The sequence below is a fragment of the Methanothermobacter sp. genome (assembly GCF_030055425.1).
In the GTDB taxonomy this organism is placed as follows: Archaea; Methanobacteriota; Methanobacteria; order Methanobacteriales; family Methanothermobacteraceae; genus Methanothermobacter.
The window spans coordinates 1-53800 of sequence record NZ_JASFYE010000010.1; the positions used below are offsets into that span (position 1 = coordinate 1).

74 protein-coding genes (1 of these 74 cut by a window edge) are annotated in these 53800 nt (G+C 49.3%); 34 read left to right on the forward strand and 40 right to left on the reverse strand.

The window, feature by feature from the left end; translation table 11 throughout:
• Together QFX39_RS08505 and glmS are read right to left on the reverse strand one after the other, a co-directional pair.
• The coding region (locus tag QFX39_RS08505; protein WP_300479509.1) for a hypothetical protein at window positions 1-787 on the reverse strand (787 nt) is incomplete at its 3' end.
• On the reverse strand, window positions 787-2559 hold the full coding sequence (gene glmS / locus QFX39_RS08510) for a glutamine--fructose-6-phosphate transaminase (isomerizing) (protein ID WP_300479512.1): 1773 nt from the start codon (window positions 2557-2559) through the stop codon (window positions 787-789). The genes QFX39_RS08505 and glmS, both read right to left, overlap by 1 nt.
• A 131-nt stretch (window positions 2560-2690) precedes the next feature.
• On the opposite strand from glmS, the gene purC reads away from it, so the two are divergent.
• From purC to QFX39_RS08550, 8 genes are read left to right on the forward strand one after another with little or no spacing between them, the layout of a single operon-like run.
• Complete coding sequence (gene purC, locus QFX39_RS08515; RefSeq protein WP_300479514.1) at window positions 2691-3437, forward strand: phosphoribosylaminoimidazolesuccinocarboxamide synthase; 747 nt, start codon at window positions 2691-2693, stop codon at window positions 3435-3437.
• A gap of 9 nt (window positions 3438-3446) precedes the next feature.
• Window positions 3447-3701: a phosphoribosylformylglycinamidine synthase subunit PurS gene (gene purS, locus QFX39_RS08520; protein ID WP_300479516.1), complete on the forward strand. Its 255-nt coding sequence runs from the start codon at window positions 3447-3449 to the stop codon at window positions 3699-3701.
• Between the two features lie 3 nt (window positions 3702-3704).
• Entirely contained in the window at window positions 3705-4355 is a 651-nt protein-coding gene (gene purQ, locus QFX39_RS08525; RefSeq protein ID WP_300479519.1) for a phosphoribosylformylglycinamidine synthase subunit PurQ, read from the forward strand.
• Between the two features lie 24 nt (window positions 4356-4379).
• Window positions 4380-5096, forward strand: coding sequence for a uroporphyrinogen-III C-methyltransferase (cobA, locus tag QFX39_RS08530; RefSeq protein ID WP_300479522.1), 717 nt, complete (start codon window positions 4380-4382; stop codon window positions 5094-5096).
• Complete coding sequence (locus QFX39_RS08535) at window positions 5062-5859, forward strand: uroporphyrinogen-III synthase (protein ID WP_300479524.1); 798 nt, start codon at window positions 5062-5064, stop codon at window positions 5857-5859. Before cobA ends, QFX39_RS08535 begins: the two co-directional genes overlap by 35 nt.
• A complete protein-coding gene (locus tag QFX39_RS08540) occupies window positions 5859-6128 on the forward strand; it encodes a signal recognition particle subunit SRP19/SEC65 family protein (RefSeq protein ID WP_300479526.1) in 270 nt (89 codons plus the stop codon). Before QFX39_RS08535 ends, QFX39_RS08540 begins: the two co-directional genes overlap by 1 nt.
• 12 nt (window positions 6129-6140) lie before the next feature.
• Window positions 6141-7538 carry a single-stranded-DNA-specific exonuclease RecJ gene (gene recJ, locus QFX39_RS08545; protein ID WP_300479528.1) on the forward strand — a complete coding sequence of 466 codons (1398 nt, stop codon included), beginning with the start codon at window positions 6141-6143 and terminating at the stop codon, window positions 7536-7538.
• On the forward strand, window positions 7535-8329 hold the full coding sequence (locus QFX39_RS08550; RefSeq protein ID WP_300479530.1) for a MarR family transcriptional regulator: 795 nt from the start codon (window positions 7535-7537) through the stop codon (window positions 8327-8329). Before recJ ends, QFX39_RS08550 begins: the two co-directional genes overlap by 4 nt.
• A 27-nt stretch (window positions 8330-8356) precedes the next feature.
• Here QFX39_RS08550 and QFX39_RS08555 read toward each other — a convergent pair whose 3' ends face one another.
• The 8 genes from QFX39_RS08555 to QFX39_RS08590 form a co-directional block, all read right to left on the reverse strand.
• Window positions 8357-8788, reverse strand: a complete 432-nt coding sequence (locus QFX39_RS08555) for an ACT domain-containing protein (RefSeq protein ID WP_300479533.1) — start codon at window positions 8786-8788, stop codon at window positions 8357-8359.
• Between the two features lie 14 nt (window positions 8789-8802).
• Complete coding sequence (locus QFX39_RS08560; RefSeq protein ID WP_300479535.1) at window positions 8803-10098, reverse strand: phenylacetate--CoA ligase; 1296 nt, start codon at window positions 10096-10098, stop codon at window positions 8803-8805.
• Window positions 10099-10217: 119 nt separating this feature from the next.
• On the reverse strand, window positions 10218-10826 hold the full coding sequence (locus QFX39_RS08565) for a superoxide dismutase (RefSeq protein ID WP_300479537.1): 609 nt from the start codon (window positions 10824-10826) through the stop codon (window positions 10218-10220).
• Window positions 10827-11513, reverse strand: coding sequence for a peroxiredoxin (locus QFX39_RS08570; protein WP_300479539.1), 687 nt, complete (start codon window positions 11511-11513; stop codon window positions 10827-10829).
• Window positions 11514-11516: 3 nt separating this feature from the next.
• Entirely contained in the window at window positions 11517-12035 is a 519-nt protein-coding gene (locus tag QFX39_RS08575; protein WP_048174980.1) for a ferritin, read from the reverse strand.
• On the reverse strand, window positions 12025-13194 hold the full coding sequence (locus QFX39_RS08580; protein ID WP_300479543.1) for an FprA family A-type flavoprotein: 1170 nt from the start codon (window positions 13192-13194) through the stop codon (window positions 12025-12027). Before QFX39_RS08580 ends, QFX39_RS08575 begins: the two co-directional genes overlap by 11 nt.
• Complete coding sequence (gene rd, locus QFX39_RS08585; protein WP_300479545.1) at window positions 13195-13356, reverse strand: rubredoxin; 162 nt, start codon at window positions 13354-13356, stop codon at window positions 13195-13197.
• Window positions 13357-13367: 11 nt separating this feature from the next.
• A complete protein-coding gene (locus QFX39_RS08590; protein ID WP_013295425.1) occupies window positions 13368-13529 on the reverse strand; it encodes a rubredoxin in 162 nt (53 codons plus the stop codon).
• A gap of 650 nt (window positions 13530-14179) precedes the next feature.
• Here QFX39_RS08590 and QFX39_RS08595 point away from each other — a divergent pair.
• Window positions 14180-15061 (forward strand): CARDB domain-containing protein, encoded by an 882-nt coding sequence (locus tag QFX39_RS08595; RefSeq protein WP_300479550.1) that lies wholly within the window; start codon window positions 14180-14182, stop codon window positions 15059-15061.
• A 160-nt stretch (window positions 15062-15221) separates the two neighbouring features.
• Window positions 15222-15311: a pseudomurein-binding repeat-containing protein gene (locus tag QFX39_RS09025; RefSeq protein WP_367185390.1), complete on the forward strand. Its 90-nt coding sequence runs from the start codon at window positions 15222-15224 to the stop codon at window positions 15309-15311.
• Between the two features lie 65 nt (window positions 15312-15376).
• Here the strand turns inward: QFX39_RS09025 and QFX39_RS08600 are convergent, their stop codons facing one another.
• The 4 genes from QFX39_RS08600 to QFX39_RS08615 form a co-directional block, all read right to left on the reverse strand.
• A complete protein-coding gene (locus QFX39_RS08600; protein WP_013295423.1) occupies window positions 15377-15562 on the reverse strand; it encodes a hypothetical protein in 186 nt (61 codons plus the stop codon).
• Between the two features lie 100 nt (window positions 15563-15662).
• Complete coding sequence (locus QFX39_RS08605) at window positions 15663-16058, reverse strand: universal stress protein (protein ID WP_147671023.1); 396 nt, start codon at window positions 16056-16058, stop codon at window positions 15663-15665.
• 9 nt (window positions 16059-16067) lie between these two features.
• Window positions 16068-16619, reverse strand: a complete 552-nt coding sequence (locus QFX39_RS08610; protein ID WP_300479554.1) for a flavin reductase family protein — start codon at window positions 16617-16619, stop codon at window positions 16068-16070.
• A gap of 5 nt (window positions 16620-16624) precedes the next feature.
• A complete protein-coding gene (locus tag QFX39_RS08615; RefSeq protein WP_300479557.1) occupies window positions 16625-18331 on the reverse strand; it encodes an ABC transporter ATP-binding protein in 1707 nt (568 codons plus the stop codon).
• Window positions 18332-18508: 177 nt separating this feature from the next.
• Here QFX39_RS08615 and QFX39_RS08620 point away from each other — a divergent pair, with 177 nt between their 5' ends.
• The 7 genes from QFX39_RS08620 to QFX39_RS08650 all read left to right on the forward strand — a co-directional run bounded on the left by QFX39_RS08620 (window position 18509) and on the right by QFX39_RS08650 (window position 23182).
• The gene (locus QFX39_RS08620; RefSeq protein ID WP_013295419.1) at window positions 18509-19036 is read left to right on the forward strand and encodes a nicotinamide-nucleotide adenylyltransferase; all 528 of its coding nucleotides are present in this window, start codon (window positions 18509-18511) and stop codon (window positions 19034-19036) included.
• 9 nt (window positions 19037-19045) lie between these two features.
• Entirely contained in the window at window positions 19046-19477 is a 432-nt protein-coding gene (locus QFX39_RS08625) for a molybdenum cofactor biosynthesis protein MoaE (protein ID WP_300479561.1), read from the forward strand.
• 12 nt (window positions 19478-19489) lie between these two features.
• Window positions 19490-20710 carry an HD domain-containing protein gene (locus tag QFX39_RS08630; RefSeq protein ID WP_300479564.1) on the forward strand — a complete coding sequence of 407 codons (1221 nt, stop codon included), beginning with the start codon at window positions 19490-19492 and terminating at the stop codon, window positions 20708-20710.
• Between the two features lie 92 nt (window positions 20711-20802).
• Window positions 20803-21372, forward strand: a complete 570-nt coding sequence (locus QFX39_RS08635; RefSeq protein WP_300479567.1) for a UbiX family flavin prenyltransferase — start codon at window positions 20803-20805, stop codon at window positions 21370-21372.
• An 87-nt stretch (window positions 21373-21459) separates the two neighbouring features.
• The gene (cbiT, locus tag QFX39_RS08640; protein ID WP_300479570.1) at window positions 21460-22038 is read left to right on the forward strand and encodes a precorrin-6Y C5,15-methyltransferase (decarboxylating) subunit CbiT; all 579 of its coding nucleotides are present in this window, start codon (window positions 21460-21462) and stop codon (window positions 22036-22038) included.
• Window positions 22039-22042: 4 nt separating this feature from the next.
• Window positions 22043-22801 (forward strand): hypothetical protein, encoded by a 759-nt coding sequence (locus QFX39_RS08645; RefSeq protein WP_300479573.1) that lies wholly within the window; start codon window positions 22043-22045, stop codon window positions 22799-22801.
• Window positions 22802-22978: 177 nt separating this feature from the next.
• A complete protein-coding gene (locus tag QFX39_RS08650) occupies window positions 22979-23182 on the forward strand; it encodes a pseudomurein-binding repeat-containing protein (RefSeq protein ID WP_013295413.1) in 204 nt (67 codons plus the stop codon).
• Here QFX39_RS08650 and QFX39_RS08655 read toward each other — a convergent pair.
• From QFX39_RS08655 to cbiM, 14 genes are all read right to left on the reverse strand, one after another.
• Window positions 23172-23771: a molybdenum cofactor guanylyltransferase gene (locus QFX39_RS08655; protein ID WP_300479577.1), complete on the reverse strand. Its 600-nt coding sequence runs from the start codon at window positions 23769-23771 to the stop codon at window positions 23172-23174. The genes QFX39_RS08650 and QFX39_RS08655 overlap by 11 nt on opposite strands.
• Before the next feature lie 21 nt (window positions 23772-23792).
• Window positions 23793-25274 carry an IMP dehydrogenase gene (gene guaB / locus QFX39_RS08660; RefSeq protein ID WP_300479579.1) on the reverse strand — a complete coding sequence of 494 codons (1482 nt, stop codon included), beginning with the start codon at window positions 25272-25274 and terminating at the stop codon, window positions 23793-23795.
• A gap of 32 nt (window positions 25275-25306) precedes the next feature.
• Entirely contained in the window at window positions 25307-26017 is a 711-nt protein-coding gene (locus tag QFX39_RS08665) for a (5-formylfuran-3-yl)methyl phosphate synthase (RefSeq protein WP_300479581.1), read from the reverse strand.
• A 102-nt stretch (window positions 26018-26119) separates the two neighbouring features.
• Window positions 26120-27310, reverse strand: coding sequence for an LUD domain-containing protein (locus QFX39_RS08670; protein ID WP_300479584.1), 1191 nt, complete (start codon window positions 27308-27310; stop codon window positions 26120-26122).
• Window positions 27307-27990 (reverse strand): heterodisulfide reductase-related iron-sulfur binding cluster, encoded by a 684-nt coding sequence (locus tag QFX39_RS08675; RefSeq protein WP_300479587.1) that lies wholly within the window; start codon window positions 27988-27990, stop codon window positions 27307-27309. The genes QFX39_RS08670 and QFX39_RS08675 overlap by 4 nt, the downstream gene beginning before the upstream one ends.
• A 101-nt stretch (window positions 27991-28091) precedes the next feature.
• The gene (locus QFX39_RS08680; protein ID WP_300479687.1) at window positions 28092-29219 is read right to left on the reverse strand and encodes a glycosyltransferase family 4 protein; all 1128 of its coding nucleotides are present in this window, start codon (window positions 29217-29219) and stop codon (window positions 28092-28094) included.
• A gap of 27 nt (window positions 29220-29246) precedes the next feature.
• A complete protein-coding gene (locus QFX39_RS08685) occupies window positions 29247-29573 on the reverse strand; it encodes a DUF2304 family protein (RefSeq protein ID WP_300479590.1) in 327 nt (108 codons plus the stop codon).
• A 36-nt stretch (window positions 29574-29609) separates the two neighbouring features.
• On the reverse strand, window positions 29610-30305 hold the full coding sequence (locus QFX39_RS08690; RefSeq protein ID WP_300479731.1) for a glycosyltransferase family 2 protein: 696 nt from the start codon (window positions 30303-30305) through the stop codon (window positions 29610-29612).
• Window positions 30306-30390: 85 nt separating this feature from the next.
• Window positions 30391-30975 carry a flavodoxin family protein gene (locus QFX39_RS08695; RefSeq protein ID WP_300479593.1) on the reverse strand — a complete coding sequence of 195 codons (585 nt, stop codon included), beginning with the start codon at window positions 30973-30975 and terminating at the stop codon, window positions 30391-30393.
• An 18-nt stretch (window positions 30976-30993) separates the two neighbouring features.
• Window positions 30994-31452 carry a riboflavin synthase gene (ribC, locus tag QFX39_RS08700; protein WP_300479734.1) on the reverse strand — a complete coding sequence of 153 codons (459 nt, stop codon included), beginning with the start codon at window positions 31450-31452 and terminating at the stop codon, window positions 30994-30996.
• 12 nt (window positions 31453-31464) lie between these two features.
• A complete protein-coding gene (locus QFX39_RS08705) occupies window positions 31465-32301 on the reverse strand; it encodes an ATP-binding cassette domain-containing protein (RefSeq protein ID WP_300479596.1) in 837 nt (278 codons plus the stop codon).
• 84 nt (window positions 32302-32385) lie between these two features.
• Window positions 32386-33150 carry a cobalt ECF transporter T component CbiQ gene (gene cbiQ / locus QFX39_RS08710; RefSeq protein WP_300479599.1) on the reverse strand — a complete coding sequence of 255 codons (765 nt, stop codon included), beginning with the start codon at window positions 33148-33150 and terminating at the stop codon, window positions 32386-32388.
• A gap of 23 nt (window positions 33151-33173) precedes the next feature.
• Window positions 33174-33461, reverse strand: coding sequence for an energy-coupling factor ABC transporter substrate-binding protein (locus QFX39_RS08715; protein ID WP_300479604.1), 288 nt, complete (start codon window positions 33459-33461; stop codon window positions 33174-33176).
• A gap of 1 nt (window position 33462) precedes the next feature.
• Complete coding sequence (gene cbiM, locus QFX39_RS08720) at window positions 33463-34131, reverse strand: cobalt ECF transporter S component CbiM (RefSeq protein ID WP_300479607.1); 669 nt, start codon at window positions 34129-34131, stop codon at window positions 33463-33465.
• Between the two features lie 192 nt (window positions 34132-34323).
• Here cbiM and pyrF point away from each other — a divergent pair, with 192 nt between their 5' ends.
• On the forward strand, window positions 34324-34977 hold the full coding sequence (gene pyrF, locus QFX39_RS08725; protein ID WP_300479610.1) for an orotidine-5'-phosphate decarboxylase: 654 nt from the start codon (window positions 34324-34326) through the stop codon (window positions 34975-34977).
• Between the two features lie 82 nt (window positions 34978-35059).
• Here the strand turns inward: pyrF and QFX39_RS08730 are convergent, their stop codons facing one another.
• The 4 genes from QFX39_RS08730 to QFX39_RS08745 form a co-directional block, all read right to left on the reverse strand.
• Window positions 35060-35587 (reverse strand): hypothetical protein, encoded by a 528-nt coding sequence (locus QFX39_RS08730; protein ID WP_300479612.1) that lies wholly within the window; start codon window positions 35585-35587, stop codon window positions 35060-35062.
• A gap of 19 nt (window positions 35588-35606) precedes the next feature.
• A complete protein-coding gene (locus QFX39_RS08735; RefSeq protein WP_300479615.1) occupies window positions 35607-36524 on the reverse strand; it encodes a deoxyhypusine synthase in 918 nt (305 codons plus the stop codon).
• A gap of 168 nt (window positions 36525-36692) precedes the next feature.
• Window positions 36693-37574 carry a CBS domain-containing protein gene (locus tag QFX39_RS08740; RefSeq protein WP_300479618.1) on the reverse strand — a complete coding sequence of 294 codons (882 nt, stop codon included), beginning with the start codon at window positions 37572-37574 and terminating at the stop codon, window positions 36693-36695.
• A gap of 144 nt (window positions 37575-37718) precedes the next feature.
• A complete protein-coding gene (locus QFX39_RS08745) occupies window positions 37719-37853 on the reverse strand; it encodes a hypothetical protein (protein WP_300479620.1) in 135 nt (44 codons plus the stop codon).
• 68 nt (window positions 37854-37921) lie between these two features.
• On the opposite strand from QFX39_RS08745, the gene QFX39_RS08750 reads away from it, so the two are divergent.
• The 5 genes from QFX39_RS08750 to QFX39_RS08770 all read left to right on the forward strand — a co-directional run bounded on the left by QFX39_RS08750 (window position 37922) and on the right by QFX39_RS08770 (window position 40565).
• Window positions 37922-38935 carry a B12-binding domain-containing protein gene (locus tag QFX39_RS08750; protein ID WP_300479623.1) on the forward strand — a complete coding sequence of 338 codons (1014 nt, stop codon included), beginning with the start codon at window positions 37922-37924 and terminating at the stop codon, window positions 38933-38935.
• A gap of 39 nt (window positions 38936-38974) precedes the next feature.
• Window positions 38975-39262: a hypothetical protein gene (locus tag QFX39_RS08755; protein ID WP_300479626.1), complete on the forward strand. Its 288-nt coding sequence runs from the start codon at window positions 38975-38977 to the stop codon at window positions 39260-39262.
• The gene (locus tag QFX39_RS08760) at window positions 39259-39747 is read left to right on the forward strand and encodes a histidine kinase dimerization/phosphoacceptor domain -containing protein (RefSeq protein WP_300479628.1); all 489 of its coding nucleotides are present in this window, start codon (window positions 39259-39261) and stop codon (window positions 39745-39747) included. Before QFX39_RS08755 ends, QFX39_RS08760 begins: the two co-directional genes overlap by 4 nt.
• A gap of 130 nt (window positions 39748-39877) precedes the next feature.
• A complete protein-coding gene (locus QFX39_RS08765) occupies window positions 39878-40042 on the forward strand; it encodes a hypothetical protein (RefSeq protein ID WP_300479630.1) in 165 nt (54 codons plus the stop codon).
• A 67-nt stretch (window positions 40043-40109) separates the two neighbouring features.
• Entirely contained in the window at window positions 40110-40565 is a 456-nt protein-coding gene (locus QFX39_RS08770; protein ID WP_300479632.1) for an NUDIX domain-containing protein, read from the forward strand.
• A 32-nt stretch (window positions 40566-40597) separates the two neighbouring features.
• On the opposite strand, the gene QFX39_RS08775 is transcribed toward QFX39_RS08770, so the two are convergent.
• Window positions 40598-40822, reverse strand: a complete 225-nt coding sequence (locus tag QFX39_RS08775) for a TIGR04165 family Cys-rich peptide (RefSeq protein ID WP_300479635.1) — start codon at window positions 40820-40822, stop codon at window positions 40598-40600.
• Window positions 40823-40908: 86 nt separating this feature from the next.
• On the opposite strand from QFX39_RS08775, the gene QFX39_RS08780 reads away from it, so the two are divergent.
• Window positions 40909-41418 carry a nitroreductase family protein gene (locus QFX39_RS08780; protein WP_300479638.1) on the forward strand — a complete coding sequence of 170 codons (510 nt, stop codon included), beginning with the start codon at window positions 40909-40911 and terminating at the stop codon, window positions 41416-41418.
• 73 nt (window positions 41419-41491) lie between these two features.
• Complete coding sequence (locus tag QFX39_RS08785) at window positions 41492-42478, forward strand: ATP phosphoribosyltransferase (protein ID WP_300479640.1); 987 nt, start codon at window positions 41492-41494, stop codon at window positions 42476-42478.
• 102 nt (window positions 42479-42580) lie between these two features.
• Here QFX39_RS08785 and QFX39_RS08790 read toward each other — a convergent pair whose 3' ends face one another.
• Window positions 42581-42757 carry a hypothetical protein gene (locus tag QFX39_RS08790; protein ID WP_300479643.1) on the reverse strand — a complete coding sequence of 59 codons (177 nt, stop codon included), beginning with the start codon at window positions 42755-42757 and terminating at the stop codon, window positions 42581-42583.
• Between the two features lie 123 nt (window positions 42758-42880).
• Here QFX39_RS08790 and QFX39_RS08795 point away from each other — a divergent pair, with 123 nt between their 5' ends.
• Complete coding sequence (locus tag QFX39_RS08795) at window positions 42881-43897, forward strand: pseudomurein-binding repeat-containing protein (protein ID WP_300479646.1); 1017 nt, start codon at window positions 42881-42883, stop codon at window positions 43895-43897.
• 49 nt (window positions 43898-43946) lie between these two features.
• Here QFX39_RS08795 and QFX39_RS08800 read toward each other — a convergent pair whose 3' ends face one another.
• Together QFX39_RS08800 and QFX39_RS08805 are read right to left on the reverse strand one after the other, a co-directional pair.
• Window positions 43947-44690, reverse strand: a complete 744-nt coding sequence (locus QFX39_RS08800) for a SagB/ThcOx family dehydrogenase (RefSeq protein ID WP_300479649.1) — start codon at window positions 44688-44690, stop codon at window positions 43947-43949.
• Between the two features lie 14 nt (window positions 44691-44704).
• A complete protein-coding gene (locus tag QFX39_RS08805; protein ID WP_300479651.1) occupies window positions 44705-45259 on the reverse strand; it encodes a heme-binding protein in 555 nt (184 codons plus the stop codon).
• Window positions 45260-45314: 55 nt separating this feature from the next.
• Between QFX39_RS08805 and QFX39_RS08810 the strand changes: the two genes are divergently transcribed.
• From QFX39_RS08810 to QFX39_RS08825, 4 genes are read left to right on the forward strand one after another with little or no spacing between them, the layout of a single operon-like run.
• Window positions 45315-45464, forward strand: coding sequence for a hypothetical protein (locus tag QFX39_RS08810; RefSeq protein ID WP_300479653.1), 150 nt, complete (start codon window positions 45315-45317; stop codon window positions 45462-45464).
• Window positions 45465-45466: 2 nt separating this feature from the next.
• A complete protein-coding gene (locus tag QFX39_RS08815; RefSeq protein ID WP_300479655.1) occupies window positions 45467-45619 on the forward strand; it encodes a TIGR04165 family Cys-rich peptide in 153 nt (50 codons plus the stop codon).
• 8 nt (window positions 45620-45627) lie between these two features.
• Window positions 45628-46755, forward strand: coding sequence for a TIGR04083 family peptide-modifying radical SAM enzyme (locus QFX39_RS08820; protein ID WP_300479657.1), 1128 nt, complete (start codon window positions 45628-45630; stop codon window positions 46753-46755).
• Between the two features lie 10 nt (window positions 46756-46765).
• On the forward strand, window positions 46766-47242 hold the full coding sequence (locus tag QFX39_RS08825) for a hypothetical protein (protein WP_300479659.1): 477 nt from the start codon (window positions 46766-46768) through the stop codon (window positions 47240-47242).
• A gap of 58 nt (window positions 47243-47300) precedes the next feature.
• On the opposite strand, the gene QFX39_RS08830 is transcribed toward QFX39_RS08825, so the two are convergent.
• Both QFX39_RS08830 and QFX39_RS08835 read right to left on the reverse strand, forming a co-directional pair.
• Window positions 47301-47867 carry a zinc dependent phospholipase C family protein gene (locus QFX39_RS08830; RefSeq protein WP_300479662.1) on the reverse strand — a complete coding sequence of 189 codons (567 nt, stop codon included), beginning with the start codon at window positions 47865-47867 and terminating at the stop codon, window positions 47301-47303.
• A 145-nt stretch (window positions 47868-48012) separates the two neighbouring features.
• Window positions 48013-48393, reverse strand: a complete 381-nt coding sequence (locus QFX39_RS08835) for a hypothetical protein (protein ID WP_300479664.1) — start codon at window positions 48391-48393, stop codon at window positions 48013-48015.
• Between the two features lie 161 nt (window positions 48394-48554).
• On the opposite strand from QFX39_RS08835, the gene QFX39_RS08840 reads away from it, so the two are divergent.
• Window positions 48555-48776, forward strand: a complete 222-nt coding sequence (locus tag QFX39_RS08840) for a hypothetical protein (protein WP_147671043.1) — start codon at window positions 48555-48557, stop codon at window positions 48774-48776.
• Window positions 48777-48885: 109 nt separating this feature from the next.
• Here QFX39_RS08840 and QFX39_RS08845 read toward each other — a convergent pair whose 3' ends face one another.
• Window positions 48886-49434: an ArsR family transcriptional regulator gene (locus QFX39_RS08845; protein ID WP_300479669.1), complete on the reverse strand. Its 549-nt coding sequence runs from the start codon at window positions 49432-49434 to the stop codon at window positions 48886-48888.
• Window positions 49435-49583: 149 nt separating this feature from the next.
• Here QFX39_RS08845 and QFX39_RS08850 point away from each other — a divergent pair, with 149 nt between their 5' ends.
• The 3 genes from QFX39_RS08850 (at window position 49584) to QFX39_RS08860 (ending at window position 53678) form a co-directional block, all read left to right on the forward strand.
• Complete coding sequence (locus QFX39_RS08850; protein WP_300479672.1) at window positions 49584-50252, forward strand: GXGXG domain-containing protein; 669 nt, start codon at window positions 49584-49586, stop codon at window positions 50250-50252.
• Window positions 50253-50261: 9 nt separating this feature from the next.
• Entirely contained in the window at window positions 50262-52121 is a 1860-nt protein-coding gene (locus tag QFX39_RS08855) for a glutamate synthase-related protein (protein ID WP_300479674.1), read from the forward strand.
• Window positions 52122-52304: 183 nt separating this feature from the next.
• On the forward strand, window positions 52305-53678 hold the full coding sequence (locus tag QFX39_RS08860; RefSeq protein ID WP_300479677.1) for an MFS transporter: 1374 nt from the start codon (window positions 52305-52307) through the stop codon (window positions 53676-53678).
• Window positions 53679-53733: 55 nt separating this feature from the next.
• On the opposite strand, the gene aqpM is transcribed toward QFX39_RS08860, so the two are convergent.
• Window positions 53734-53800, reverse strand: partial view of an aquaporin AqpM gene (gene aqpM / locus QFX39_RS08865; RefSeq protein WP_300479680.1) — the 3' end only. The gene runs 674 nt beyond the window's last position; only the last 67 of its 741 coding nucleotides appear in the window; its start codon lies beyond the right edge, outside the window; the stop codon is at window positions 53734-53736.

Genomic DNA, 53800 nt, shown 5'->3' on the forward strand with positions numbered 1-53800 from the left:
CGCCAACAGGGATCACGCCATCACGCATACCAGCAGTGTAAACATATGCGGCCCCATCATCCCCTCTCAGCCTTCCTAGAATAAAGCCGTAGGTGAAACCTGCAAGTAGCATCACAGACACCGTAATGACAATTTCCATGACACCCCCAATTCTCACTGAACCTGACATGTGGGCAACCGCGACAACGATTATAACAAGCCCCAGTATCGCCGAGAGGAAGTTAAGGGTCTTTCTTGCAGGTATGAACCTCTCCTCCTCAAGCCTCAGAATTAGGGCAACCACCGCGGGCAGGAACACTGTGAAGACAAGGAGTTCAAATACCCTGAACGCCACCGAAAGTGATGCCACACCCATTATGTAGAGGACAGCGGGGTAAACAGCAACAGATAGTAGCATGGATGTAAGGGCAGCTGAAAGGGCAGGGGTGCCGTCACCACCGGATAGTTCCGTCCAGAGGGCCGCAACAACCGGGGATGGTGCAAATGAGAGTAGTATGATTCCAGCGACGATATCACCGCTAAAGTTGAATATCTTAATAAAAAGGAACCCCAGAAGCGGGTATAACAGAAAATTGGACACAGAGACCAGTCCAAGGAACTGGGGGTGCTGTATGATCCTCCCAAAGTCCTCCAGGCTGTGTTCAATAACAAGGGAGAACACCAGCAATGCAAGAAGGAGGGGCGTGTAAACCGAGAAAACTGAAAACTGGGGGAACAATAGACCTGTAAGGACGCATAAGAGCGTCAGGGCCCCATAGTACTTCTTTATGGTTCCTGTCATCTCCATCATTCAACGGTTACACACTTTGCAAGGTTCTTTGGCTTATCAGGGTCAAGTCCCCGCTCAACACTCACATAGTATGAGAGCAGCTGCAGGGGAACAATGTACACAAGGGGTGAGATTACCTCATCGACCTCAGGGCTCAGGCCTATGAAGTCATCGGCCTCCTTCCTTAGGGCCTCATCAAGGGTGCTCCCAACACCTATAACCCTCGCACCCCTCGCCCTGACCTCCTCAACGTTGCTCAGGGTCTTATCATGGCATGGCCCGGGGGGTGAGATTGCAACAACAGGCACCCCATCATCTATGAGTGCCAGGGGCCCGTGTTTCAGTTCCCCTGCAGCATAACCTTCCCCATGGATGTAGGTTATCTCCTTGAGTTTAAGGGCGCCCTCAAGGGCTGTTGGATAGGAGAATCCACGCCCTATGAAGAAAAAGTCGCTCACGTTGCTGTAGCGGGATGCAAGTGCCCTTATATTGTCCTCATCCCCAAGGGCCTCCTCCATGATAGCAGGGACCCTTTCAAGTTTCTCAATGAGCTCAGGGGCGCCCATGGCAGCCACCAGCATGTATATAATGGTGAGCTGGCTCACATAGGTCTTTGTGGCTGCAACGCCTATCTCAGGACCCGCCCTGGTGTAGAGGACATGCTGGGCCTCCCTTGTTGCTGAGCTTCCAAGGACATTGACTATCGCCAGGGTCTTGGCCCTTGAATTTGCTGATCTCAGGGCATTGAGGGTGTCTGCTGTTTCACCTGACTGGCTTATGAACACTGCAAGGGTCCTGTCTGTGAGAGCACGTGCAGAGTACCTGAACTCACTTGCAAGGATGACATCGGTGGGTATGCCCAGGATGCTCTCAAAGAGGTACTTGCCCACCAGTGATGCATGGTAGGAGGTCCCGCAGGCAACAAAGCATACCCTTTCAACCTCACCTATCTCCTTCACCACCCGCATAACATCATCCATCTCTGTGAGGGTGTCCCTGACGGCACCTGGCTCCTCATGTATCTCCTTGATCATGAAGTGATCGTATCCTGCCTTTTCAGCCATGTCCGCTGTCCAGTCAATTACATGGACCTCCTTCCTCACCGTGTTACCATCAGGGTCCCTTATCCTCAAATCACCGTCAATTATGACCATCTCGCCGTCATCCAGGTATATGATGTTCTTGGTGTGGTTCAGGATGGCCGGGACATCAGATGCCAGGAAGAACTCGCCATCACCGACACCGACTATGAGGGGGCTCTCCTTCCTTGCACCCACAACCCTGCCGGGTTCCCTTGAGGATATGGCTGCAATGGCATATGCGCCCTTAAGTTTACTGAGTGCTGTGGCTGTTGCGGCTTCAAGGTCCATACCCTCATCCATGTACTTCTCTATGAGGTGTGGTATCACCTCTGTGTCTGTCTCGGACCTGAAGACATGGCCCTCTGATTCAAGCTCCTCCTTTACCTCCAGGTAGTTCTCTATTATCCCATTGTGAACGACCGCTATCTCCCCAGTGCAGTCTGTATGGGGGTGGGCGTTCTCAGCGGTTGGAAGACCATGTGTGGCCCACCTGACATGGGCTATGCCCATGCTACCTGGTAGATCAGCGAGATCCAGTTCTGAGTCCACCTCGTCGATTTTACCCCTGTCCTTCTTGATATTTATCATTGGGTCTGCCGTTGCAATACCTACAGAGTCATAGCCCCTGTACTCAAGCCTCCTGACGCATTCAAGGAGTACCGGCGCCGCTCTGTTATCTTTGAGTATACAAGCCACAATGCCACACATTCAATCACCCTTAGAAGCATGATAAGGTTCACAAGATTATATAAACTGAATCGTAATATAACTCTAATAAGATTTACACATATATAAGTCTTAGAGGAGAGACTTAATCTCAAGGCTTTAAAAGTGATAGCATGAACGTGAAAATAGACGGCCCACTCTACAGTGGTAAGGCAAAGGATGTTCTAATGACAGATGACCCTGAAATCGTTGCCGTGAGGTTCAGGGACGATATAACCGCAGGTGACGGTGAAAAGAAGGACACCCTTGAAATGAAGGGCTACTATAACTCTGTTATTTCAGCCAAAATATTTGAGGTCCTTGAGGAGGCCGGTGTGCCGACCCAGTACCTGGAACTCCCGGAACCCGGCTGCATGCTTGCAAGGAAACTTGAAATGATACCCATAGAGGTTATACTGAGGAACATTGCAGCGGGCAGTATTGTTAGAAGGTTCCCCTTCACTGAGGGACAGGAATTCAAGCCCCCAATCATACAGATGGACTATAAGAGCGACGAGCACGGCGACCCCATGCTCAATGAGGACATAATCCTCGCCCTTGGTATAGCGAGTAGGGATGATCTCTCAGAGATAAGGAGGATGACACTTAAGATAAACGATGTCCTTGTGGAGTTCTTCAGGAAAAAGGGCATAATTCTGCCTGACTTCAAACTGGAATTTGGAAGGGATTCCTCTGGAATGATACGCCTTGGGGATGAAGTGAGCCCTGACACCTGCCGCCTCTGGGACATGGAGACCGGGAAACCACTGGACAAGGACATATTCCGACGGGGAGAAGAGGGCGTTGTGAGCGCCTACAGAAGGGTTGCTGAGATGATACTGGACAGGGAAGACATTGAAAGATGGAACGTTAAGATCTGAGGTGATGGGATGAAATTTATGGTTGAGGTCAGAATAAGGCTCAAGAAGGGTATGCTCAACCCGGAGGCGTCCACCATTGAGAGGGCCCTGGCACTCCTTGGATATGAGGTTGAAAATACCGATACAATTGACATAATAACATTCACCATGGATGAGGAGAGTCCTGAGGATGTCAGGAGGGAGGTGGAGGATATGTGCCAGCGCCTCCTCTGCAACCCGGTTATCCACGACTACGAGTTCAGTATAAAGGAAATGGAAGGCTGAAACATGAGGGTGGGAGTCATAAGGTTTCCTGGATCCAACTGTGACCGTGACGTTTACCATGTCCTGGAACTTGCCGGGGCAGAGCCCGAGTATGTATGGTGGAATCAGCGGGAGCTGGGACACCTTGACGCGGTTATAATCCCGGGGGGCTTCTCATACGGGGACTACCTGCGTGCAGGTGCAATCGCAGCCATAACGCCAGTTATGGACGCTGTTAAGGAGCTGGTGAAGGAGGAAAAGCCTGTTCTCGGGATATGTAACGGTGCACAGATCCTGGCAGAGGTCGGCCTTGTCCCGGGGGTCTTCACCATCAATGAGCACCCGAAATTCAACTGCCAGTGGACCAGCCTCCAGGTTAAGACCACAAGAACCCCATTCACACGGCTATTCAGACGGGATGAAATTATAAGGATGCCCGTTGCCCATGCAGAGGGGAGATACTACCATGAAAACGTCAGCGAGGTCTGGGATAACGACCAGGTCGTGCTGCAGTTCCACGATGAAAACCCCAACGGCTCCCTTGATGGAATAACAGGGGTCTGCGATGAATCAGGACTGGTATGTGCTGTGATGCCCCACCCGGAAAGGGCCTCAGAGATGATACTCGGATCAGAGGACGGCTTCAAATTCTTCAGGGGCATAATGAAGATCTGATTCAGAGCAAAAAAGGTGATTATCATGGTGGTTTATCTTGTTGGGGCGGGTCCAGGGGACCCTGAACTCATAACACTCAAGGCCATAAGGGTTCTTGAGAGGGCTGACGTGGTAGTGTATGACAGGCTGGCAGGTGAGGAGATACTCAGATACGCCCCTGAAGACGCAAAACTGATATACGTGGGTAAAAAGGCCGGTGAACACCACAAAACACAGGATGAGATAAACAATATCCTGGTCGAGGAAGGGAAGAAGCATGAAACAGTGGTGAGGCTCAAGGGCGGCGACCCATTCGTGTTCGGTAGGGGTGGCGAGGAACTCCTTGCCCTCAGGGAGGCCGGCGTTGAGGCAAGGGTCATTCCAGGCGTGACCTCTGCTGTGGGCGTACCCACATCTGCAGGGCTCCCTGTGACCCACAGGGGCGTTGCAACATCCTTCACTGTTGTCACAGGACACGAGGACCCCACAAAACCTGAAAAACAGGTTCACTGGGATTACAGGGCCGACACCCTCATAATACTCATGGGTGTGGGTAACGTGCGGGAGAACATGCAGGAGATCATGAAGCACCGGCCACCTGAAACCCCTGTATGTGTGATTGAGAGGGGTACAACAGAGGATGAGAGGGTTATCCTCGGCACCCTTGAGGACATAGCAGAAAAGGATCTGAGGCCGCCTGGAATCATAGTGGTGGGTGAGGTTGTTAATGTCTACCGGAAAATTAGAGGGTCTCAGGGGTAAGACCATAGCACTCACAAGGCCCGCTGAGCGGGTATCCGCTGCTGTTAAACTGATCGAGGGTGCCGGTGGAAGGGCCCTTGTCGCCCCAACCCTCGAGCTGAGGATCCTGAAAACAGATTCTCTCAGGGAGGTGTGCAGGAGGGCCCCTGAATGGGACCTGGTTATATTCACCTCCCCTGCGGCTGTTGAATCCCTCTTCAGCACATGCAGGGACTTTCATGAGAAAATCAGGGATGACTGTATTGTCGCGGTCATAGGGCCCAAGACAGCCCGTGCAGCATCTGAGATGGGTCTCAGGGCGGACCTGGTGCCTGAAGATTACACCGCAGAGGGTCTCCTGGAGGCCCTCAGAAAATACGACCTCCAGGGGATGCGGGTGGCCCTCCCAAGGACCCTCTCTGCAAGGAAGGTTCTTCCGAGTGGACTCAGAGAGATGGGCGCGGAGGTTCTCGTTGCAGAGGCCTACCACTCAGGGATACCGGCAGATACATCACCTGCAGAGGAAATGATAGAGGGTATACTAAAGGGGGATGTGGATGCTGTTACATTCACAAGTCCCCTCACAGTGGAAAACCTGTTTAAGATTGCAGGTGATAAGGAGGGGGATCTTATCCATGCCCTCAGGGGGATACACGTGGCTGCAATAGGCCCCATAACCCTCAGGAAACTTGAGGAGTATGGTCTTGATGCAGTCACCCCAGATAGGTACACGGTCAGGGACATGCTAGCCGAGCTTTCAGAGAGGATGATGGAGGGTAGATAATGATAATATGGCCAGCCTATCTTGATTCACGGAAGTCAAGGAGCCAGGGGCGAAGGGTGCCCCTTGAATACGCGGTTGAATCCCCAAGTGCCAGTGAAATACTCAGGGCCGCGAAAAAACTCCAGCTTGAAGCCCGTATGGAATCTGATAAGTCATACCCCTCCTCCTGGTGGGAATCATCAGGGAGGGTTATTGTTGAATATGAGGGGAGCAAGGGTGAACTCCTCATAAAACTTGCAAGGCTTTTGAGGTCCTCAAAGAAGAACTGAGGGTATGGGATAATGAACATGGACGAACTTAAAGGTGCGCTCAGAAGGGCCCGTAAACTGGTTGAGGAGGCTGAGACGGTTACAGTATACAGCCACACAGACTGTGATGGTATAACAGCGGCAACCATCCTCAGCAAACTCCTTGATGGCCTCGGGAAGGACCATGAGATCAATATAATCAACATCAATGAGGTCCCTGAGGTTGAACACGGCCCTGATCTCACAGTTTTCAGTGATCTTGGATCCGGACAGATGGTCCATGAAAACATGAAAAGGAGCTCCCGTGTTCTAATACTAGACCACCATCCCCCAGTGCGAAAGAGGAACTTTGAACCTCCGCGGGGTGAGCTCCTTGAAATAAATCCCATCTTCCATGGAATGGATGGTTCAACCAGCATCTCAGGTGGGGGCCTGTCATATCTACTTGCAAGGCAGTTCGGATACACTGATCTCAGCTGGATGGGCCTCCTTGCAGCAGTGGGTGACATGCAGAACATCAGGACCGGTAAGATGGTTGGTGCCAACCGGATGATCCTGGAGGACAGCATAGGGGAGGGTGCGGTTGAGTGCTGCAGTGACCTTACAATCTACGGTAGACACACCAGGTCCATCGTAAGTGCCCTCTCATACTTTGGGGATGTCACCCTGCCAACAACAAACAATACCAACGAGTGCATAGCAAGGCTTAATAACCTTGGTATACCCCTGAAAAACGATGAAACCCAGAGGAGGCTCTGTGACCTTACAGATGACGAGAAAAGGAAACTCTTCAATGAGATATACCGTATGATGGTCAACGAGGTCCCCAGGAGGTACCATAAATACCTCCCCAGGCTCATACTGGGTGAGGTCTACGAGTTAAGATCAGAGGAGAGGTACACGGTATTCAGGGACCTCTCAGAGTTCTCAACCGCAGTAAACGCGTGTAACAGGAACTCAAGGTGGAAGCTTGCGATGGATATCATCGGGGGTGATCGCCATGAAAAACTGGAGGAACTTGAGGACGTCCTCAGGGAACACAGGGCATACCTTGCGGTTACCCTCGACCGGATAATGGAGGAGGAACTCATAAGGGATATGGATAATCTCCAGTACTTCCATGCCCGGGAGGTGAAACCCGCGGTGGTGGGTACTGTTGCCGGTATGCTCCTGGGTTACGGTGACTGGAGGAGGCCCATGATAGGGCTTGCTGAAACCGGCGATGGCCTCAAGGTTTCACTTAGGTGCTCCCGCCTCCTGGCATTTGACGGCATACACTTCGGTTCAATCATGCAGAGGGTGGCGGAGAAAGTGGGGGGTAGCGGTGGTGGTCATGCCACTGCCTGCGGAGCATATATACCCTCTGAAAATGAGGGAGAATTCCTAAGACTCCTTAACAGGGCCATAGAAAAGGTGAAGGTGAAGGGATGAAGGCTTTCAGAAAGAAGGGTGAACTTACACGTTTCCAGGTGCTGAGTGAGATAGCGAGGCGCCAGCCCTATGTCAGGCAACGGGATATAGCAGATGAACTGGGAATAACGGTCCAGGCGGTGTCCGAGAACATAAAGAGCCTCATAGCAGAGGGCCTTGTGGAGGCCGGAAGCGGAAGGTCCCACTACAAGATAACACGTCGTGGTGGTGAGAAGCTCAAGAGTGCCGCGGTGAGCCTCAGGCAATACGCCGATGAGGTCCTGGAGTACATGAGTTCCTACAAATCCATCTGGCCTGCCATCGCCTGGGAGGACCTCAACGCAGGTGATGAGGTGGAACTATTCATGGACGACGGCGTCCTCTACGCAAGGAGGAGGACCAACGGGGAGGCCCACGCCATAGTCATGAAAGGTGCATCAGAGGGGGAGGATGTGGCCCTCACAGAACTCAGCGGCACCATACCCCTCCAGAGGGGAAAGGTGACCATCGCAGTTCTCCCGGCGATATCCGAGGGCGGTTCAGGGGCAGCGGACCTTGAAAGGATAAGGGAACTCACTTATGGCCAGGACAGGATAGGTATAATGGGTACAGTTTCACGGGCCGCCGCGACCAGGTTAAACTTAAATGTTGATTTTGAATTTGCAACCCCCTATGCTGCCCTTGCAGCAGCAAAGAGGGGCCTGAATGTCCTCGTACTTGCAGTTGGTAAGATGAGCAGAAGCATAACAAAGAAACTGGAAGAGGAGGGCATAGAGTACTCGGTTGAGGATGTCAGGGTGAAGGGGGAGTAGACCCCCAGCCCGGGTTGAATATTCCGATCAGAGGGAGTAGACCTCCTCCGGCGGGACCATACGAATCCCTGCATCCCTCAGGGCCCCTTCAAGGGCATCCAGGTTCTCTGTACTCAAGAAGAGTATCGCCTTATCCTTCTTTTCATGGACAAATGCGTATATGTAGTCAAGGTTAAGGTCATAGTCCTTGAGGACCCCGAGGATTGATGCAAGACCCCCTGGTCTGTCATCCATCTCAACTGCGACGACGTCCTTCAGCTTAACAACAAAGCCGCTCTTCTCAAGCACATCTGCTGCGCGTTCAGGTTCAGGTACTATGAGCCTCAGTATCCCGAATTCTGATGTATCTGCAAGTGACAGGGCCCTCAGGTTTATACCTGCCTCTGCAAGTGTACTCAGTGCCTTCCAGAGCCTTCCCTTCTTGTTTTCAAGGAATATTGATATCTGCTTAACCCTCATGGTATCACCATATTTTAAAGGTTCCTCTTATCTATCACCCTCACTGCCTTCCCCTCACTCCTGGGTATCGTGCCTGGTTCAACCAGGGTCACCTTAACCCTGAGGCCTATCTCGTTCTCTATGAACTCCTCGATCCGGTCCCTTGTCTCCACCATCTGCCGGATGTCATCTGAGAAGAGTTCAGGGGAGGTCTCCACCCTCACCTCAAGTTCATCCATGAGGTGGGGCCTTGTCACTATTATCTGGTAGTGTGGCTCAATACCATCTATGCGGAGGAGTGCCTTCTCTATCTGGGAGGGGAACACTGAAACTCCCCTGACCTTGAGCATGTCATCGACCCTCCCTGTGATCCTTGAGATCCTTGCAAGGGTCCTGCCACAGGCGCAGGGCTCGTAATCTATTGAGGTTATATCCTTTGTCCTGAACCTTATAACCGGCATCCCCACCCGTGTGAGGGTTGTGAGTACCAGCTCCCCCCTTTCACCTGGGCCGACCCTTTCACCGTTCTTATCTATGATCTCAGGGTAGAAGTGGTCCTCTGCAACGTGGAGACCGTTCTTCTCACCGCACTCCATTGCAACCCCCGGGCCCATGATTTCGGTGAGGCCGTATATGTTGAAGGCAGGTGCATTGAACCTCCTCTCTATCTCGGCCCTCATCTCCTCCGTCCACATCTCAGCCCCGAATCCTATGGCCTTTAACTGGGATTCGGCAGGGTCAAAGCCCTCCTCAGCTGCAACCTCGGAGAGGTAGAGGCCATAGGAGGGGGTAAATATCATGACCGTTGTCCCGAAGTCCTTCATTATCTCTATCTGCCTTCTTGTCTGCCCTGTTGAGATGGGGATAACGGTTGCCCCTATCTTCTGGGCACCGTAGTGGACCCCGAATCCCCCTGTGAAGAGGCCGTAGCCATGGGTGTTCTGGATGACGTCATCCTCTGTGAGGCCCATCATTGTTAGGCCCCTGGCCATGACCTCACTCCATATCTCTATGTCCTCCCTGGTGTACCCTGATACCACGGGTTTTCCTGTGGTCCCTGAGGATGTGTGGACCTCCACTATCTCCTTCCTGGGGACAGCGAACATCCCGAAGGGGTAGACCTTGCGGAGGTCGTCCTTGGTGGTGTAGGGTAACCTTGTGATGTCGTCCAGTGACTCTATGTCCTCGGGGTACACGCCCTCCTTCTCGAAGGCCTCATGGTAGTAGGGTACGTTTTCATATGCCCTCCTTACTGTGTCCTGAAGCCTTTTAAGCTGAATTTCCTCCAGTTCCTCCCTGCTTATGCATTCCATTTCCCTGTTCCAGATCATCTGAATCATTCCCGAATCAGTGTAACTCTTAGATGTTTATGGTGATTTAAAAATAAATGTTATGTATCACAGAATGCCACCCGGGAGTCAAAAATAGGGTTCTTAAAAAATTAATGGAGTTAGAAGAGGTCCTCGAAGCGTTTTTCGACCTCTTTCCAGTTTACGATGTTCCAGAATGCGTCAATGTAGTCGGGTCTCACGTTCCTGTAGTCAATGTAGTAGGCGTGTTCCCATACATCCAGGACCATGAGGATCCTGAAGTGGGGTATCACGTTGACGTTGTGCTTTTCAACCTGCATTATGAAGAGCCTGTCGGTCCTCTGGCAGTAGGTGAGTACAGCCCATCCTGAGCCCTCTGCACTCACAGCAGCCTGAGAAAACTCCTTTTTAAAGCGTTCAAAGCTTCCGAAGTCCCTCTCTATGTACTCTGCAAGCCGTCCACCTGGTTCCCCACCGCACTCATCTGCGGGTCCCATGTTACCCCAGAAGAATAGGTGCAGGACGTAGCCCCCAACATGGAATGAGAGTTCCTTGAGGGCCGCCTTGATGTCAACTTCCTCGTCATTCTCCCGGGCATCGTCGAGTTTTCTGAGGACGCCATTGGCCCCATCCACGTAGGCCTGATGGTGCTTCTCATGGTGTATCCTCAGCTGCTCCTCTGATATGTATGGTTCAAGGGCATCGTAGGGGTATGGGAGTTCAGGGAGTTCATAGAATTTTTTCTCCATCTAATCACCACCTGTGCTGCGGTGGCATAGCCACCAGTCATAGCATTCGTATTCCTCTTTCCTTTTCCTGGCGGTTTCAATATCAGATGCCGGTGGGACTATCACATGGTCACCGATGAGCTGGTTATCGGGCCAGTTTGCAGGTGCAGCCACACCCTCGGCATCTATGACCCTGAAGGCGCGTATCATCCTCACGATCTCGGGGATGTTCCTTCCAAGTTCCTGTGGATAGTAGAGTATCGCCCTGATTATCCCCTCAGGGTCAACCATGAATACCGCCCTCACAGTGTTTGTGGGCCTCGCAGGGTGTATGAGTCCAAGGGTATCGGCGACTCTCCCTGTGTCGGCTATCACAGGGAACTCGATCTCTGTATCAAGGTTCTCCTCTATCCATTCGATCCACTTGATGTGTGAGAAGACCTGGTCAACGCTGAGGCCCACAAGTTCACAGTCAAGTTCCTTGAGTTCAGGGTAGACCTCCTGGAATGCCACAAACTCTGTTGTGCAGACAGGTGTGAAGTCTGCAGGGTGGCTGAAGAGTATGAACCATTTCCCCTTGAATTCAGCCGGGAGTTTCATCATCCCATGGGTTGTCTGGACCTCCATCTCAGGGAATTTATCCCCTATTAGGGGCATGCCGCGCCCCTTCTTCTTAACCTTTCTGAGTTCGTATACCTTCTCCCCCATAAACTATTCCCCCTTTTCATTTGCTGGTGGGTTGTAAACCCTCTTTCCGAGTTCCGCGTCGAGCATGAGGAGGCCGCTTGGTGAATCCGATGCAAGGCGCACCTTCTGGAGCACTGAACCAGCGGACTCCTCCTCCTCAACCTGCTCTGCAACGAACCACTGGAGGAAATTGTTGGTTGCATGGTCCCTCTCTGAGATCGCAAGGTCAACAAGGTCATTTATGAGCCCCGTGACCTTTCTCTCATGTTCCAGAACATGCTTGGATACCTCCAGCGGTGACTCCCACTCGAATGGTGGTTTCTCTATCTCCTCAAGCACGACCCTTGCACCTCTCTGGACAAGGTAGTCGTAGAACTTCATTGCGTGTGCAAGTTCCTCCTGGGCCTGGACACGCATCCAGTTTGCAAATCCCGGGAGGTCAGAGGCCTCATAGTAGGCGGCCATTGAAAGGTAGAGGTATGCTGAGTAGAGTTCAGCGTTGAGCTGCCTGTTGAGGGCCTCCTGCATCCTCTCACTTACCATTTAATTCACCCCCTATCTCCTTTATCTGAATGGCAAGTTCATCTATCCTCTGAAGGTCCTCCTCACGTGGAAGGCCCTTCACAAGGACTGGTTCAAGGTATTCAAGGTTCAGGTTGGATAGCAGGCCCTTGACCTCGGATTCAATGAGTGTCCCCCATCCATAGGATCCCATAAGTGCAACGTGCTTCACCGGGGGTCTCAGTGCATTCACAAGGTAGAGTGCCGATGCAACCGCGGGGTGGGGCCTTGTGAGCACCGTGGGTGATGCGACAACCAGGACAGAGGCATCCACGAGTTCCGTGAGGAATTCCCCGGTATCGGACTCTGCAACGTTGATGGGTCTTACACTCACACCAAGTTCCATGAGCTTCTCTGTGAGTCTTTCAACCATGATCCCTGTGCTTCCGTGCATGGTGGTATAGGCGATCACCGTTTTACTGCCCCCTGAGGTCCATCTCCGGTATGCATCCATTATGAGGTCGGGTATGGGTACCAGTGGGCCGTGGGATGGTGCTATGAGGGATATGTCAAGGTCCGAGATCTTCCTGATGTTGGATGTGACCATCTGGCTGAAGGGCATCATGATATGGGCGTAGTACCTCTTGGCCTCCCTCAGGAAACCCTCAGGCACCTCCATGATGTCTGATGTTGCAAGGTGTGATCCAAAGAAGTCACAGGTGAAGAGTATCCGCTCCTCCTCAAGGTAGGTTACCATGGTATCAGGCCAGTGCACCCAGGGTGTTACAATGAATCTCAGCGTCCTATCACCCAGGGAGAGTGTCTCGCCATCCTTAACTGCCCTGAAGTTTCCATCGATCCTTAAAAGTTCCCTGAGGAGTTCAATGCAGGCAGGCGTCCCCAGGACCTCTGCGTCAGGGTACATGTCAAGGAGTTCCGGGATTGTACCTGAGTGGTCCTGTTCTGCGTGCTGGGAGATTATGTAATCGATGTCAGTTTCCATTTCCTTTATGATCCCCAGGAATTCACTGCTCTTTGAGGGCTCTGCAGAATCAATGAGTGCCGTGGCACTGCTTCCAGAGACGATGTATGAGTTGTAGCTTGTGCCCCGTGGGAGGGCTACAAGCTCATCGAAGGTCCTCCGGTCCCAGTCAATGATACCGGTGTAGTAAACCCCATCTGCAATTTTTCTGGCTTTCATTTAATCCATCTTCTTGAACTGGTCCTTTCCAACGCCACATACAGGGCATACCCAGTCGTCGGGGAGGTCCTCAAAGGGTGTTCCGGGTTCTATCCCTGATGTGGGGTCTCCCTCTTCAGGGTCGTAGATGTATCCGCACATCTGGCAGACGTATTTGTCCATTTATTCACCTCTCAGTCAAGTGGTTTGAACATCTTCTTCTTTGCACCGCATGACGGGCACCTCCATGTTTCAGGGAGGTCCTCAAACGGTGTTCCTGGTGGTGTGTCTGTCCTTGGTTCGCCCTTCTCAGGGTCGTAGATGTATCCACAAACCCTGCATTTGTATCTTTTCAAGTTTAACACCTTTCTCTTTAATTTTAGGGACACTATATTATTATTACTCTTTAAAAATTTAAAATTATCTATAATGTTTCCATGAGAATCCTTAAATCATCAAATTGCCTCCCTCAGGAAGATCCATTAAGAGGTAGAGAAAACTAAATAAATTGTTGAACAGTAACATGGTTTAAAAATTCAACGAAAAAATCCTTCTAATATTGGCTAAATTTGAAGGTTTCTAAAAAACTTTAATAGTTCCCAAAACGATAATATAAATTGTACCAAAGGTACAAGCAAGACTCAGAGTTGATTTAAATGAAAAGATATCTTCCTTTAATTTTACTGGGTCTTATTGCAATAGCCTTTTCTGGCACGGCCAGTGTATTCACCCTACTTTGGATGGACAATACACATAACAAATGCAAACCTAAACATCAAAAACTGCTTATTCATTAACAACACATCAGGCAATGAGGAGTAATAGCCGCAGACTACTCCACAGTAACCATACAAAACACCACAATCACCAACAACAGAGCATCCTTGGTGGGGCAATAATTGTAAGTATTGTGCTTAATTGCTTGATGTAGAAGTAGAAAGCTTCGAAATAGATCACAGCAATAATTGTAAGTATTGTGCTTAATCGCCCCGAGCCAGCTAAAATCATGTTCTGCAGGATATTCAACAACCCGGACCAGACAGGTGTGAATGTCTGCACAGATAATAGTGCTGTGGATGCCCGATTCAACTGGTGGGGCTCTAACACTCCAGACTTTTCAAAACTCGTCTCAGGAAGTGTAACATATGACCCATGGATCGTCCTGAGCATCAATGTCAACCCCGGCACCGTCCCCATAGGTGGAACATCACAGATAACCGCAGACCTCCACCACGACAGTAAGGGAGCGCTACATGATCCATCTGAAGGATTGATCCCGTACACAGGCCCCGCAAACTTCTCCACAACCCTCGGCTCGATAGACGACACAAACATCACAGACGGCACCGCCACCTCAACACTAACCAGCCTCAACACCAAGGGGATCGCCACAGTATACGCCAGAGTTGACAACGAAACAGTAAACACCACAATCCCAGTCGGGCTGAAACCAGCAACCTTCCAACTAAGCAAATTAACAGTCACACCCACAGCCGGAATAACACCACTGAACATCAGGATTAAAGCCAGAATCACCAACACAGGAGAACTTACCGGCAGCTACACAGCAACCCTCAAGGTAAACCAGGGATCCATACAAAACCAGACAACCACCCTAAACCCCGGAGAAACAAAAACAATCGAATTCACACTAACAATCACCCAACCAGGAACCTACAACGTAACCATCGGCACACTCCCACCAAAACTGGTAACTGCAGGTATAACAATAAACCAGCTTGCAGGAACTGCAAACTGGGTCAGAAGATACTACGTGCTTTACAAAAGACTCCCATCCTCAGTGACAATCTCAGGAAAAAATTCACAATGGCCCAGCTCCTGGACCTCCTTGTACGTGCAACCATCCAGATCAACGCAGGCAACCTGAAACCACTCAGCACACGAACCGTAGGCTACACAGGCTCAACAGGAACCACCAGATCAATCAGACTCTCAAAATCACTTTACATATCCACAGCAATCACATAAGAAACTCAATAAACAGATACGGAAAGGCACCCAAATACGCAACAACCAGGTATGGGAAAATACCCTTCACAAGACTCGTCTACCTCTACAGCAAAGTCCTGGGATTTTATGGAACCTACAAAAGACTCCCCAGCTACGTGAGTATCTAAAAAACCCATTTTCCATTTTTTTCAGGAAAATAGAATAAAATGGAATTTTAATTTTTTTAATTTTTTCAGTCAAAATACTTCATCCTCACCACATTGAAGCCCACAACACACCCAACAAAACCCATCCTCACATAAGGGCTTACAGGGGCATAAACCGCAACTGCAAGTATAAGCACACCCACCACAGTATGGGTTAACAGGTTCTTCCAGTCTGTAAGGTACTCCCGGATTCCTCTAAACACTCTTCTCAACATAACACCTCATACATCGAAATACTATATATCAAATTTTGATATATCAAATAATGACATATCCTTGATATATACCTTTCGGTGAGCAAAAAAGGAAGGTTTATTTAACAAGGAGTACCGGTACCTCAACCGTCTTGAGGGTGGTCTCAGCCACACTGCCCATGAGAAGCTTCTCAAGACCTGAACGCCCATGGGATGCGATAACCACAAGATCCGCCCCTGTCTTCTCAGAGATCTTCTTCATATCATGCGCCGGGCTCCCAAATACCAGGACCTCATCCACCTGGACACCTGCCTCCCTGCCCTTTCTCTGCACAGCCGCCAGGATCTCCTTTCCCTCATCCTCAAGGACATCGAAGGGGTAGATCAGCTTCTCATCAATAACATGCACAGCAACAACCACGGACCCCAGGCGACCTGCAAGTTCAATGGCAAGGTCCTCTGCCTTTGCTGCATACTCTGAACCATCTGTTGGGACCATGATCCTCTCAAACATCACAACCACCTATTCAATCCGCCTCACATGATCCCCCACAACAAAAACTGTGCCACCCACATGGAGGACCGGCTTAACCGATTCAACATCAAGGAGACCATCCCTTATGCACCCGGAGCAGACCGATGCATTCACAACTGAACCCACTATGAGGTTGTGGTCGCCAACCTCACACATCCGGAGGAGTTCACATTCAAGGTGCGCAACCGCCTCGGCTATCCTGGGGGGCTTGACCCTCTCCGATGGAATCCAGTCAAGCCCGGCGGCCTCAAGTTCATTCTCACCCGCCGGGAGATCCCTGGCGGTTATCCACATCTCATCAATTATATCCACCGGCGTTATGTTAAGTACAAACTCATGGGTGTCCTCAACGTTCACTGCGGTGTGGTGGTCCGGTGCAGATGCAAAGGCCACAATCGGGGGGTCAATTGACACCGGCATGGTGAAGGAAAATGGGGCCGCATTTATATTCCCATCCCCATCCACCGTTGTTACAATGACAGTCGGCCTTGGAGTAAGTATTCTGTGCGCATTCTCAACAGGAAAATTCTCAAATTCCACCTATATCACCCCTTAACCCTCTGAAGGTATTTTGCATGGCTCCTTTCAACAAACTCGTCGCAGAGGCCATCTGGTTCCCCGTCCATTACAAGACGGCCGTCCTCAACCATCACAGCCCTCGTGCTGAGCTCCCTTATGAAATCCACATGGTGACTCACCATGATTATGGTTGTCCCGAACTCCATGTTGATCCTCCTGAGGGAGTTTGAAACCATCCTGAGTGTTATGGGGTCAAGGTCCCCGAAGGGCTCATCAAGGACAAGTACATGGGGCCCTGATGCAAGGACAAGGGCAAGGGTCGCCCTCACCCGCTCACCCCCCGATAGTTCATAGGATTTCCTGTCAAGTATGTCCATGGGGAGGTCCAGGGCCCTGAATATGGGTTCAGCATACTTCTTAACCTCACTGTCAGGAAAACTAGGGAAGAGTTCCTCAAGTATCTCAGGTGAGAGGCCAAGTTTCTCAAGCCTGTATCGGGCCTCTGTTTCAGGAAGATCTGTGAGCTGGTAGAGCACATCAAGGACCATGTCACTTATCCCCAGTTCCTCGGCCCTCTTCCTTGCCTCTGCAACGACATGTTCGCCCTTAACACCAAGCCTTGAGGCTATCTGACTCCTTATGGTGGCGTGATGTACAAGGGCAAACTCCTGATGCATGAAACCCATCTTCCTCCTTACGCCCATCCTTTTAACGCCAGGTTCATGCATGTTAACCCATTCACTGTTAAGCCTGAACTCCACCGTACCCTCATCAGGAAGGTCCAGGCCCCCTATCATCCGCAGGAGCACCGTCTTGCCTGCCCCGCTGGGCCCTATTATGGATACTATCTCACCCTCCCTGATATCAAGGTTAACATCTCTCATCTCAAGGACTGCCCCTCCCTTGAGGAGTACAAACCTCTTGGCCAGGTCCCTCACCCTTAGGATCTCCCTCTCTGAGCTGCTGGGTGTGTAGTCAACCGGGGGATCAATGTCCCTCATGAACCTCTCTATGATCCTCCCGGGTTCCCCCTCATCAACGATGCGCCCGTCCTCCATCAGAACCAGCCTGTCTGCAAGGTACTCGTGGACCTCAGGCAGGTGTGAGACCAGCACCACCGTGACACCCAGTTCCCTGTTGATGTTCTTTATGGCATCCAGTATCTCCTGCTTTGTCCCCGGGCATGACATGGTTGCGGGTTCATCAAGAAGGAGTACCCTGGGTTTTTTTGCAAGTTGCCTGGCCATTATGAGCCTCTGCTTCTCGCCACCGCTGAGGACAGGTGCAAAGTGCTCGGCCTTGTGGTCGAGTCCAACCACCCTTAGGAGTTCCATTGCCTCTTCACCGAATTCATCATAGGCGAAGTCAAAGTCTGTCATTGACTCGTCGCCGTATTTTGCAGCGTACAGCTTCCTTATGACATTCTGAAGGGCGGTCTCCGACCAGAGGCCAAATGACCTTTGAAGGTGAATTGCAGTCCTCTTTTTGAGCTTTGAGAAGTAGTACTGTCCTGAATCAGCCTCAACGGTTACATCATCCAGGGTTATCCTCCCTGAATCAAAGGGTTCAACACCCCTCAGGATCCTCAGAAGTGTCGTCTTACCTGAACCGCTCATCCCAATTATTCCCAGTATTTCCCCCTCAGAAACCTCAAGGTTAACATCAGAAAGTGCCCTGAATTCATCTCCATTCTCCAGTTTATAGGTCTTTGTCAGGTTCTCAACCCTTATCATTGCATCACCGCAACATTCCTTCAAGGTTCAATGGATACCAGCTCATGGCAGTGCCTGAAAAACTGCCAGTGAAAATTTCATCTAATCGCTACAGCAATGTGCTGCCATGAATATATACTAGAACCACTATAGTTCTAATAGTTTTACTGACATAATAACCTTTATGCGGTGATATGAATGAGGGGATTGCTGGTTGGAAGGATGCAGCCATTCCACCGGGGACACCTCCAGGTTATAAAGAGGGTTCTCGGGGAGGTTGATGAACTCATAATATGTATCGGGAGCGCCCAGCTGAGCCACAGCCTCAGGGACCCCTTCACAGCCGGTGAGAGGGTGATGATGCTGACCAAGGCACTCAGCGAGAACGGTATCCCCGCATCAAGCTACTACATCATACCCGTCCAGGACATAGAGTGCAACGCCCTCTGGGTTGCACATATAAAGATGCTGACACCCCCATTTGACAGGGTATACAGTGGAAACCCCCTTGTCCAGCGGCTCTTCAGTGAGGACGGATATGAGGTGACTGCACCCCCACTGTTCTACAGGGACAGGTACTCAGGTACAGAGGTGAGACGGAGGATGCTGGATGATGGTGACTGGCGCTCACTCCTTCCAGACTCAGTGGTTGAGGTTATAGAGGAGATAAATGGTGTTGAAAGAATAAAACACCTTGCAAAAAAGGAAGTTAGTGAACTGGTGTAGGTGTCAGAAATGATGGTCATGGTGACAGATGAAAAGGAGGCCTTCAGAATGGATGACCTCCTGGAACATGTGAAGAAGAGCCCCTACCTTGATGAATGCGGAGCAGTGTTCACCTTTGAGGGCATCGTCCGTGGTGTTGATGATGAGAGGACAGAGAAACTTGTACTCACAACACCAGACATTGAAAAGGCCCAGAGGGAACTGGAGGGGATAGTAAAGGATGTGATGGAGAAGTACCCTGTGAGGGACGTGGCAGTTGTGCACTACGTTGGGGAGTTCTATGTATCTGAGACCCTCTTCATGGTTGCGGTTGCAGGACCCCACCGCGGGGAAACCCTTGAGGCCCTCCAGGAGATAATCGAGAGGACAAAATACGAAATAGACTTCAAAAAGGAGGAGTACACCACCAGTGGCAGGAATGTTATCATGTCAGGCGGCTAGGGGTCTTAAAAGATGAAATTCGTAAGGGACAGCGTCCACGGCAACCTGAAACTCACCGAATTTGAGGTGAGGGTTGTTGACACCCCCCAGTTTCAGAGGCTCAGGAGGATAAAGCAGCTGGGATTCACAAATCTGATATACCCCGGGGCAAACCATTCAAGGTTTGAACACTCCATAGGGGCCATGTACCTGGCATCGAGGCTGGCAGAGCACCTCAACCTTGGACCTGAAAAGAAGAGTATACTGAGGCTCTGCGCCCTCCTCCATGATGTGGGTCACGGTCCATTCTCACATGTATCAGAGGGGGTCCTTGAAAGGTCCCATGAGAGCCTCACAAGGGAACTCATAAGGGAATCTGTGCTCGGTGAGATAATATCAGAGGAGTTCGACCTTGAACAGGTTATGAGGATACTGAGGGGTGAGGGTGTCCTTGGACAGGCGATCAACGGGGAGCTTGACGTTGACAGGATGGATTACCTTCTGCGGGACTCCCACTACACAGGGGTGGCCTACGGTATAATAGACGTTGAAAGGCTGATATACAATATGAAGATGGAGAACGACCTTGTCCTTGACAGGAAGGGTGTTCAGGCCGCAGAGTCCGCCCTGCTTGCAAGGTACTTCATGTACCCCAGCGTCTACCAGCACCACACCACGAGGATCGTGAACTCCATGTTCAGGAGGTGCCTCAGGAGCCTCATATCTGAGGGGGTGCTCGATGAGTCCCGGATATACCGGTATGACGACATGGACCTCATCGTCATGTGCAGGGAACAGGAGGGCCTTGCAGGTGATATGATACGGAGACTGGATAACCGTGACCTCCTCAAGACCGTGGACTCTGTGAAGCTCAATGAATTAGAGGACCCCCAGAGGGTATTCAGGATCACAGATGCTGAGATAAGAAAGGCCGAGAGGGAGATCGCAGAGGACATGGACCTGGACCCTGATTATGTTGTGGTTAACCTTCCAGAGTACCCTGCATTTGATGAGATGAGGACCCAGGTTTCTGTGGGGGACTCCATCGTGAACCTGAGCCATATCTCAAGCCTCGTGGGGGCGCTGAAGGAGGCGAGGTTCAACCATGCAGATATCTGTGTTTATGTGCCCCGCGAATCCGCCGAGGCATTCAGGGAATTCAGCCTCCACGACTACATGGATCTCCCTGAAAGAAGAACGGCACACCCCCGGCAGCTCCGACTCACGGTACCTGATTACCTTAAATTCAGATAAATAATACTCGATTATGATTAAAATCAGCCAAGATTCAGATGAATTCTCATCAGAAAAGATGATCACCCATAAAACACTCAGAAGTGATTCAGATGATAATACTGGCAATGACAGGTGCAAGCGGCGTTATCTACGGGGATAGAATACTGAGGGCCCTGAAGGACGCCGGGGTAAATGTTGGACTCATGATAACCGATACTGCACGTGATATAATCAGATACGAACTTGAAAGAGACCCTGAAACCCTTGAGGAGATGGCTGATGAGTGCTTTGATTCTGATGACTTCACATCAGCGGTTAACAGTGGCTCCTCCAGTTTCAGTGCCATGGTCATAGCGCCGTGCACAATGAAGACCCTATCAGCTATAGCCAACGGATATGCAGGCAATGCACTCACAAGGGCCGCTGACGTGTGTCTCAAGGAGAGGCGTAAACTGGTCCTTGTGCCAAGGGAGACACCTCTTAGAAGCGTACACATTGAGAACATGCTCAGTGTCTCAAGGGAAGGGGGTATAATACTCCCTGCAATGCCCGGATTCTACCACAGACCATCATCAATAGAGGAGATCGCCGACTTCATAGCTGGTAAGGTGCTCGACGTCCTGGGGATAGAGAATGAACTCTTCAGAAGGTGGAGCGGTGAGGACATGAAAAGGCCTTAAAGCCGGTACTTCATGTTCACAATGCACTTATTCACAGAAAAGTGAGGATATGAAAAGGTCTTAAAGTGAGTGCAACGGTGGTGTGAGTTGATACCTGACCATGAATTCATAAAGAACCCCTCTGTACCGGGACCAACAGCTATGGAGGTTAGGTGCCTCCTTATGTGCCTTGCAGATCCCCGGAAAGGGGACATCGCGGTTGATGTGGGTTGTGGAACCGGTGGAGTGACCCTTGAACTTTCAAGGAGGGCTGGAAGGGTCTATGCAATCGATAAAAGCCCCGATGCAATTTCAACAACGGAGATGAACCTTAAAAAGCATGGGCTGGGAGATAACGTCACACTGATATGTGGTGATGCAGTGGAAGCTCTCTCTGAAATTGATGCACTGGACATTGCCGTGATCGGGGGAAGCGGCGGTAGACTTGGAGAAATACTTGAAGTGGTTACAGATAAACTTAGAGATGGTGGAAGGATCCTTATAACATCAATACTCCTTGAGACAAGGTGCGAGGCCGTGAAGTGCCTGCGGGAGCTTGGATTCAATGTTAACATAACCGAACTGAGCATAACAAGGGGCCGTGTACTTGAAAGGGGGACCATGATGGTTTCAAAGAACCCCATCGCAGTGATTTACACGGAGAATCAGATTAAGATTCTCAGGTGATGATATGAACTCAAGGCTAAACTGGAAATTCAGGCTGGGGATTCTGCTTGTACTTGTATCAGCCTCCATCTACCTTCTCCTATACCTCATATTCCATAAGCCAGAGACTGAACTCTTCTATATAGGTATAGACCTTGCATTTGTGCCCCTGGAAATTCTGATAGTCGTTATAATCGTGGAGGCCGCTATATCCCGGCGGGAACTTGTTGAGAGACTCGAAAAACTCAACATGGTCGTGGGGGCGTTTTTCAGTGAGGTGGGCACCGAATTCCTTAAGAATGTATCTCCATTTGAGTCAAATAAAGATAGGATTGCATCAAAACTTAAGATAGATGCATCATGGAGTCCAGATGACTTTAAGGGAATGCTCAGTGAGATAAGGGGATGCGAATTTGATTTTGAGATTGGTTCAGATGAAAGTGTTGAACTCCTCGAGTACCTCAGAGTTTTCCTCACGTCCAGGAGGAAGTTTCTCCTGGGGCTTCTTGAAAACCCCAATCTACTTGAGCATGAAAGCTTCACAGACATGCTCTGGGCTGTCTTTCATCTCATGGAGGAACTTGAGGCACGAGAGGACCTCTCATCTCTACCTCCCACAGACTATGAGCACCTGGCAGGTGACCTCCAGAGGGCCTACTCTGCAGTTGTGTCCGAGTGGCTGGGATACATGGAGCACCTCAGTGAAAACTATCCATACCTCTTCTCACTTGCAGTGAGGAAGAACCCCTTCAACAGGGATGCGAGGGTGGAAATTCTTGAGTGATGATCTCAGTACACTGGAGAATTTACCCTAACTGAGGCCCCATAAGAAGAATATAAGGATACACATTCATTCATATTTTAATTTAAATTTTTAATAATGCTTTGTTTTGAAAATAAAATCGTATAACTTATATATTATGAGGAAGAGATTATAAAAAAACTCCAATGGTTGGTATCCATGGAACGTTTGACCCTTGAGCAGTATAGGGAAATGGTTAATGAGATAATTGAATTCAAGAATCTGTACGGGTCTTTACCGGAATATGCCCTCGTCGATGGGAAGAAAATCCACAAAGAACACTACATCGACATGATCGAGAGGGTAAATAAGTTTGTTCTTGAGATGGGAAGGAATCCCCGCACGGTTGACATCAGATCCTGAGGTCCTCCGGTCGGTTGAAGTTCCTGAAACTCCGAAGGGTTGGATCCAGACTGATAGCGTCGATGCGGCAGGATTCAATGGAGTCAAGGAGAACCCTAACTCTCCTTTCATTTTTGGCGAGCAGACCCTCTATATGGTCCCTTATTTTTACCGAGTAGATTGAGTGTAGCGGCTCGGGTAGACCATCCCTGCAGGGTACAATGGCATCACACCTATCCCCCATCACCCTGAAGGCATCCCTCATATTCAGGAGAAATTCCCTGGTAACAAGGGGGGAGTCACAGGGGAGAAAGAGGGCCGCGGAACCTGATATTCTTCCAAGGGCCGTGAATATACCCCCCAGCGGGCCGACACCAGGCAACTCATCTATGAGGACTCTGATACTGGAATCAAGAAGATCCCTGTAATTACCTGCCTGTCTGCTGTCACGGAAGACCACGACCACCTCACTGAAATATTCCAGGAGTTTATCTGTTATTATCTCAATGAAGGACCTTCCATCCATCACAAGAAGGCCCTTATCTGATCCCATCCTCCTGCCCATTCCCCCGCAGAGGACCACAGCGGAGTTCAGTTCACGGTTCTTCATTGGCTGAAATTATAGAAATGATTATTTGAGGGTGGGGTAGTTGGGGCTTTCATTGGTTATGAGGAGGTCGTGCGGGTGGCTCTCCTTGATACCGCTTGAGGTTATCCTCACAAGCTTTGCCTTCTCCTTCATCTCACCGAGATCTGCGGCACCACAGTATCCCATTGAGGCCCTGAGACCTCCGATTAGCTGGAACAGGACCTCGCTCACCGTTCCCTTATAGGGGACAACCCCCTCAACACCTTCAGGGACGACCTTGGTGTGTTTCATGTGTCCCTTGGGCTCCTGGAAGTACCTGTCTGTCCCGGCACCTATACCCCCTGTCATTGCACCCAGGGACCCCATACCACGGTACTGCTTGTACTTACGACCATTCATAACAACAACGTCCCCCGGGGCCTCATAGGTACCTGCAAGTAGGTTCCCGAGCATGACACAGTCCGCCCCAACAGCCACTGCCTTTGCAATATCCCCTGAGTACCTTATACCACCATCGGCGATCACAGGAACATCGTACTCTGCTGCCACATCAGCCACCTCGGCTATGGCGGTGAGCTGCGGCACACCCACACCTGCAATTATCCTTGTGGTGCACATTGACCCGGGACCTATACCAACCTTGAGGCCATCAACGTCCTGTGCGATGAGGTCCTCTGCAGCCTCCCTGGTTGCGATGTTACCCACTATGAGGTCCGCGTCTATCTCCCTCTTCATTTTCCCGGCACTCTTAACAAGGTTCATGTTGTGTCCGTGGGCGCTGTCGATTGCCAGTATATCTGCCCCTGCCTCATCAAGTGCATGGGCCCTTTCAAGGTCAAATGGCCCTGTGGCTGCTGCAACCATGAGGTAACCTTCACTGTCCCTTGATGCATTGGGGTACCTCTTCCTCTCAAGTATATCCTTCATGGTGAGTATACCAACGATCTTCCCGTCCTTCACAACAGGGAGCCTTTCAACCTTGTTCTCGTAGGCTATGTCAAGGGCCTCTGATGGAGTTACCGATTCATCAACCGTGACGACATCCCTTGTCATCACCTGGTCAACCTTTCTGTCGGCCTCGGAGTTGAATATGGGCTCAATGTCCCTCCGGCTTATGATACCTATGAGTATTCCATCCTCAACCACGGGCAGCCCGCTGATCTCCTCCTGATCCATTATCTCATGGGCCTCCCTGAGGGTGGAGTCCGGTGATATGGTTATAACATCCCTTATGGTGAGGTCACCGGACCTCTTGACCTTCTTGACCTGCTCCACCTGGTCCCTGATGCTCATGTTTCTGTGGATAACACCCATTCCGCCCTCCTGGGCCATTGCGATGGCCATCTCATACTCTGTAACTGTGTCCATCGCAGAGCTTATTATGGGTATTTTGAGTCTGATATTCCTTGATACCCTTCCAGATGTCTCCACATCCTTCGGTTCCACATATGATGCCTGGGGAAGAAGGAGAAAATCATCAAATGTGTAACCGGTTTCTGCTTCCTTCAATTTTTTCATGTACATTATTAACCACCTGAGAGGCCGCCAGAGTTATTTTAAAAGCTTTCTATCAGTTCCTTGAGTTCCCTCACAGCTGTTCTGTGGATTCTACCGATGTTGCGGTCTCCGCCAATACATGCTGCACCCCTTATGCCGACCACATCACATCCAATATCATAGAGTGGTTTGAGGTGCTCCCTTCCAACGGACCCTGCGAGGGCGGATTTCAGTCCATGGTCCCTGGTTTCTGAGACAAATGATTCCAGCTGTTCCATGTCCATGAAATCGAAAAGTGACTTACCATCCTTCACAGCGGTGTCAAGCATTGCAAGGTCAGCCCCTGAATCTGCGGCGACGCGGGGTATCTCCATTGGGTCCACTGCACCCACACGGTGGGCGTCGGCGTAGCCGGCTGCAACGACGATTGCGTCGGATTCATCCTTAACTGCCCTCACAACGTTCTTCATGACATCAACCGCCTCTTCATAGTTCTTTGTCCCGTAGAGGCCGACCTTTATGTAGTCTGCACCTGATACAAGGGCACCCATGGCTGCCAGCGCCACGGTCCCTGGCTTGTAGGGCACATCACCCAGGGTGGCGCTCACAAGCATCTCATCGGGTGTCATCTCCCTGACCCAGCGGATAACCCAGGGGAAGTTGGCCCCGAGAGATCCCTCACTGGGGTTCTTAACGTCAACTATGTCTGCACCGCCTTCTATGGCTTCAAGTGCCTCCTCTGTGTTAACTGGACTTATCAATAGAAGCAAACCAATAACCTCCTGGTAAAAATTATGGAATGATATCCCAAGAAACATTACATGATAATTTTTTTAATTTATCTAGAACAGCACCCTTTTATACCTTTCTTTTCAGAGTGGTGAACCCCTTCTTCTTATCCTCTCAGCCACCCTCAGATGTGAGCTGTGGTAGAGGCCTGCGGCATTGCACTCCCTCCTGAGTTTCTCCATGAGAGAGGATGTTGGCGTCCCCACCGGGCACTTCTCTGTGCAGAGGCCGCAGAGGGTGCACATGTAGAGTCCTGATTCAACCGCTGTTTCCCTATCAGCAAGGAAGGAACTCATAACAACGCCCCTTCCCCCAAGGTACCCCCTGTACCCGAACCTGTTCCCAATTGCATTGTAAACCGGGCAGCTCACTATACAGCTGCCGCAGCCTATGCAGAGGAGGGCCTCAGGGTAAGCCGAGGATCTGCCATTATCCACTGCAACTGCAATGACCCTTGATGCCCCGTACATGCCCCTTAGGAGCATCTTTTCTATATCTGCGGTCTTTGATGGTCCCGAGATCACATTGATGTAGGAGGGGACCCCTGTACCTGTCGCATAGGCGGTCTCGAGTTTCACAACTGACACCGCATCCTCTATTTCAGGTACAAACTTATCTATCCCGAATACTAGTATGTGGGTGTCCATGAGGGATAGCCTTCCCACATTACCCTCATTGTGGACTATCACAGCCGCTCCATCATGTGCTGCAACGGAATTTGCCCCTGACACTCCCGTTGTGCAGGATTCGATTTTGCTGAGGATATCCTCCCTTACAGCAGCCATTATCTCATATGGATCATCTGAAATATCAACCCCCAGCCTATCCCTTACTATCCCAGCTATTTCAGAAACTCCCAGGTGAAGTGCCGGTCCAACAGGATGTGCTGGTTTCTTAATCCCTGCAAGCTGAAGTATCCGATCCCCCAGATCAGTCTCAATGACCCTCACACCCTTCCTCCGGAGATAATCAGAAAGGCCTATCTCGGATAGGGTGTTGGATTTGGACTTTGCAACAGTATCCCAATCAAGTGACTCATGAATTATCCTGCAGGCCTCATCTGCATCCTCTGCAAGATGGAATTCAATGCCGTTTTCCATTAAACGCCTGGAAGCCTCGGATATGAGATCATCCATTTTTTCAACTGCCAGTTCACGTATCTCCGCCACCCTATCTCTGAGTACATCAAGTTCTGGAGTGTCAAGGAGTCCAGTACGCCTCTCATCAAGTTTGCTGAAGGATATCCTCATCTGACGGATCTCATCGTCATTCAACCTTTATCCTCCCTGACGATCTCTGATAGAAGCTCTGTTATGTCCATTACCCTCATGGAGGTGGATTCAAGGTTCAGGCGGCAGAATGGGCAGGATGTGCAGAGTATATCTGCCCCTGTCCTCTCAGCCTCATCTATGCGTGATGACGCAACCATGGCTGATATGTCCCTGTGGGCTGACCTCAAGCCGCCCCCGGCCCCGCAGCACCTTGAGTCACTACCATGGTGCTCCATTTCCCTGAAATCTGTAAACACCTTTAAAATCTCCCTGGTGGCGTCCTTCTCGTCTGTGTGCCTTGATAGGTGACAGGGGTCATGGTATGTCACCCTCATGGCGGTTTTATCAAATTCAATGTCCCCTGTATTTACAAGGTCAAGGATAACCTGTGAGATGTGCTTCACCCCTATGCTGTAACCCATACTCCTGTAGTCCTCGTTGAGTGTCCGGTAGCATCCAGCGCATGATACGATAACTTCCTTTCCCTGGAGCATTTTCCCTGTCCTCTTAATCTGTCTTTCAGCGTCCTTCAGAAATCCTGTTCTGAGGAGTACTGATCCGCAGCAAGTTTCATCATCCATAACCCTGTATTCAAGCCCTGCTGCCTGGAGGATTTTCTCTGTGGCCCTTTCTATTTCTGTGAGCCTCTCCCTTGCAAGACATCCCCTGAAGTAGATAACCATGATATCAGTTATGCCAAAGGCTCTATTAATATGTTGGAGTTTTCAGAAAAAATGAAATGTCCTCTGCTTTAGAAGGAAATGTTACCATCTCAAAGAGAAGATCAACTACCTGTAACCTCTTTCAGGATTTTCTCAAGTTTTTTCCCGATTGCATCTGCACTGTAATCCCTGAAAACATCTGATGCCTCCTTTGTGAGTCTTCTGTGGATTTCACTGTCAGATAAAAGTGTTCCGAGTTTATCTGCCAGGTCCTTCCAGTTGCAGGGTTCAAAGAAGAGTCCACCCATCTCCCTGCTTGCCTCCATTACAGGAGGTATCCTGGAAGCCACGAAGGGTGTCCCGCATCCCATTGCCTCCACAACGACTATTCCGAAACCCTCCACCACGCTTGGAAGGCAGAAGACCCAGGACTCCGCTATAACCCTCAGGACATCCTCATGTTTCTCCACGAATCCCAGAAACTCAACCCTATCATCCACTCCCAGCTCAGCTGCAAGGTCCCGGAGCTCCCCCTCCAGTGGACCCGTACCTATTATTCTGCACTTCAGATCAGGGAACTCTTCTGCGAGAACTGAAACCGCCCTTATGAGGTCCCCCACTCTCTTGTATTCAACTAGCCTTGAAACGCATGCAATGGATGGGCTTGTGGTTTTCTCAACCAGCGGCGGACTGAAGTCCACCATGTTGTGGACTACTGAGACCCTCTGCCAGGGGTACCTCTCAAGTATCTTCCTGGCTGTGTACTCTGACACCGCTATTATCCTGTCGAACCTCCTTGAGAGGGTGTATCTTTCAAGTATCTCGCCGAGTATTCCTGAAAAACCGATGTTTCTGAGCCATTCACCGATCCAGACATCATGGTAACGTGCCAGGGCCTTCGCATTCGTTTTCCCTGCTATCATCCAGGCCAAAGGATGTGTTATGAAATTGTACCCTATAACAGCGTCAGGTTCAAGTTTCAGGCCCTCCCTGTAGGCCGACAGCATGAATGAGAGCCTCTCACCTATGGAGCCTGCCTGAACATAGGACCTCATGGGACCGCAGCAGATGACATTCATGTTGCCGCTGGTGTATCCATCAGGGTTTTCAGGCGTCCTTGATGTTAGGACCGTCACATCATGCTTCTCTGATAATTTAAGGGCCTCTTTGAATGCACAGGCCTCTGCACCGCCCCTTATGTCGAGTTTCTCACCTGCTGGAAAGTACTCTGTCACGATACATATTCTCATATCAATCACTGAAACGTGGAGGTGGATCTAGTCATCATCCCCTCTAAGTGCAATCTCATGTACAAGCTCTGTTATCTCCTGCTGTAGCCTGTCCACCATGAGGTATATTCTGAAGAGAAGGTAATAGGCCCCGAGTATGCCTATTATAAGGAGAAAATCAAGTCCCCTCCCTATTCCAAGGATGTTCGCGATTTCAGTCGAAAAGGAGGGTCTCAGTGAGAAGAATATGACGGAAAACCAGAGTATCAGCCACAGTATGAGGCCGCCAGGGGATGTCCTTGAATCCCTGAACCTCAGAATAGAGATCAGTATCCCTGCAATTCCAATTAAAATTCCCAGAACCTGGTATATCATGAACCCACCGCCTTTAAATATTCACATGTAGAAAACCTAAATCTTCCGGAATATATTGAGCAGAAGCCTCAGGAGTATCCTTATACCCACCGACGTACTTGTGCCCTTGGCAATTGTCTCAGGAGTGTATATTGTCCTTATGGTAACCTCACCCATCCTGAGGTCATTCCTGCGGATCTCCCCGATGATCTCCGATGAGACACCGTAGCCCCTGCTTTTTATATCAATAAGTGATGCCGCCCTGGATGTGAATGCCCTGAGACCTGACTGGGAATCCGAGACCCTGCACCCATAGAAGAGGAGGGTGAGAAGGTTCATTATGGTGTTCCCAAGGTTCCTTGAGAGTGGCATATCCGTGAAATCTCTCCTTCCAATAACCACATCTGCAGAACCCTCCAGGAGAGGTTTTAAGACCCTTTCAATGTCGTCGGGGTCATGCTGCCCATCGGCATCGAAGGTCACCACGTAGTCTGCCCCCTCCTTCAGGGCAGCCCGCAGACCCGTCCTGAGGGCCGCCCCGAGGCCCCTGTTTATGACGTGGGTATAGACTGACACCCCTTCATTCCTGGAGGACATCCTCTTGAGTATCTCTGGAGTTGAGTCCCTTGAGCCGTCGTCAACCACCAGAACCCTGTAACCCCTTTCAAGAAGGGCCTTCAGAACATCCTCTATGGTCTTCTCCTCATTATAGGCAGGCACAACCACAGTGACATTCCCTGGTATCGATTCCATTGGCATTCACTCATACCTCAGTTAGCCATGAATTTTCATGGGATTATGGCATGGTACAGTCGAAAAGCGAATACTCATACCTCAATTAACCATGAATCTTCATTGCAAGAGACGCTACCCTTTTTCCGGTGTTCCTGGCCGTATCAATACCTGCAGTATCCTCTGCAGAGTCCCCCTTTGCACCTCCGACACCTGTACCCCCATAGTGGGCTGTTGGTGCCGCATCACCCACGACAACAGCCTCATGTATCAGGAAGAAGTTGTGTATATCGCCACATGCGGTCTCCTGGCCGCCGTTCCTTGAGCCCCCAACGGTTACTGCCCCCCCAACCTTATCTGATAATCTGAAATTGCTCCTGAGGGGCCTTGTCCTGTCCATGAACATCTTGGTCTGGGCTGTTACAGAGCCAAAGTACACCGGGCTCCCGATTATTATCCCATCAGCGTCTGCTGCAAGCTCAATCACCTCATTGAGGTCATCATCGATCTCGCATTCCCCTTTAGTCTTACATGAGTCACAGGCCCTGCAGGGGTTTATATCCCTACCAGCGAGCCTCACAAGCTCGGTTTCAGCACCCTCACTGGCAGCGGCCTCAAGGGCCTCCCTGAGCAGAATCTCAGTGTTACCATTTTTTCTTGGACTTCCACAGATTCCAATAACCTTAACCATCAGATACACCTCCAATTTTTAGAGGGGCCCCACATCAGGTTTGCCCTCACGCATACCCATCCCTGCATCACGTGTCAGCCTCTCTGGCCTGAAGAGCATCATGATGAGGTTCTGGGCATGTTCCCTTGCCCTGTTATCTGCAAGGACCTTTAGATCCTCGGGGTTATCCTCCTCATCCTCATGGACAAATACCTCAAGTATATGGGTGTTTGTCATGAGCTGAGCCTGTATGAGGCCAGTGGATGCCTCATGGGCACATACCTTATCCTTCTCCTCTGGACCGGGCATCCCGAGGGCCATGACCATCTCACAGCCCTCCTCCTCGATTAATTTTTTGCAGGCCACTGGAAGATCCTTTATCCCGGGGACCGTTCTCCTTATGATCTTTATACCTGTGGCATGCTTTTTAATCTCATCGATTGCAGCCCCTCCCATGTCATACCTTGCAAATGTTGTGTCACAGATCCCGACCCTTATCATGATATCACCCTATTTCAGCTGGTCACGGAGTTTCTTCCTGGCCTCCCCGATGGTGAGGGGGTATGGTTCCCTGAACGGGAGGTCATCCTCCTTCTGAAGTATCTCCACCAGATGCGCTATCCTTGGAAGACGGAGGTTGGCTCCCCTTATGGTGTCTATATCTGAGAAAACATCTCCGGGTGTTCCCTCACTTATTATCTCTCCCCCGCTTATTATGTATATCCTGTCCGAGTAGAGGGGTGCCAGGTCAACATCATGGGTGGATATGATTATGGTCATGCCCTCCTCATTCAGCTCATGGAGCAGTCTGAGTATCTGCGATGCCCCGCGGGGGTCAAGGCCAGAGGTTGGCTCATCAAGTATCATTATATCAGGTTTCATGGCGAGTATACCTGCTATTGCAACCCTCTTCTTCTCACCCCCGCTCAGGTGGTGGGGGGGCCTGTCCTCGTAGCCAGACATCCCCACCTTCCGCAGGGCGTCCTTAACCCTCTCCTCAACCTCGTCCTCATCAAGTCCCATATTGAGGGGTCCGAATGCAACGTCCTCGTCAACCCTTGGTGCGAACAGCTGGTCATCAGGATTCTGGAATACGATTCCAACCTTCTGTCTGACTTCTATGAGCCCTGATTTGCTGTAGTCGATTTCCTTCCCATCCACCAGTACCTTCCCGCTGGTTGGCTGCAGTATGCCATTGAAGTGAAGGAAGAGTGTGGACTTTCCTGCGCCGTTGGGGCCAAGAAGGGCCACCACCTCACCCTTTTTTGCATGGAAATTTATACCCTTCAGAGCCTGGGTGCCATCCGGGTAGGTGTACCTGATATTTACTGCCTCAATAATCTTCATGTTCACACCACTGGAAACTGACCATATGATGAATAGTGTTCATTTAATATTTAACTGTGCCCCGGTGGTGATCTTCTGGGCAGATCAGAAGATGCCGCCCCTTGAAGTGAAAAGAAGCCCCACTAAAAGTAAGCCATCAAATAATACTAACATAACCGCTTCACGGGTTCCAATGGACTGCCTTCTGATGGATGGAATTGTCCCCTGATAGCACCTCGCCTCCATGGAACGGTAAACCGTTTCACCCCTCAGCCAGGACCTTATAAAGAGGTTACCTGCAAGGAGCCCCATGGACCTGTAGGAATTTTTAATACCACTGTAACCGAGCCTTGAATCCTGGGCATGGTACATCACTGAAGCCTCCTCAATGAAAACAAATACTGACCTGTACATGAGGAGGGCTATCTCAATGAAAGCCGCTGGAAGACCCAGCCTTCCAAGTTCATGGAAGACCTCATTGAGGGGTGTTGTGAGTGCAAGGAATGCAAGGCAAGAAAAACCACCGAGTATCCTTGAGAATACGAGAATACCTGTCTGCAGGCCGTCACTGTAGACCCTGAGGCCCATGAATGTTACAAGGGGGTCCACACCAAAGAATAGCGCCATGAGCACGAGTGTCAGGACACCGAATCCCACCGGGATGGCGGCAAACCGCAGGTAGTATGAGGCGGGTATATCCGCTGCAAAGAGAATCAGGAGTGTCATTAAAAATGTGATGATGAGGGGTATAACAGGGTTTGGTGATAGGACTGAAATGAGCATCGTGATAATGGCCAGGGCCATCTTAAAGCCCGGGCTCATGTTTCTGAGGCCATTGGTATGTGCATAGTGGTCAACAGATATGTTCATCGTCCTTCACCATGAAAAAAATTTTATTCAGGGGATTCTCCCCTCCCCCTGTAGTAGCCAAATACGTATCCGATTATGAGGGCGCCTATGGCGGCCTGGAGAGCAAATAGCAGGCTCTCTATCTCACCACTCGGCGGCTCCCATATTGGCTGGAACCAGGGTTCATATCCTGTTTCAGATATTGCCTCGCCGGCACTGTCATCTGCCCCCCCAAAGTATCCCTGATCCTCTCCAAGTCCACTGTAGATTACAAGGGGTGCTATGGCAATAACCGCAACTGCAATAAGCATTATGATATGTCTTTTATCCATTTTAACCCTCCACAGCAGGTTTTCCTATAACCTGAAGTTTCTCCATTATATCAGGCTTGAGCTTGAGGATGTTCTCAAATATCACCACGGTGAGAAGGCCCTCAGCAACCGCCAGTGGGAGCTGGGTGTAGGCGAATATCACCATGAACTTCATAAGGGCCTCCATGAACCCTGGTTTGGGGAATGCAACCGCAAGCTGGATGGATGTTGTCACATAGGTCATCAGGTCCCCCAGAAATGCTGCAAGGAAGACCGCTGCAGATGATGGTATGGCTGACCTTGTGATCCTGTAGATTCCCCATGCACAGACCGGGCCAATGATACCCATGGAGAACACGTTTGCACCCAGGGTTGTTATGCCACCATGGGCAAGGAGCAGCGCCTGGAATATGAGAACAATGAGTGCCATGACAGATGTGACTGCAGGGCCGAAGAGCACGGCCCCGAGCCCATTACCTGTGGGGTGTGAACAGCTACCGGTTACAGATGGAAGTTTAAGGGATGATAGGACAAACATGAACGCGCCGCTAACTGCAAGAAGCGGTTTTGCCTCGGGCCTCTCATCTGAAATCCTTATTATCCTGATTAAACCATAAACTATGACAGGTGCCGATAGAAGATACCAGAAGAGACACCATTCCGGTGGCAGGAATCCTTCCATGATATGCAATTTATCACCTTCTTGAATCTTTCTAAAGTAAACTTTAAGATCTGAGTATATAATATTTTCTATAATTTCTGACTTAAATTAAAGTTTTCTTGAGAGGCGTGCCTGCACTGATGGATAAGGACATCCAGTCACACCATCAAACACATTACATCCCAGAAAAATAGATAACATAACTCCAATAGAGTGGTTAGCATGAAAATCAAAAACAGACTCATCCTTGCAATGGACCTCATGGACTCCGGTGAAGCCCTCAGGGTCACAGGGGAGGTCTACGAATACATTGACACGGTTAAGATAGGTTACCCCCTGGTACTCTCTGCGGGTATTGAGGTTATCGGGGACTTCAGGGAGAACTTTGGGTGCAGGGTGATAGCCGATTTCAAGGTGGCGGATATACCTGAAACCAATGAGAAGATATGCAGGGCCACCTTCGGGGCGGGGGCCGATGCGGTGATAGTCCATGGATTCACAGGTGCAGATAGTGTAAGTGCATGCCTGGATGTTGCAGATGAAATGAAAAGAGAGGTTTTCCTGCTGACAGAGATGTCACATCCAGGTGCAGAGATGTTCCTACAGGGATCTGCAGATAGAATAGCAGAAATGGGCGTTGAACTGGGTGTTAAAAACTATGTGGGCCCCTCAACAAGGATAGAGAGGCTTTCAAGACTCAGGGAGATCATCGGCCCCGAAGCATTCCTCATATCCCCCGGCGTGGGTGCCCAGGGTGGAGACCCATCTGAAACACTGAAATTTGCAGATGCTGTGATCGTTGGAAGGTCAATCTACCTTTCAGAGGACCCTGCTGCTGCTGCAGGTGAGATTCTGGATGCAATAAGAGGTGAATAATTCATTTTAACTTTTAGTGTTCCTAAGACCATATAGTCAGACCATTTATCCACCTACTACCTACAAAAGAACATGTCAACTCTTAAATCCTTATTGTTCCTGCAATTTCATAGGCGACCTCAAAGAGTATGAAAAAGAGGACCGTTGCAGGACCAAAACCGGTATCTGAAACTTCAAGGAGTGAAATAACAGCAAGGAGGACTATTACAGCCTTGAGGGAGAACCTGTAATCAAAGAAAAACCTGAAAAAACGGCCCTTTTCGTATACCCCTGGGTTATCGTTACCATATTCATCAATATATGCCCCTGCTGTACATGCAACAAGAGCCGGGATGCTCAGTGGAGGCACTTCCCCAAAAAAAAGGACCAGAAAAAATACCGCGGCGGCGAGCACGTGGCTGGGGCAGTCTATCTTACATGATAGAAGGGTACCCGCAAATATCCCGAGGAATATACATGCAGCAGCCGTATCAGCGGTGGAGAGAACACCAGATGAAAGCCCGCAGAGGGCGCCGGCAACCATGCCTGTGAGGGGCCTTCCCCACTCATCCTCGGCGTCATCCGCAACCTTCATCAGGAAACCTGAAACAGGAAAAAGAAGTTCAATCATGAAAGGACCTCAAACCCAATCAATCACTGTCAGAAAGTGCAGCTGAAAGTATAAGTGGAAACAGGGCAGTTGCATCCCCAACCACCGTTACAAGATTCGAACCCGCCTGTGCCTTGGCCCAAGATTTGGCCTCCTCGAGGGGGGCACCGCTGAGGCTTCCAGTTTCACTTCGATCCATGGTTATCTGGATCGCGGCGTCCACACCACCCCTGAGGAGGGTGGATGCCAGTGTGTAATGCTTTGGAAGTCCCCCTCCAAGTATAACAGCCCCTATCCTCTCATGACTGAACACAAGGTCAGAGAGGCTGTGCATATCCCTCACAGAATCTAGGCATGCCCTGTTGTCCTGTGTGTACATCCAGAGCTGGAGGCCAAGCATGCTGTCGATGATCCCCGGGGCATAGATGGGAACACCCCTCAGGTGGGCCGTTCTTATGATGGACATCTCATCCTTCAGATGACCCCCTATCTCGTCAATTAGTTCCTGAATTGAGATATGTGGTTTTGATTTGAATATTGATGAGAAAATATCCTGCATTCTGGCTTCAAAGACCTCAAAGTCCTCGGACCTTGTATATATGTCACCTATACGGCCTATCCCCTCCTCATGAAGCCTTTCATCATCGAACCCGTATTCCCTGTAATGGGCGCCTCCAAAGGCCTCAAGGAGGTCATGGGTAAGGTTAGCACCGCTTGTTATGAGTGCTGCTATAACCTTCTGATCTATGAGATCCCTTATGATCCTCCTCATCCCGCCGGGCACCAGTGGTCCTGCCACACTCATGAATACTCCCATTTCAGTGTCATCAATCATCTCACGGAGCAGTCCTGCTGCCCTGTGGACCCTGCCTGCTCCAAGGACCCCTGACCGCCCCATCTCCCTTATAAGGTCCCCTGCCTTCATGTCGGGTTTTATATTCATATGATTTACATTCAAAAGTAACACTTCCCGTTAGTGATAAATACGGTTAACTCATGCATGAGCACCAGAGAACTGCAGAATTGTTGCACATTAATTATATTCGGATCTCTAATTAAATATTCAGATCTCTGATATGATCCTGATTTTGCGGTATCTACTTAAAAATCAGGAAAAACTGAAGTCTCAATCGAGACCCGCTATACTGTCAAGGATATCTGTACGGGTTATTATACCTGAAAGTTTACCCTCACTGTCTGTAACGATCAGTCTCCCTATATTGTGTTTGTTCATGATTTCTATTGCATCAGATATCATCATTTCAGGTTTAACCGTTATTATATTCTTTGACATGATCTCTGAGACAGGGAGGTTCTCGGTACCCTCTGCTATGGATGCTGTTATGTCACTGAGGGTAACTATGCCCTTCACCTCATCGTCCTCCACTATCGGGGCCCCCTCGATTCCCAGTGACGATAGTTTAACCGCGGCATCCTTCACACTTATATCAGGGGGGAGTGTCACAAGTTCACGGGTTGCAACCTCCTCAACCGTCCTCTTGGGTATGCTCCTTATGGCGGTGGTGTCAAGGAGGATTATGTTATCCATATCATCCCTCCCCACTACAACCCCGTCAACAATGAGTTTGTTAACAGGTGTTGGGCCTATGCGCACTCTATCGCCCAGATCAAGTTTCCTTATGCTGCCAACCAGTTTTATTGCAGCCTCACACTCCCCCGGGTCAGGGATGCTTGTGAACTCTATCTTTGCAACCGAAAGGTCGTCGATTCTCTCACCGCCCCTGTAGATGGGGACGGCAGTTTCCCTACCACTTGATGATATGTTCAGCTGATGGTAGGCCTTTATGGTTGGCTTGTATCCCCCGCGAGGTCCGGGAACGCCCTTCACAAGTCCCAGGCTGCGAAGGGACTGCATCTGGTTTCTTATTGTGCCCGGATTGCGGTTCATTATGGCTGCTATCTCCTCACCCTTAATGGATTTGCCGTTTGAATTCCTGTAGAGGTTGATGAGTGTCTGGAGTATTTCCTTCTGAACAGAGGTAAGCATCTTAACACCTGATGATCTATTATGAATAATAATTATAATTATTTTTAATTAATATGTTTTTTCATGTTGTATCCATTGTAAATCTTAAAAACTGATCATCTGCTGATTTTCCTATCCCTCTTAAAGTATATGCAGTGTGAGGGGCTACCCCGGCCCCATGGGGTGCCTGCAGTAAAGCTTAATCTCTCCAAGATCCTCAAGGACAACCTCGCATCTGTAGACACATTCCGGACATTCTCCTGTGGTTGAAATTATTCTGAAACCTTCCGATGACTTCATATTTAACACTGCAAAAAATGATAAATCTCTTATTGAGGTTCCACCTTAAATATATTGGGGTGTTATTAATGGGGATCAATGTTTCAAGGGAATCCCTTGTATCAGCCGTATATGACGATCTTAAGGGGAAAGGGCTCGTAAGTCCTGAGGATATGGAGCTCTGCATACAGGACATAAATTACCATCTGGACTACCTGGAGGAGGCCATCAGAAATTCAAGTCCAGAACTCTTTGAGGACTATGTCCTCTGGGCCGATGTCCTTCTGAGGAACCTTGGGCTCCCTGAAGAGTGCCTCAGGGGTTCGCTTAAAAGTATAGAAAAGGTTATGCTGGAAATTTTAGATGATGAAACCGCTTCCCTTGCTTCCAGTTACATCTCAGGTTCCCTCAGGAAACTTGAAATGGAACATAAACCACCAAGCTACATCAGGGATCAGCCCCTGAGGGACCTTGCAGAGAAGTACCTTGAACTTGTTCTGAATACAGAGGCAAAAAAGGCCCGGGACCTCATAATCTCATCCCTGAACTCCGGTGTGAATGTTGAGGACATATACCTCCATGTTTTTGAGCCTGTCCAGCATGAAATCGGCAGGCTATGGCAGACCAGCCAGATATCGGTTGCCCATGAACACTATGCAATGTCAGTTACGCAGATGATAATGTCAGAACTCTACCCGTACATATACCAGGCATCAGAGCGGAAGAACCTCAGGCTTGTTGCTGCATGCGTTAACAATGAGCTGCATGAGATAGGAATAAGGATGGTCAGTGATTTCTTTGAAATCAATGGCTGGGATTCTGTTTACCTGGGGGCAAGCACACCGCCAGAGGATTTCAGGAAGATCGTGGACGAACTGAAGCCGGACCTTGTTGCTGTATCAGCCACCATGACCTTCAACGTTGGACATGTGAGAAGTCTCATGAAACTGCTTGGGGAACTGGATGATTCTCCCCCTGTAATGGTGGGCGGCTACCCATTCAATGTGGACACTGAACTCTGGAGGAAGGTCGGAGCCGATCTGCACGCCGCCAGTGCCTCCAGCGCCGTGAGGGTGGCTGAAGAATTCCTGAAAACAGAATAGAAGATTCTGTTTAGACTTTAAGCTATTGAAGGTTATAGAATGAATAATAATGGACCTGAAGGTGTTTTCCTTATCCTGAGGAAGGATGGATTCATTGAGAAGATAATAGACCATTGCTCCGACGTACCCCTGACCATGGAATCCTTCGTTGATCTCATGGACATGGGTAGCCAGGCAAAGGCCTCCCTTTTCATCCAGGAGATCAATGATAAAGGGGCCGCCTATAACTGGGAACTGAATTTAAAGAACCTTAAGACCTACCACTTTTCAGGTTTCATGGCTGATGAAAGGATCTACGCTGTTGGTGCGGCCAGAAAGGAGATATGATAAAAATCTACCGCCTTGTTGATACTGAGCTGCCTGAAACACCAGAAATGGGTCCATCTGCTGGTGGGGATGTAAAGGAAGAACTTTTTGATGAACTCACAAGGCTAAACAACCAGCTCTCTGCAGCCAGAAGAGAACTTCTAAAGAAGAACCTGGAACTTGAGAGAGCCCTCAAGGAGAAGGAGATGCTCCTCCGGGAGATAAATCACAGGGTCAAAAACAACCTCATGATAATCTCAAGCATCCTCAATATCCAGTCAAGGTATGTGAAGGATAGGGATGATCTCATGCTCTTCAGGGAGGCCCAGTCAAAGGCCAGGGCAATGGCCATGCTTCATGAGCGGCTTTACACCTCAGGTAAACACCAGAGGGTGGACTTCGGCGAATACCTGAGGGGACTTGTGAGGGACCTCTACCAGACATTCCTATCGGATCCAGGCCGCATAGCCCTTGAGACAGATAAGATGAAGCTGAACTCGATATAAACACGGTTGTCCCCCTGGCACTCATTGTAAATGAGCTCTTCACAAATGCAATCAAACACGCATTCCCTGAGGGAAAAAAGGTAGAATAAGGGTTTCATTTAAAAAAGAGGATGACAGTTACGTTATTACGGTGGAAGATGACGGTGTGGGTCTTCCAGAGAACTTTGACCTCCACAGCACATCCAGTATGGGTATGCAGCTTGTAAGAAGCCTTACTGACCAGATAAATGGTAACCTCAAAGTTGAATCAGAGGGTGGGACCCGTTTCTCAATTGAATTCCGGGACTGGAAGTAGCCCAGCAAACATTGCAATCGATACCCAGTTTATATATTTAGAGCCCCAATCATAAACAGGGATTTTTATGGTGGGAAGTGTTTATATACTGGCTGTTAGGGCATTCATTGAGGATGATAACGGAAGGGTTCTCATAATCAAAAGATCTGAAAATTCAAAGACCAACCCATCCACATGGGAGCTTCCCGGTGGAAAGGTGGGTACCGGCGAGTCCCTTGAGGAGGCCCTCAAAAGGGAGGTCAGGGAGGAAACAGACCTTGAAATCACCCCCGGTGAGGTTATGGGGGTTGTTGAACAGAAGTTCCCTATAATAAACGCTGTTCATATAATAATCAGGTGCAAAGCCTCGGGTAATGTGAAGCTGAGCCACGAACATGAGGGCTTTGCGTGGGTTGAACCGGCTGGTCTTTCGAAATACAGACTTGCAGACTGGCTCGCGGACTTTGTGAAGGATATAAAGGTAGAAAGAAAAAGTGAAGGGTCAGGTTTCAGAAATATTCTTGGATTCATAAGAAGGCACTGAATACTGATCCAGCAGGCTTCTTGAACATCTCCCTAATCAATTGAAACCTTCTTAACCTCTATGCTGCACTTTCCTCCTTCACAGTACTCAAATACGTATCCACATTTACTGCACTTTATGGCCCCAACTATCTCCTGGTCCTCAGGTATGCTTGCCTCTTTCAGTTTTTCCTTATTCTGGGGGTATTTAACCGTTGAGACGTCCTTATCCACTTCACCGCACTCAGGACATGGCTTTTTTAAATCTTCAACCCTCATGTTATCACTCGTTCGTATTCTATAGAACTATTATGAACCTTCCAACATATAAAGGTCACCATCCATATAGTCTTAGGGTGAGAAAAATGGAAGTCCTCGAAGCAATTAAAACAAGACGAAGCATAAGGAAATACACCAAGAGAGACGTGCCAGATGAAATGATCCATAAGATACTGGAGGCGGCCATGTGCGGACCATCAGCTGTTGACCAGAGACCCTGGCACTTCATAGTGGTGAAAAACAGGGATATGCTTGAGAAGATACCGGAGGTGCATCCCTACGGGGCAATGGTAAAGGATGCCCCCGTTGCAATTATAGTATGCTGTGACACCAGCCTTGAAAAATTCCCTGGATTCTGGGTGCAGGACTGCTCCATTGCTTCACAGAATATACTGCTTGCAGCCCACTCCCTTGGTCTTGGTGCGGTCTGGACAGGCGTATACCCCCTTGAAGACCGTGTTGAGGGTATAAGAAGGCTGTTCCAGATTCCAGACCACGTTATACCCTTCTCAGTTATACCCATAGGTTACCCTGCGGAGGATCCAGGGACAAGGGATCTGTTTGACCCTGAAAGGATACATATTGAAAAATGGTGAGAAGTCAATTAATTGATGCTCCTGGACATTAGATGTTAAAAGGTCAAGATCATCAGGATTACAGGTGAACACTATGAAGATAGTTCTGGGATTACCCAAGGGTAGTTTGAACAATGTTAACCGTGGAAACACCTACAGGCTCTTCAAGGACGCCGGTTATGAGGTTAAGGGCTACGAACCTGGACGTGAAGAAAACGAAATAGAGATCACCAACGATCCGGAGATAAAGGCTTACCTCACAAGGCCCCAGAGTGCCCCGGTGGAGCTCAACCGTGAAATGCTTGATATTGCAATAATCGGCGAGGACTGGGTGCGTGAGGAATCCATAAACAGTGGCGATGAATCCATAAAAAAGATAGGGGACCTTGATTACGGTCAGACAAGGCTTATAGTTGCACTTCCCAGAGATGAACCCTACATCTCCCTGGAGGACTTCTTCCTGAAAAATGCTGATAGGAAAACCCCCATACTATGTTTCACAGAGTATCCCAACCTCACAAGGGACTTTTTCATGAAGAATCCCGGCTACAGGAAACTCTTCGGTGACTCAAGACCCGTGGTGCAGATAAGGGGCCTCAGGGATGGCGACAATGAGATGGTCCAGATAATAAACTCTGATGGCGCAACCGAGGTTTACATCGCCAAGGGTGCAGACCTGATAGTGGACAACACCCAGACAGGGAGCAGTCTTAGAAAGGCTGGACTCAAGATAATTGACACCATAATGGAATCAAGCGCAGGGCTCTATGCGGGACCATCATGCACCGGTGAAAAACTTGAAAAGGCTGAGATGATATTCAAACAGCTCTACGGTGCCACCAAGGCCAGGAACTACTTTGATGTTAAGTTCAACATAGCAAACCACAGGGCAGAGGATGTGGTTGAGTTCCTCATGAAGATGGAGTACTGCTCAGATGAGCCAACCGTTGTTGCAGGCCGGGAATTTTCACAGATCAACGTCCTCATAGATAAAAGGAGATTCCCTGAAATGCTTGAAGAGATAAAGGGCTTCGGAGCATCAGCAATAGTACGGGAAAACGTGAAACAGTATATAAGATAGGATTCAGAGCATCAGAATAGTACATGAAAACATAAAACAGTACACGATATGGGTTATCTGATTTTCTTTTTCAGATATACAAATTAAAAAGGTTTGAGAGGTTTACTCTGAAACCTTCTCCTTTTTCAGGATGCTGTTAAGTGATCGAAGCAGAGCAAGATCATTCTTTGAATCTATACTTGCAGTCTTATTTTTGCCTCCGCAGTATGGACATGTATCTTTTCCATCAATCCACTGCTCACCGCAGATCAAACACTTCTGTTTTATCTCAGGAACCAAATTATCACCATTAAAGAATTATAGGAAAAGATTCGGGGCTTAATATGTAGAACCTCATCTTATATAAATCTTCCTGAAAAATTACTTAAAGGGCCACGAATAGAGGTTTATAAAGGTGATAGTTTGCGATTAAAGGGAATTATACTGTTCATGACAGCCCTTGTCCTTTTTTCAGTGAATATCAGTGGTGCTGCGGCAGTTGATATATTCCTCACCTCAGACTGCATAACAGGCAACTGCTCCTCTGACATTGAAAACCTCAACCTCATCAAGAGCTGCATTGAAAACGAAAGCGAACACAATGTTACAGTGGACCCCAAAGCCCCGAAACCTGGTGAGGGTTGCCGTGCAATAAACTGCACTCCTCAGGGAGGAGTAGCGGTTTACCTTGCAGCCTCCTGCCCGGGGGCAATGAGGGAAGTCGCTAAACTTGCAGCAACCACATCCAAGGGTGTTATATTTGTAAACACCGGGAGACTCAACCTCAAAAATACCTACATGCTTAGGAGGGCATGGGACGATAACTTCTCCACAAAGTACTTTGCAGGTATAAGGTATCCCTACAGTTTCCTCACCTCCGCAGGTGTCAGGATCATACAACCAAACATTGACTGTCCAGGTGCCTCCTGGGAGGAGAAGTGCCGGTTCATAGCATCGGAGATCATGAGAATTCTGAATCAAAGCCCAGGGATGATTCAGAAGAATGGAAGATTCTACAACAGCAAACTCATAGCCTACCACAGCATTGACCCTGCAGTGATGGCCCGTGTGGCTGATGGAATACACACTGACCTGAAAAACGGCAGAAAACTCAAAAGGACCTACAATGGTTACAGACCAGAGACATTCCTTCTCATGGTAACAGACTACATGAACGGGCCCATAAGATACCTGAAGGTAAGGGGACCCTCAAATCCCGGTGTTAAGAGCACATTCCATGGTTACCTCTCAAGGACCCAATACCGGAAACTTGCAGCCGATGTCAACAGATACATGAGAAGGTACCTGAGGGCACCAAACTATATACGATTTGAAAATGGGATAATAGGCTACAGGGACCTCCTCAGAATGTACTCAGGGATTACAAGGACCCATACATCCAGTGAAAAAATGCAGCTACCATCATCCGTGAAAATCTAATTTTTTGAGTGGCTCCCTAGTGAAGGTAACACCAAACCTCAATTTTTTCTTAAACCTTTCCAACCGGCGCCATGTAAATGGCGAATTCATCCACACCATCAACCCCCAGCACCTCATCAAGGTACTCCTGGTCATAGGCTGCAACCGCACAGGTACCGGCACCTATAGCCTCACAGGCAAGGTAGAGGTTCTGACAGACATGACCTGCGTCAATGAGTATCACCCTGTGGGCTGCAAGACCATACCTCCACTCCATCCTGTATGGTACCGTGGTCCAGATGAATGTCACAGCGGATTCTCCGGTGAAGCGCTGATTGAAGGACGCCTCCACTACCCTCTGGGAGAGGTTATCATCAAGGTACTCCACCAGCAACCGGTGCACCGATGGTATATACCTGTAGAGGCCCACCTCTAGGCCCTCCACATTGAAAACCGCAAGGTAGGTTTCAAAGGTGTGCCTGCAGCCGGCTGAGGGGACTGTGCGGAAGGCGCTCTGCCCTGCAACCATCCTTATCCCCTGGGTGGCCCAGAGAAGAAAAGAGAGTTCCTCAAGTTTCAGGGGCCTGTCAGTGTAACTCCTGCGGCTCTTACGGTTTCTTATGCAGCTCACAATATTCACATCCACCATTTCGGCCCAGTCAAGTACCGGGAGGTCAATCATTTCAGCATCCTCTGGCCATGGCTTCTCAAATGGTGGTGCAGCCACCCCCATGCTCTGGGGTGTTTTTGAAAAATCTATCCTCTTCCTTACACTGTCCTTCAGGAAGTAACGGTTTCTTTCAATCTCATTCATCAGAATCTCCCCATTCATATCTTCACAAGGATCTCATTCCTCCGCAGGAAACCAGGGACTGCAGGATGGTTGTACTGGGCAACTATGAATCCTGATCTGGGTTTTATGGAATTTTTTCTGAGCCATTCCCTGAATTCACCGGTTTTTTCCTCCACCATTCTCTCATTTACCCTTCCTGAAAATTTATAGGCCGCAAACCTCTGATTCTTCTCAGCCCTGAACCTTATACGTTTGTCACTGGGCTCTGGAAGTGTTTCAAGTGTGTATGATGATGGCATAGTAAACGATATCCTGTAGACTCCCCCATCATCCAGTTTCTCCTCTGTCACGGGTGCTGCCATTGGTATCTTCTCCCCCAGTTTGACTCCAGTTACTGGGGATGTCATTGGAATCTCCTCCCTGCGCCTGTTATTCCCGAATATGTAGTCTGCAAGGATGGAAAATCCCCTCAGCATCGCATCCCTGAAGTTCCCCTCAACATCCACCTGCGCCAGTATGTAGCCTGGATAGCGCCTTATCTCAAAGTCACCGTCCTCCAGTTCAACCTCATAGTCTGGACTCTCAGTCAAAAAAACAACCCCCTTACAACCTTATATATCAGACCATATATATCTAGGTTACATGATGTGGATAGTCGAAGCTTACTGTGACCTCTGCAGGGCTAAGAGAACCCTTGAGGTTGAAGGTAAAACACCACCCTATCACATTGGAGATCGAATAGAGGAGTGTCCCTGTGGCGGTAAATATGTGGTGGAAGAGATAATAGAGGTCTGACCATGAAGATGGAGGAGTTTTTGAAGGAGTGCCCTGTCTGCGGCTGCAGGGACAAGGTTGTTAAGAGAAGATTCATGGATGAGCACAAGTCAAGGACGTCCATGAAGGAAATCGTCTGTGAAAGGTGTGGCCATGTCTTTGAAACCGCTGATTAGGTGATGGAATGGCATTCCATGTTATGATCATCCCCTCAATGAACTGTCCCTCCGACTGCAGCTACTGCTGGGGCGTTGACCGGGACTCCAAGGTGATGGACACTGAAACAGTGAGGGAAATGGTTTCGTGGCTGAGGGATTTCAGAAGAGAACCAGCCACCTTCACCTTCCATGGGGGAGAACCTCTCCTTGCAGGCTACGAATTTTACAGGAAAACCCTGCAGCTGATATCCACTGAACTCGATTTTCTAAAGCCCGCATTTGCCATCCAGACAAACCTGTGGCTCATGACCGACGAACTCGCGGAGCTCTTTGCAGAGTACAGCATACCCATCGGCTCAAGCCTTGATGGTCCGCGGGAGATAAATGATCACCAGAGGGGTGATGGTTACTTCGATAAAACCATGAAGGGGTATGAGATAGCCAGGAGGCACGGTCTGAAGGTGAGCTTCATAAGCACATTCACCTCCTACTCCATAAGGAGAAAGGAGGATATATTCGAGTTCTTCCTTGAAAATAAGATGAACATGAAGCTCCACCCGGCCCTCCCCTCCCTCAAGAGCCCTGACCCTGAGGAGTGGGCCATAACCGCAGAGGAGTACGGGGATCTCCTCCTCTACCTCCTTGAGAGGTACCTTGAGCACTTCGGTGAAATCGAGATACAGAACATTGACCACTTTGCAAAGAGCGCGTTCCTCCGGAGGGGTGTTGTGTGCACACACGCGGACTGTGTGGGTAATACCTTTGCAGTTGACCCCTACGGGGACATATACCCCTGTTATCGCTTCGTGGGCATGAAGGATTACACAATGGGTAACGTATCTGATAGGCCCAGCATGGAGGATCTCAATGAAAGTGATGCCCTCAGGTCCCTCTATGAGTGGAGAAAAATGGTTGATGATGAATGCGGTGACTGTGAATTCTACAGATACTGCCTTGGTGGCTGCCCATACAATTCCATAACAGTGGAGAATGGAGTGCGGAGGATAGATGGTGTGGACCATCAGTGCCAGGCCTACAGGATGATCTTCACTGAGATCAACAGGAGGGCCAACAGGGAGTTTCTTGAATCTGGAATCCTCGGAGGGCAGAAGAAGGAATCAAAACCAGGCGTGCTGGATATAATGATGAAATAGTTGTAAAACCATGAGACATTCACTAAAGACAGGTTTCAGTTTTGGTCTTACATCGGCCATAATAACCACCCTTGGCCTTATGGTGGGACTCCATTCAGGTACCCATTCCAGGCTTGCGGTTATTGGAGGTGTGCTCACAATAGCAATAGCAGACGCCTTTTCTGATGCCATGGGTATACACATCGCCGAGGAGTCCGAGAACAGGCACAGCGAAGTTGAGGTGTGGGAGTCCACCATTGCAACCTTCATGAGCAAATTCGTCTTTGCCATCACATTCCTCTTACCTGTTCTTTTGCTGGATCTGACAGTTGCAATTGCAGTGTCAGTCATCTGGGGCCTTCTACTTCTGGGTATCCTTAGTGTACATATTGCAGGGTCACAGAATGCTCCCCTCTGGAGGGTTCTTGGTGAGCATCTCATGGTGGCAATCCTGATTATAGTGATAACACACTACACAGGTGACTGGATAGCCTCAACATTTGGCTAAACCCACTTTAAAAAGACCCATATACCACTACAATCTCAAAATTTGGGAAAAAAGAGTATCAGGACCCTATTGAGTTCATGATCTCCTTACAGGATACACTGCATGCCAGGTCAAGTGCCCCTGCTATGCATGAGTCATCACCCTCGGAAACCCAGGAACTCCAGAGTTTCATTGCCTCCATTTCAGGGTCATCAGGGACAGGACCCATTACAGGTTCAAGCATCATTGCACGTATCTCATAGACCGTGTGGAGGTACCTGCTGGATCCCGGGGATGTGTGTGGACCGCAGATGCCATCAGAGATATAGTGGCTTGCAACACCATAGCAGTAGCTGGCATAACTGTAGTTACCTGAATCATAGCTGATCTTACCCTGATTTAGCCAGAACCTGGCCTTTTCAAGGTTATATGGGTATACATGATATTCAAAATCAAAGAAAACCGTGTCAGGGTCGTCTGCACCATTCTTCATCTCATCAAGACTCAGACGGTTTTGAACATCAGAGGGCATTGCATGGTAGACCCCCTCTGCAATATCATGGTGATTCTTTACAGACCAGGCCGATGTCCCCTGAATCTGTGATGCCACAAGAATCAGGACCGCAGCTATAAAAATAGACCTCATCTTAACCTCACAGTGATCAGAGAATTTTTATAGAAATAATTAGGTTCTCCCCATATAAACCTTTTGTGAGATAGCGTGTGAATTAATAAAAAAATTTATGATGAAGGTTAACTTTTTATGATGAACACCCCTGTTAATAAAAAATTTACAGTACCCTCTTGAGTTTCATGGTACCGTTGCAGGCGTAAACCTCTGCGGGTATTGAAAATGTCTCAACACAGGTTTTCACAGAATCTGCGATTGGGTAGGGTGCAACTATCCAGAACCTGATGCCATCGGTGTATGCAAATCTTCTCCATTTCCTTATATCACTATTATCGGTGCTTATCTCAACAACAATTTCATCGGAGCCATTAAGGGCATGGACATCAGGCAGGAACCCCTTCAGCATACGTGGTCTGAGTTTCTTTTTACCGTTATTCACCTTTAAATCGTATCCATGATCTCTGAGGTGTTCAACAACGGTTTTTAACGTTATGAAATATTTCTCATCATTTTTACTGTAATTTAAAGGTCTTTTAATCATTTCAGGCCCCTTAACTCTTTTTTTATTATGATTCCAGAAATTTATTTTTCTGAACATTGTATATGATATTGTCCAATATAGTATAAATACTTATACCTCATGGAGATTGCACTGCAAAAAATATATATATTGCTGGAATATAGTAGATATTGGTGATTATGATGAGCGTTCTTGATGATGAAACTCTGAAGATGAGGTACATTGAACTTGTCAGGAAGGGTATACTGGAGAGTGATGAATGTGCTTCATATGCCAGTAAGGATGAGTTGAAGCCCTGTATGAAGCAGAAGGTTGCGGAATTCGATGATTTCTTTGTGCCGGGTACTGTACTTATAAGTGAGAGGGCATCCTACAGGCTCAGGGTTGGATACCCCATGGAATAGACATTTCCACTGTATTGATAACCACTTCAAAAACCTCCTTTTTTGTAAAACTGCGCCGGTTGATACCAAAACCTAAACCAACTCCTTTTTTGTAAACCTTTAACCTCCATTAGATTATAACAAGTTTACCTGCATCTGTAATGGAGTATCTATCAAACATCTGGGACTGCTCCACAAGTCCCATCTCCATCAGACCTGATAGGTGCTTGTAGACCATAGCCCTTGAAATGCCGACCTTCCTTGCAATTAAAACCGCGTTGAGGCTTTCCTCCTCAAGGGCCTCCAGTATCCTGAGCCTGGTATCAGATATATCAAGTTTCAGTGGGGGAAGACGCACAGCAGAATCCCCAAAACACGTGTAGATACCAGCCACCCCCTCACGGTGGGCCAGAAATGAGAGTAAACCTCCAAGTTCACTTCCATCAAAGGCAACATAGACCTCCCCATGCTTTTTAGCACCCCTTATGACCTCTGCTATCTTTCTGGCGGCCTCAATGGGGTTTCTCCCCTCAACCCGAATAATGCCTCCCTTTATGAATTTCTCGAGACATGTGTCATTGAAGTCCTCTGTCTGTACCGATATGAGCCCATCTATCTGGGCCTTCACAGCCACATCAAAGAGGCACCTTCCCCGCAGGTTACTCACAAGTGTCCTCATACCATCACCATTTACAGATCTCAGTATAGTAGATAATAATCTCATTATAATATATAATTGTATATTCCTGATTTCCAGAAATGGGAATCCTTAAATTATGCACTGTGGAAAATGTTCATAAAAGCATATTAAACAACAGGGGATGTTAGATGACTGTTCAGGAGATGAAAATCGCAGGTGATGATCTCTCAACAAGGGACATCAACAGGAAGATAAAGGAAGGGCTGAAGGATAACATAAGAAAATTCAGCATAGAGAGCAACGCTGAACTTGACTCCATTGTTGTGGGGATAAGGGAGGAGGCAGAATTCATCCTCAATGGAAGGTTCGGTGACTTCGTTGGGGCCCTCAACCACGGACCCAGGATAGAGATTCATGGAAAAACCGGGAGATACGTTGGCAACAACATGACCGCGGGGGAAATAATCGTATACGGAGATGCAGACGATGGTGTGGGTTTTGGAACCTACAACGGAACAATAGTCGTCCATGGAGACGCAGGTGACGGAATCGGTCAGCTCAACAAGGGTGGTGTAATCATAATCGATGGAGACATAGGTGACCTTGCAGGGCTCTACATGCTTAGCGGAGACCTCATAATAACCGGTGACAGCGGTAGGGACATAGGTGACTGGATAATCGGCGGCAACATATACGTTGGTGGAGACTTTGAAACCGGGACCAATGCAAAGGTCCTGGAACCTGAAAGGGACGACCTGGACAAGCTATCATCACTCTTCAGCAGATACTCAATAGAAGCCTCTCCAGAGGAATTCAAAAAAATACAGCGCAAGGAGATACGTCCATTCTACGGTTAGGTGGTTTAAATGGTGCAGATACTCTTAACAGAACCTGAAAAATGTGATGGGTGTAACAAGTGTATGGAGGCCTGTGAGGAGGTCCTCGGAAAAAGTGCCATATTCCTCAACAAGATGGACACAGGATACCATGCAATCGTATGCCAGCAGTGTGTTGATCCTTCATGTGCAAGGGGCTGCTTCAGGGACGCCATCCAGAGGGAAAATGGTGCAGTGAAGATCGAACAGGAGTCATGTGTGGGCTGCAAGCTCTGCATGCTCATGTGCCCAATAGGTGCCATAACCTACACAGAGGACGGGATGGTTAAGTGTGACCAGCAGTGTATGGAAAACCCCGGGGATACACCTGCATGTGTGGCTGCCTGTGAACAGGGGTGCCTGGAGGCACTTGACGTTATGGAGTATGTGAACGACATTCAGAGGGGCTTTGAAATCAAAAAACCAAGTGCAAGCTCAATAACACCCTCCTCACCATCATCAGACCTTGCAGCAGCAACACAGGGGCTCTGTGTATTCTGCGGTACCTGCGAAATCGTCTGTCCCACAGACGCCATAGAGATTGTTGAGGACCATGCCGAGATAGATAAGACCAAGTGTATCATGTGTGGGTCATGTCTTGCAGCATGTCCTGTTCTCCTGCCAACCGGTGCAGGAAGCATATGGGACCCCAGGACAATCGCAGATATCAGGTACACATCCAAGGCAGGTAAATATGTCCTCAGGGGATTCGGTACAGAGAGGAGGCTGCCAAACTTTGATGATATAATAATACTCCCTGCCCAGGCATCAATTCCCCCGGTTGACAAGTACAGGGAGCCCTGCAACACCAGCGTGGTGCTGGGTGACAGGTTCGCAGAGGAGCCACTGGTCCTCCAGACACCTGTACTCATCGCGGGTATGTCCTTCGGTGCCCTCAGCAAGGAGAGCAAACTGGCCATGGCCAAGGGCACATCCCTCGTGGGATCCTGCGCCAACACAGGTGAAGGAGGAATGCTACCCGAGGAAAGGGAACTTGCAGATAACCTCATGGTCCAGTACTCCAGCGGCCGCTTCGGTGTATCCTCAGATTACCTCAACGTGGCAGATGCAATAGAGGTCAAGATAGGTCAGGGCGCAAAGCCTGGAATGGGTGGGCACCTCCTGGCAGAGAAGGTGAGCCCTGAGGTTGCAAAGATCCGTGGAATACCCGAAGGAACAGACGCCCTCAGCCCTGCCCGTTTCCTTGACGCCACAAGGGAGGGTGACCTTGCAAAGCACATAGAACTCCTCAGGGAGGTCACCGACTGGAGGGTGCCGATCGTTGTCAAACTTGGACCTGGAAGGGTCTACGAGGACGTCCAGATCGCCGCCGAGGCCGGTGCAGATGTGATATCAGTTGATGGAATGGAGGGGGGAACCGGTGCTGCACCTGAGGTTGTTATAGAGCATACCGGTGTTCCAACCCTTGCAGCCCTTGTGCAGGCAGTTAACGGCCTCAATGACATCGGACTCAAGGATGAGGTTGACCTCATCATAACCGGTGGTATCAGGAGCGGGGCCGACGTTGCCAAGGCCATGGCAATGGGTGCAGATGCTGTCTACATCGGTACAGGTGCAATGATCGCCATGGGATGCCGTGCCTGCCGCATGTGCTACACCGGTAAGTGCCCTGTTGGTGTGGCAACACAGGACCCTGTCCTCAGGGAAAGGATGGACGTGGACCTTGCAGCCAGAAGGGTTGCCAATTACATAAAGTCCATGACCGAGGAGGCCAAGATGCTGGCACAGCTTGCAGGCCACGACGACATAAGGAAATTCAGCCCTGATGACCTGCGTGCACTGGACACCAATACAGCGGAGATCACTGGACTTAAACTCATAAACCAGTGAGATTCGCTGAAACCTTTCTCCTTTTCAAAATCCCCATCTTTTTCACAATCCCTAAACCACAAAATTCAAGGACCCCCTCTTTTCCCTTGATTATTTTTTCACAATCCCAACCACAAAATTCCAGGAAACTTTCTTTCCGTGAAATTGATAAAGGATTTATCGGTTGAACACTGAATATTTCACATGGACAAAAAAAGCAGAAACATAATACTGGTACTGCTCTTTGCCGGAGTATTCATGGGGGCGCTGGATATAGGAATAATCGGTCCGGCGCTTCCTGCAATCGAGAAGTCATTCCATGTGGACCCCCGCCTTGCATCATGGATGTTTGCATCATACATACTCTTCTTCATGGTGGGAACACCTGTCATGGCAAAGCTCTCAGACAGGTACGGTCGGAGAAACATTTACATCCTTGACATAACCCTCTTTGCTGCGGGATCCGCCATAACAGCACTATCACCATCATATCCCCTTCTCATCCTCGGAAGATCCCTTCAGGGATTCGGTGCCGGGGGCATCTTCCCCGTTGCAAGTGCATTCATAGGGGACACGTTCCCCCCTGAAAGCCGCGGCAGGGCGCTGGGTATCATTGGATCGGTATTCGGTTTCTCATCAATAGCAGGTCCCGTGCTTGCAGGTTTCATACTCCCCTACGGGTGGGAGTGGCTTTTCCTCATCAACATCCCAATAGCAGCCATCATTGTTATAGCAGGGTTCTTCATACTCCCCGTCACGGTTAAAGATGATGAGGGTGGTTTTGATGTCCTGGGGACCATCATACTTGCCGTCCTTGTCACATCACTGGCCATTGGCATAAACCAGCTTGATACAGCAGATATCCCCGGGAGCATCACAAGACCAATCGTTTCACTTCCCCTTCTAATCGCCATAGCACTTCTACCCCTCCTCTGGCGCGTTGAGAACAGTGCCCGGGACCCCATAATACAGGTGGACCTACTGAGGGAAAGGGAGGTCAGGATTGCAACTGCAATATCCGCAGGTAATGGCCTGTCACAGTCGGCCATAGTCTTCATACCAAGTTATGCCCTCCTTGCCCTTTCACTATCAGAATCAATGGCCAGTTTCAGTTTACTTCCATTTGTGATGACAATGGCCCTTGGGGCACCTGTTATTGGTTTCCTGCTTGACAGGGTTGGGTCAAGGACCGTGATGGTCTCAGGTAGCCTCATACTTATAACAGGGTGCCTGATGATGGCCCTTCTATCATCCACCCTGGGACTCTTCATACTGGCCGAGGTTCTCATGGCCCTTGGCCTCATAACAGTTATAGGGGCCCCATTGAGGTACATAATGCTTTCTGAGGCTCCCCCTGAACACAGGGCCTCAGGGCAGGCCCTCCTGAATATACTTTCAAGTGCCGGCCAGCTGGTGGGGGGTGCCATGATCGGGGGTGTTGTGGCATCCATTGGAGGAACCGGTGGTTACAGGTACTCATTCCTCCTCCTTGTGTTTGTCGCCATAACGATCTTCCTCCTCTCAACACGCCTCAAGAGAAGGGAAGAACAGATTGCTACCATGAAAAGGAACCTTTAGTTTTTTTAAAACCATATACACGTGATTAGTTCTACTAAAAGAATTAAAAGTTTAGTTATTCCGATGTGAGATACTGGTAGGTGAGTGCTGCAAGAACCGCCCCCACTATGGGGCCTATGACG

Bases quoted from the DNA above. Each gene is read 5' to 3' on its own strand.
- glmS (WP_300479512.1), bottom strand. From the start codon at position 2,559: ATGTGTGGCATTGTGGCTTGTATACTCAAAGATAACAGAGCGGCGCCG.
- purC (WP_300479514.1), top strand. From the start codon at position 2,691: ATGAACGTGAAAATAGACGGCCCACTCTACAGTGGTAAGGCAAAGGAT.
- purS (WP_300479516.1), top strand. From the start codon at position 3,447: ATGAAATTTATGGTTGAGGTCAGAATAAGGCTCAAGAAGGGTATGCTC.
- purQ (WP_300479519.1), top strand. From the start codon at position 3,705: ATGAGGGTGGGAGTCATAAGGTTTCCTGGATCCAACTGTGACCGTGAC.
- cobA (WP_300479522.1), top strand. From the start codon at position 4,380: ATGGTGGTTTATCTTGTTGGGGCGGGTCCAGGGGACCCTGAACTCATA.
- QFX39_RS08535 (WP_300479524.1), top strand. From the start codon at position 5,062: ATGTCTACCGGAAAATTAGAGGGTCTCAGGGGTAAGACCATAGCACTC.
- QFX39_RS08540 (WP_300479526.1), top strand. From the start codon at position 5,859: ATGATAATATGGCCAGCCTATCTTGATTCACGGAAGTCAAGGAGCCAG.
- recJ (WP_300479528.1), top strand. From the start codon at position 6,141: ATGAACATGGACGAACTTAAAGGTGCGCTCAGAAGGGCCCGTAAACTG.
- QFX39_RS08550 (WP_300479530.1), top strand. From the start codon at position 7,535: ATGAAGGCTTTCAGAAAGAAGGGTGAACTTACACGTTTCCAGGTGCTG.
- QFX39_RS08555 (WP_300479533.1), bottom strand. From the start codon at position 8,788: ATGAGGGTTAAGCAGATATCAATATTCCTTGAAAACAAGAAGGGAAGG.
- QFX39_RS08560 (WP_300479535.1), bottom strand. From the start codon at position 10,098: ATGATCTGGAACAGGGAAATGGAATGCATAAGCAGGGAGGAACTGGAG.
- QFX39_RS08565 (WP_300479537.1), bottom strand. From the start codon at position 10,826: ATGGAGAAAAAATTCTATGAACTCCCTGAACTCCCATACCCCTACGAT.
- QFX39_RS08570 (WP_300479539.1), bottom strand. From the start codon at position 11,513: ATGGGGGAGAAGGTATACGAACTCAGAAAGGTTAAGAAGAAGGGGCGC.
- QFX39_RS08575 (WP_048174980.1), bottom strand. From the start codon at position 12,035: ATGGTAAGTGAGAGGATGCAGGAGGCCCTCAACAGGCAGCTCAACGCT.
- QFX39_RS08580 (WP_300479543.1), bottom strand. From the start codon at position 13,194: ATGAAAGCCAGAAAAATTGCAGATGGGGTTTACTACACCGGTATCATT.
- rd (WP_300479545.1), bottom strand. From the start codon at position 13,356: ATGGACAAATACGTCTGCCAGATGTGCGGATACATCTACGACCCTGAA.
- QFX39_RS08595 (WP_300479550.1), top strand. From the start codon at position 14,180: ATGTTCTGCAGGATATTCAACAACCCGGACCAGACAGGTGTGAATGTC.
- QFX39_RS08605 (WP_147671023.1), bottom strand. From the start codon at position 16,058: ATGTTTGAGAGGATCATGGTCCCAACAGATGGTTCAGAGTATGCAGCA.
- QFX39_RS08615 (WP_300479557.1), bottom strand. From the start codon at position 18,331: ATGATAAGGGTTGAGAACCTGACAAAGACCTATAAACTGGAGAATGGA.
- QFX39_RS08620 (WP_013295419.1), top strand. From the start codon at position 18,509: ATGAGGGGATTGCTGGTTGGAAGGATGCAGCCATTCCACCGGGGACAC.
- QFX39_RS08625 (WP_300479561.1), top strand. From the start codon at position 19,046: ATGATGGTCATGGTGACAGATGAAAAGGAGGCCTTCAGAATGGATGAC.
- QFX39_RS08630 (WP_300479564.1), top strand. From the start codon at position 19,490: ATGAAATTCGTAAGGGACAGCGTCCACGGCAACCTGAAACTCACCGAA.
- QFX39_RS08635 (WP_300479567.1), top strand. From the start codon at position 20,803: ATGATAATACTGGCAATGACAGGTGCAAGCGGCGTTATCTACGGGGAT.
- QFX39_RS08645 (WP_300479573.1), top strand. From the start codon at position 22,043: ATGAACTCAAGGCTAAACTGGAAATTCAGGCTGGGGATTCTGCTTGTA.
- QFX39_RS08650 (WP_013295413.1), top strand. From the start codon at position 22,979: ATGGAACGTTTGACCCTTGAGCAGTATAGGGAAATGGTTAATGAGATA.
- QFX39_RS08655 (WP_300479577.1), bottom strand. From the start codon at position 23,771: ATGAAGAACCGTGAACTGAACTCCGCTGTGGTCCTCTGCGGGGGAATG.
- guaB (WP_300479579.1), bottom strand. From the start codon at position 25,274: ATGTACATGAAAAAATTGAAGGAAGCAGAAACCGGTTACACATTTGAT.
- QFX39_RS08675 (WP_300479587.1), bottom strand. From the start codon at position 27,990: ATGGTTATCTACTTCAGGGGATGTCTTGCAAGGGAGAGGCTCACAGAA.
- QFX39_RS08680 (WP_300479687.1), bottom strand. From the start codon at position 29,219: ATGAGAATATGTATCGTGACAGAGTACTTTCCAGCAGGTGAGAAACTC.
- QFX39_RS08685 (WP_300479590.1), bottom strand. From the start codon at position 29,573: ATGATATACCAGGTTCTGGGAATTTTAATTGGAATTGCAGGGATACTG.
- QFX39_RS08690 (WP_300479731.1), bottom strand. From the start codon at position 30,305: ATGGAATCGATACCAGGGAATGTCACTGTGGTTGTGCCTGCCTATAAT.
- QFX39_RS08695 (WP_300479593.1), bottom strand. From the start codon at position 30,975: ATGGTTAAGGTTATTGGAATCTGTGGAAGTCCAAGAAAAAATGGTAAC.
- QFX39_RS08705 (WP_300479596.1), bottom strand. From the start codon at position 32,301: ATGAAGATTATTGAGGCAGTAAATATCAGGTACACCTACCCGGATGGC.
- cbiQ (WP_300479599.1), bottom strand. From the start codon at position 33,150: ATGAACATATCTGTTGACCACTATGCACATACCAATGGCCTCAGAAAC.
- QFX39_RS08715 (WP_300479604.1), bottom strand. From the start codon at position 33,461: ATGGATAAAAGACATATCATAATGCTTATTGCAGTTGCGGTTATTGCC.
- pyrF (WP_300479610.1), top strand. From the start codon at position 34,324: ATGAAAATCAAAAACAGACTCATCCTTGCAATGGACCTCATGGACTCC.
- QFX39_RS08730 (WP_300479612.1), bottom strand. From the start codon at position 35,587: ATGATTGAACTTCTTTTTCCTGTTTCAGGTTTCCTGATGAAGGTTGCG.
- QFX39_RS08740 (WP_300479618.1), bottom strand. From the start codon at position 37,574: ATGCTTACCTCTGTTCAGAAGGAAATACTCCAGACACTCATCAACCTC.
- QFX39_RS08745 (WP_300479620.1), bottom strand. From the start codon at position 37,853: ATGAAGTCATCGGAAGGTTTCAGAATAATTTCAACCACAGGAGAATGT.
- QFX39_RS08750 (WP_300479623.1), top strand. From the start codon at position 37,922: ATGGGGATCAATGTTTCAAGGGAATCCCTTGTATCAGCCGTATATGAC.
- QFX39_RS08755 (WP_300479626.1), top strand. From the start codon at position 38,975: ATGAATAATAATGGACCTGAAGGTGTTTTCCTTATCCTGAGGAAGGAT.
- QFX39_RS08760 (WP_300479628.1), top strand. From the start codon at position 39,259: ATGATAAAAATCTACCGCCTTGTTGATACTGAGCTGCCTGAAACACCA.
- QFX39_RS08770 (WP_300479632.1), top strand. From the start codon at position 40,110: ATGGTGGGAAGTGTTTATATACTGGCTGTTAGGGCATTCATTGAGGAT.
- QFX39_RS08775 (WP_300479635.1), bottom strand. From the start codon at position 40,822: ATGAGGGTTGAAGATTTAAAAAAGCCATGTCCTGAGTGCGGTGAAGTG.
- QFX39_RS08780 (WP_300479638.1), top strand. From the start codon at position 40,909: ATGGAAGTCCTCGAAGCAATTAAAACAAGACGAAGCATAAGGAAATAC.
- QFX39_RS08785 (WP_300479640.1), top strand. From the start codon at position 41,492: ATGAAGATAGTTCTGGGATTACCCAAGGGTAGTTTGAACAATGTTAAC.
- QFX39_RS08800 (WP_300479649.1), bottom strand. From the start codon at position 44,690: ATGAATGAGATTGAAAGAAACCGTTACTTCCTGAAGGACAGTGTAAGG.
- QFX39_RS08810 (WP_300479653.1), top strand. From the start codon at position 45,315: ATGTGGATAGTCGAAGCTTACTGTGACCTCTGCAGGGCTAAGAGAACC.
- QFX39_RS08815 (WP_300479655.1), top strand. From the start codon at position 45,467: ATGAAGATGGAGGAGTTTTTGAAGGAGTGCCCTGTCTGCGGCTGCAGG.
- QFX39_RS08820 (WP_300479657.1), top strand. From the start codon at position 45,628: ATGGCATTCCATGTTATGATCATCCCCTCAATGAACTGTCCCTCCGAC.
- QFX39_RS08825 (WP_300479659.1), top strand. From the start codon at position 46,766: ATGAGACATTCACTAAAGACAGGTTTCAGTTTTGGTCTTACATCGGCC.
- QFX39_RS08830 (WP_300479662.1), bottom strand. From the start codon at position 47,867: ATGAGGTCTATTTTTATAGCTGCGGTCCTGATTCTTGTGGCATCACAG.
- QFX39_RS08835 (WP_300479664.1), bottom strand. From the start codon at position 48,393: ATGATTAAAAGACCTTTAAATTACAGTAAAAATGATGAGAAATATTTC.
- QFX39_RS08840 (WP_147671043.1), top strand. From the start codon at position 48,555: ATGAGCGTTCTTGATGATGAAACTCTGAAGATGAGGTACATTGAACTT.
- QFX39_RS08845 (WP_300479669.1), bottom strand. From the start codon at position 49,434: ATGAGGACACTTGTGAGTAACCTGCGGGGAAGGTGCCTCTTTGATGTG.
- QFX39_RS08850 (WP_300479672.1), top strand. From the start codon at position 49,584: ATGACTGTTCAGGAGATGAAAATCGCAGGTGATGATCTCTCAACAAGG.
- QFX39_RS08855 (WP_300479674.1), top strand. From the start codon at position 50,262: ATGGTGCAGATACTCTTAACAGAACCTGAAAAATGTGATGGGTGTAAC.
- QFX39_RS08860 (WP_300479677.1), top strand. From the start codon at position 52,305: ATGGACAAAAAAAGCAGAAACATAATACTGGTACTGCTCTTTGCCGGA.